The following is a 55,507-nucleotide window of genomic DNA, read 5'->3' as shown; positions in this document are numbered from 1 at the left end:
CAATCGACGCCGACGACGCCCTGGTGCTCAGGCGCGTCATCGACGCCCAAGGGCGCAGCAAAGCATTTATCAATGGGCTTCCCGTCACCCTGGGCCAACTGCGCGAACTGGGCGAACACCTGGTCGACATCCATGGCCAGCATGCGCATCAAAGCCTGCTCAAGACGTCCAGCCAGCGCGACCTGCTTGACGCCCAAGGCGGCAATACGTCACTCGCACGGCAAGTCCAGCAGGCCTGGCACCACTGGCAGCAGGCCGACAAAGCGCTTGCACAAGCCCAACGCAACGAAGCCGCCCTCAAAGAAGAGCGCGAGCAGCTTGAACGGCAGGCGCTCGAACTGGACCGCCTGGGCCTGCACGAAGGCGAATGGGACGCTCTTAACAACGACCACAGCCGCCTGGCGCACGCCCAGTCCTTGCTTGACGGCGCTGCGCAAGCACTCGCGGCGCTCGACAACGACGAAAGCTCGGCCCTGCACTACCTTAACGCCGCGGCGCATCAGCTTGCGCCGCTGGTGCGCCACGATGCGCGGCTTTCAAGCATTTGCCAGGCCATTGAATCCGCGCGTATCGGCGCCTCTGAAGCGGCGTCCGACCTGAACAGCTACCTGGACAAACTCGACCTCGACCCCGAACGCCTGGCCCAGGCCGAACAGCGCCTATCGGCCCTGTTCGATACCGCGCGCAAGTTCCGCGTCGAGCCCTCCGAACTCATCCCCCTGCAGCAAACCTTGCAACAGCGGCTGGCCGAAAACGGCGCCGCCGCCGACCTGGACGCCTTGCAAAAAGAAGCCGAACAGGCCCAGGCCCAATATCAAAAGCTGGCCGGGCAACTTGGCGCCGCACGCAAAAAAACGGCCCGCAAGCTATCAGGCCAAGTCACCGAAGCCATGCAAACGCTGGCCATGCAGGGCGGCAGCTTCCAGGTCGAACTCTCTGCCTGCCCGCCTTCGGCCCAAGGCGGCGAAGCGGTCGAGTTCCTCGTCGCGGGCCATGCCGGCACGCGCCCCAGGCCTTTGGCCAAGGTTGCGTCGGGCGGCGAATTGGCGCGCCTGTCGCTGGCCTTGTCGGTAATCGCCAGCCAGGCGGCGCGCGTACCCACGCTTATATTCGATGAAGTGGACTCAGGGGTAGGAGGCGCAGTTGCCGAAGTGGTAGGCCGTCTGCTGAAGGAACTTGGGCAGCGCCACCAGGTGCTTTGCGTAACCCACCTGCCCCAAGTGGCGGCCTGCGGGGCGCATCATTACGAAGTGAAAAAATCGATGTCCAAGGGGACAACGTTGTCGCACATCGAAGCGCTTGACGAACAAGGCCGCATCGATGAAGTCGCCCGCATGCTGGGCGGGCTGACCATTACCGAGACCACCCGCCAGCACGCGAAAGAAATGCTGGCCGTTTAACGCATTGTCTTGGCCTGGCAGTCGCCGCAGATGCCGTAAAGCATCATGGTGTGGCTTTCAAGGGCAAAGCCCTGGTCCTTGGCTATTTTGTGCTGGCGTTTTTCAATGTCGTGATCGGTGAACTCGACCACTTTATTGCAATGCGTGCAAATCAGGTGGTCGTGATGGTCGCCGTCGTTCAGTTCGAATACCGCTTTACCGCCGTCGAATTGGCTGCGCGCCAAAATGCCAGCCTGCTCGAACTGCGTCAGGACACGATAAACCGTGGCCAGGCCTATATCGACGTCCTCGTTGATAAGGGCGCGGTACACGTCCTCGGCGCTTTGATGGCGATGATCGGCTTTACGAAAAATGTCCAGGATTTTCAGGCGCGGGAAAGTCGCCTTCAAACCCATATTTTTCAGTTCATTTTGATCGTTCATGGATACAATAATCTCTGGCAGATGGTGGACTACGCACAGGATCGGGCATTAGGCCTGACACCCGGCTCGTTCTAACGCTATTATGCGTTTATTCTTAAACCATTATCATAACGGTTTTATCCAATCGGAATAACAGGGGCGCCTCGTGCTGACAACTGCAACACCATTACTACTTAAACTTCGCGCCGGCGTGGCCGTTGGCGCCCTGGCGCTGGCTTTGTCGGCGTGCGGCGGCACCAAATGGGGGTTTCCATACAAGGCGGATGTCCAGCAAGGTAGCTGGATTACTTCCGAGCAGGTCGCCCGCCTTGAAAAAGGCATGACGCGCGAACAGGTACGCTTCATTCTTGGCACCCCCGCCTTGCAAGACATCTTCCGCACTAACCGCTGGGATTACACTTACTATAACAAACCGGGCTACGGTAAAGAAGAGGAACGGCAATTTACCGTCTGGTTCGAAGGCGATGCGCTTGCCCGCTGGGAAGGCGACAAACAGCCCGACCGCCAGCCCTTCCAGAAAATAGACAACGGCGCCGCCGCGCCCGCCTCCGCCGGCAACGACAAAGAAGCCCCCGCAACCGAACAGCCAGCGGCGCCCGATAACCGGACAGGCGTCGAAATCAATGCCGCCGGAACCGGCAATGCCACACCTCCCAACGAAACCTCCCCCCAACCCTTGCGCTAGAGGAAATAATGCGTATTGCCATAGCTGGAGCCGACGGCCGGATGGGCCGGATGCTTATCGAAGCGGTTCTCGAAACCGCCGACCTGTCTTTCACCGTCGCGCTTGACCGCGCCGGCTCGCCCTGCATCGGGCAAGACGCCGGCGCGTTTCTGGGCCAAGACACCGGCGTGCTCATTACCGACAACCTGGACGCCCTGGCCCAGGCCGACTGCCTGATCGACTTCACCCGCCCCGAAGGGGCGCTGGCGCACCTGGCCGCCTGCGTCAAGCACGGCGTCAAATGCGTCATCGGCACCACTGGGCTGGGCGAGCAAGGCAAGCAGGCCATACAGGCCGCCAGCCAGAAAGTTGCCATAGTCTTCGCACCCAACATGAGCGTCGGCGTAAACGCCACGCTCAAGCTGCTGGACATCGCCGCCAAGCTGCTTAACAGCGGCTACGACGCCGAAGTCTTCGAAGCCCATCATCGCAACAAAGTCGACGCCCCGTCCGGCACAGCCCTGGCCATGGGCGAGACCATTGCCCATGCCTGGGGCAAAAAGCTGGACGACGTTGCCGACTGGGCTCGCCACGGCGAAACCGGCGCGCGCGAAACCGGCCATATCGGTTTTTCGGTTGTACGCGGCGGCGACATTGTCGGCGACCACACCGTGTATTTCTGCGGCACCGGCGAACGCATCGAAATCACCCACCGGGCCAGCAGCCGGGCCACCTACGCTCAAGGCAGCCTGCGCGCCGTGCGCTATCTGGCGCGCAAAGAATTCGGCTTGTTCGACATGCAGGACGTGCTGTCGACCTGAGCATCCAGCCAAGTCTTCGCAGCCACAAAGCAACAACGCGCCCTAGGGCGCGTTGTTGCTTTGATCATGTTTTAACGCTATGCAATAGCAACCGGCTCTTGTTCCAGCACAACATCGAACCGGGCCGCCACATCGACCCGGATGGTCTGGGCCAGTTGTGCAATGTCCTGTGCGGTGGCGCCGCCATGGTTCACAAGCACCAGGGCTTGCCTGTCGTGCACCCCAACCGGGCCCATGCGACGGCCCTTCCAGCCGGCCTGGTCAATAAGCCAGCCCGCCGCCAGCTTGTAGTCGCCGTTGTCTTGAGGATAAGCCACAAGCTGCTCGTGCGCCTTGTGCAATGCTTCGTAGCGAGCCGGGCTGACGACCGGATTCTTGAAGAAACTGCCAGCATTGCCCAATACCGCGGGATCGGGCAACTTGCGGCGCCGAATTTCGCATACCGCGTCGAACACTTGCCTGGCCGTCGCGTTCTCGCCTGCCGCCGCCAATATCGCGTGCTGGCGCAAATCGGGATACCCCAAAACCGCTTTCCATGCTTTGGGCAAACGAAAACGCACGGCCGTAATCAGCCAGCGGCCCATGGGTTCGTGCTTGAAAAAGCTGTCGCGATAGGAAAAGCGGCAAGCCTCGGCATTCATTTCGACCAAACGGCACTCTTGCAAATTCCAGGCTGTCACGCTTTGAATACGCTGTTCCAGCTCAACGCCGTACGCGCCGATGTTCTGCACCGGCGCAGCGCCCACCGTGCCGGGAATCAATGCCAGGTTTTCAAGCCCCAACCAGCCCTTGTCGACGCAAGAACCGACAAACTCGTGCCAGTTCTCCCCCGCTTGCGCCTCGACCAGCCAGGCGTCGCTGGACTCGGCCACCAGCCGAACCCCGCGCGACTCTACTTTGACGACCAGCGCGCTTAAATCGGGCGCCAGCACAACATTGCTGCCGCCGCCAAGCACGAAGACCTTCTTGTACGTTTGCGCCAGCTGCGACAGCGCGGGCAACTGGCCCGCGTGCTCGTAACGCACCAGGGCGGACGCGTTCGAGCGCAGCCCCAAGGTATTGAAAGAAGACAGGTCTTGTGAAATTACATGCAGCAAAACAGAATCCGTAAAAATAAATAATGGCAAAACCGCGGCGGGCACAACATGGCCATTTTTTGTGCTATGATCTTTGTCTTTGCTAGATATTACTTTAATTTTTAGCGCTGTAACCGATACGGCTTTTAAGACATCTGCGCCGGGCTTTGATTCAGGCGCATTGCTTTAAACAGCATCCCGGAAAACGGTTTCAAGCAAATAGCCCCAGGCCAATTTGCACAGCGAAAAAAATTAATATATACTGCGAAGCTTCTTTGGAAACGGTGGCAAAACTGGCTGTAAAGGCCGGCATCAAACCTTACAAAGAATACCAAGTAAAAATGCGGGAGTAGCTCAGTTGGTAGAGCGCAACCTTGCCAAGGTTGAGGTCGCGAGTTCGAGACTCGTCTCCCGCTCCAAGTTATGATCTACAGACTTCTACTGACGTCTGTAAGTCGTTGAAAAGAGGGGCTTCGGCCCCTTTTTTCATTCCAGCGAGCGCCACGGAAATCCACCCACAGCTACCGTTTTTGAGTGACCAATTGAGGCACAAGAATGCGGTTGGGACGGCTACCGGATAGTTGCTGGGGCTGAGCGGGAACCATGACGAGCATAGGCCTAAGTCATAACTTAGGAGCCTCGAAATGGCACTCTCTGATCTGACCGTCCGGCAGGCAAGGACCACCGGCAAGCGCTACACCCTCTCCGACAACGACTGCCTGGGCCTGATGGTCTCTGCCGCAGGCGGCAAGTCGTGGATTTTCCGCTACTACTGGCTGGGCAAACAGAAGCGCTTGTCCCTCGGCGGCTATCCCGCCCTCAGCCTGCGCGAGGCCCGCGCCGAGCGCGACAAGGCCCAGGCCCTGCTCGCCAGGGGGGTCGATCCCCAAATCGAACGTGACCAGCGCCGGCACGCGGCCAGGCTGGCAGGCGAATACACCTTCAAGAACGTCTTCGATGCCTGGGTCGAGCATCGCCGCAAGGAACTCAAGGAAGGCCGTCAAAGCACGCTTTCGCAGATCCTGCGCATCTTCAACAAGGACGTACTGCCCACCCTGGGAAAGATGTCGATCTACGACATTCGTCGGCCTCAACTCGTGGGCGTCGTGGCGGCCATCGAGAAGCGCAAGGCGTTCACCACCGCCGAGAAGGTCCGCACCTGGTTCAACCAGATGTTCCGCTATGCCTTGGTCATTGCAGAGGGGCTGGAAGTCAACCCGGCCGCGGACCTGGACGTGGTGGCGGAGCCCAAGCCCCCGGTGGCCCACAACCCCTATTTGCACCTGCCCGAGCTGCCCGAGTTCCTTCAGAAGCTCCGGCTCTACAACCCCCGTGGCTGGCAGACCCAGCTTGGCGTCCGTCTGCTGTTCCTGACGGGGGTGCGCACGGGCGAGTTGCGGCTGGCCGAACCTGAGCAATTCGACCTCGACCGCGGCTTGTGGATCATCCCGCCGCAGGTCGTCAAGCAGCTCCAGGACGAAATGCGCAAGGCCGGCAAGCGGCCGCAGGACGTGCCGCCCTACATCGTGCCCCTGTCCCTGCAGGCCATCGAGATCGTGCGCTATCTCCTGGGCGTGATGCGGCCGGCGCAGAAGTACCTGCTGTCGCATCGCAGCGAACTCAAGAGGCGCATCAGCGAGAACACCCTCAACAAGGCCGTGCAGCTCATGGGGTATGAGGGACGCCTGACCGGCCATGGCATCCGCGGCACCATCTCGACGGCGCTCAACGAGATCGGCTACCCGAAGATTTGGGTGGACGCACAGCTTTCGCACTCCGATCCGAACAAGGTCAGCTCGGCCTACAACCACGCCAAGTACGTGGAGCCCCGCCGCCGGATGATGCAGGACTGGGCCGATCGCCTCGACCTGCTTGAACAGGGCGAAGTGGAAGCCGCGAGTGCGCACCTGACCATCCGCATCGACGGCGTGCCGGCGATGGCGGAAGTGGAGGAAGCGCTGGGTGCGGTGGGTGCCGCCCCCACGGCGGCCGAGCCCGCTGTCCCCGGCGTGCCGCCCGTGGTGGCCACGCCCATCGTCGTGACCCCCAACAGCGGCGGAATCACGTTCCAGCGGCTGTCGCAGGTGCCGCCGCCGCCGGTGCATGCCCCGGAACCGGAAGTGTCAGCCATCCAGCGCGAGCGCGAGGAAATGCTGGCCATCTACGAGTCGCCGAACAATCTGCCGGTCCCACTGTTCGGCAAGCTGGCCGGCAAGTCCAAGGACCAGATCAACCGCGAGCTGAAGGCGGGCAAGCTCCTGTCGATCAGCCTGGGCAACCGGGGGCAGCGGGTTCCCGACTGGCAACTGGTACCGCTCAAGCACAAGCTGGCCCAAGTGCTCATGAACCAATGCGTGCACGCGGATTCGTGGGAGCTGTACCGCATGCTGACCCAGCCTCACCCCGACCTGGGTGATCGTGCGGCTATCGATGCGGTCACGCCGACCAACGTGCCCGCGATCATCCGCGTCATCATGGGTGACTACCAGCGCCACGAGGATGGGCCCGAGGCCGTTGCCTTGCGGCCCATTCCCGAGGATGTGCGGCTGAGCGTCCGTCGGCTGGTGGACAGCGCGGCAGTACTTGAGGGGGCCTAACCCCCTTCAAACTACGGCCGGGGTCATAGCTCCGGCCGTAGGGATGTTATTACGTGGCTTCGGCCCCGGCGACTTGCATCGCTCTGCGCTCGAACCGCTCCGAAGCGGAGTCGGTTTGCGCGTGGCGTCGCTGCAGGTAGGTCACGATTTCATAGGGGCCGTCGGCGAGAGGTCGCATGGTGATACCCCAGCCGTGGGCACGCTCGATGCGCGATTGCGCAGATACCCCGATGCCATAGCCGGCCGCAACCCATAGCGCCAGCATCTCGAATGAAGTCACCCGCTGGATGTTCTCCTCGTCCAACGGCATGAGGGAGGCCAGCCTTCCATCCAGCAGAGGACAGTCCTCGGCCTGCCAGCGATAGATCGGGTAGTCTTGAAGACCGGCGACGGTGAGCTTTGCCCTGTCGAGTAAATGGAACCGCGGCGGCACGGCGACAGCCATGCTCTCGGCCCACAAAGGTTGCGTCTTGAGGCCTGGGTCGCTGGCCCCCTGAAGCGACATTCCTGCGTCGTAGCGACCGTCCTGAATTCCCGCGACCAATTCGTCACCTGTTACCGCAGAAAACGTGAGCCTGACGTTTGGCTCTTCTGCGCGCTGCAGGGCCAGCAACTTGGAGAGCTGAAACGACGGCACACCCGGCGCGATGGCAAGCCGGAGGCGGGATGTTCGGCTGGTGATGCTGTGCATAAGCGCCGCGCAGAAGAGAGGCTAGGCAGGTCGAGTGCGAGCTAGCATGATGGGAAAGAGAGAAGTTTAACGTCTCCAAACTTAACGTGGTTAATTTTCGCAGTTTGATCGACCCTTCTGCCGATGCAGAAGACCACTATTCAGCCTGGACGTCCGTCTGGCACAACCACGTATGACTCCAAGCCAGCATTGGCATTCGGACAGGCCGTGCGCGCGGCTCGCGTCGCGCAAGGCGTCGCGCAGGATGAGTTCGCTTCTAGGGCAGGCATTGCACGCTCGCATATGGGAAAAATTGAACGTGGAGAACATGTACCTACGCTTCCGCTCATACTGAAAATTTCTACAGCACTTGGAATAAGTGCGGCCGAGCTTATGGCCGCAACCGAACACAATCTGAGTTTAAGCGCTGATTCTTGAGAAAATTATTTCAGTCAATCGTCGAAACCCTCACGCAGTCGGGAAATAAAACGCTCCAATGAAGCAGTCAAGTCACTACTTGCTGATCGGAGTAGGTAAGTAGTGATTACTGCTGATTTCACAGCCAGGGGGCGGATCACCACATCCTGGCGTTGGCTGACCGGAATCTTGGTTGCAGAGATAAAGCCGACGCCGTAACCTGCCCCCACCAGAGTCAGCATCATGTCCAGCGAGGACACGTGTTCAACAACATTCTGATTCCCCACTGGCCCCAGGAGTCGAGTCAGCTCGCGGCAGTAACCCTCGCATATCCGCGGATCGCACAACACAAGTGGATGGCCTCCCAGTTTATGTAGTGGAATCTCCTTATGGGCAAGCAACTCATGTAGTGCGGGCAAAGCGATCACAATTGGATCTCGCCAGATTGGCACGGCGACAATGCCATCGCTGACTTCATCGGTGTGCGCGAGACCGATCGTAAAGTCGCCCGACCGAAGCCCGCGCAACTGTTCGGCCAAGGGCACTTCGCACATACGTATCTCCATTTCCGGCTCTTCCACACGGCAGCGAGCCAAGAATGCTGACAGTCGGGGATCGAGAGCTCCATCGGATACGGCGATGCGCAGGCTGCCCCGCCTACCCGCTGCGATGGCCCTGGCATTCTCTTGCGCTTGTTCCAAGACCGTGAATAGTCGGCGAGTATCTTGCAAGAATGCAGCGCCGGCTGCTGTTAGGCGCGTACCTCTTCGATCCCGATCAAAGAGCACAACCCCCAGTTCGTCTTCCAGCTCTTTGATCGCTCGCGACAATGGCGGCTGCTCGATATGTAGGCGCTCAGCAGCTCGTGTGAAGTGCAATTCCTCGGCCAATGCGACAAAGCAACGAAGATGGCGTAGTTCCATGTACCTTATTTCCTAATCTCAAGCACATCGGGCCACATATCTTCAGACGGCCTTGGTAACTTCGAGCCAAGTGATGAGTGCAGGTCATCTGAAAGAACAGCATGCTGCCTGCATTGAGTTCTTCGCTGCATCTGTCGGACCGCAAGCGCGAAGAGGAAGAGCTACCGGCGATATGAGTCGGATTGGACATATATCCCCGTTCAGCGACTTTGAATTGCATTAAGTCTTCCGCGGCGGTGGGAAAAACCGGAAATGGTCTGCCACCATTTTCTTGGCCCTAAATCAGCGCCAAAACAGTTTCCAATTTCCCGCTAACGCTATTGCCTCCTTTTTATTGTTGCTGACCGCCACGCACTGATGTTCAGGCAAACTGCTTTTCACGTCTTGTCTCCAATTTTCGGAAAAATCGAATTAGTGCGTTGAATGAGAACACTAAAACAGTATTTGAAGTTGCGTCTTCCTATTGCGGAAAGCATTTTATTTGCCAGCTTAAAATTTTTTAACCATATCCCATGCACGAGGTCTCTGTCGTAAATTTGCCGTAAATTCTTCGTGACTTTGACGCTCCGGTTCCTGCAAGCGTCAAGTGCTTGCCTAGCGAAGCGGCTACTTGGCGGTAAGCCCGAACGGGTGGTTGGAAATTTACTTAGAATTTATGTAAGTCGACTTTGCGGGGGCGGATAATTTGCAAGGCCTCGATGCTTGTTTGAGGTGTGGCTATTTTGCCATTCATCACGAAGAAAAATCCTGCCTTTCAAGAATCCTCGGTCCGCGGGTAAGGCGACGGCAGTCTGCGGAGTGAATTTTTGGGTATGAAATTTGAATCTTAGTTATTTATCGCATCGATTAGAAATGCGCCGAAGATTATCTGCTTACGTACAAGGCAGGATTCAAATTTTTCCGGCAATGGTCTTCTTCGTTAAACCTTGTGAAGGCTAAAAAATCCATGCGTTATCCCGCCTTTAAGTTGGCAGCCCTGACAGCCATTTTCTTCGCTTGCGCCAGCAGCCCTCAGGCCGCACCAGCCTGCGAAGTGAGTCGACCTGTTAACTTCAGCGGCGCTAGCTGGGAATCCAACCTGGTGCTGGTGGAGGTGCAGCGCTTCATCCTCGAAAACGGCTACGGCTGCAAGACCGAGGTGCTGCCCACCGAGACCCTGCCGGCCCTGGCCGCGCTGGAGCGCGGCGACCTGGACGTGAACACCGAGATCTGGCTCAACTCCGTTGCGGAGCCCTGGAAGCGCGCCGAAGCCACCGGCAAGGTCAAGCGCGTGGGCGAGCTGTACCTGGGGGGCGAGGGCTGGTTCATTCCCCGCTACACCGCCGAGCGCCTGCCCGAGCTGAAGTCGGCGGCCGACCTGCCCAAGTTCAAGAAACATTTCGCCGATCCGGAAGAGCCCGGTAAGGGCCGTTTCTACGGTTGCCCGGCCGGCTGGGGCTGCGAGGTCGTCAGTTCCAACCTGTATCGCGCGCTGGGGCTGAAAGACAGCTTCACGCTGTACTCGCCGGGCACCGGCGCGGCGCAGAAGGCGGCGCTGACCTCCGCCTACAAGCGTAAACAGGATATCGTTTTCTACTATTGGTATCCGACGCCGCTGGTGGGCGCCCTGGACCTGGTGAAGCTGGAATTGCCGCCCTACGACGCGGCCAAGCACGAGTGCCTGACGGCGCCCAAGTGCGCCAACCCCGAGCCCAGCGCCTACCCCGAGAATCCGGTGTTCACGGCGCTCAACGCCCAATTCGTCCAGGACGCGCCGCAACTGACGGCATTCTTCTCCAAGGTGGCCGTGCCACTGCCGGTGATGGACCAGACCCTGGCCCACCTGGAAGAAACCGGCGACGACGCCGACGACGTGGCGCAATGGTTCCTGGAGAACCAGGGCGACCTGTGGAAGCAATGGGTGCCCGCCGACGTGGCGGCCCGAGTGCAGGACGCTCTCTGATCGGCTTGCCCCGCCGCCAGGTCTGGCGCGCCGCGCCATGGCCGGCGGCAAGCCTCCCGTGCCTTGAAATGAACCCGACGCGCCCCCGCGTCGGCGCGCCTGGGCACCAATCCTGATGGTGCTACGCCATGTTTCCTGAATTGATCCCCCCGCGCGAGCTGCGTCGCGCCATCGACGGTTTCGTCGATTCCTTGGTCACCGATTACGCCGACACCCTGGAAGCCTTGTCCAAGCCTTTCCTGCACATCCTGGTCTGGCTTGAACAAGTCCTCCGCAGTTCGCCCTGGTGGGCGGTGGTGCTGGCGGTCGTGGCCATCGCCTGGCTGGTCAGCCGACGCATCGGCCTGAGCGTCGCCATGGGCTCGCTGCTTTGCGTGGTCGGCCTGCTGGGCCTGTGGGACGCCGGCATGCAGACGTTGGCGCTCATGATCATGGCGGTGGTGCTGTCCGTCATCATCGGCATTCCGCTGGGCATCCTGATGGCGCGCATCAACTGGCTGCGCAGCATCATGATGCCGGTGCTGGACGTCATGCAGACCATGCCCAGCTTCGTCTACCTGATCCCGGTGGTCATGCTGTTCGGCCTGGGCAAGATCCCGGCCATCATCGCCACCGTCATCTACGCGGTGCCGCCGCTGATCCGCCTGACCGACCTGGGCATACGCCTGGTCGACCAGGAAGTGCTGGAGGCGTCCCGCGCCTTTGGCGCCAACTCGCGCCAGCAGTTGTTCGGCGTGCAACTGCCGCTGGCGCTGCCCAACATCATGGCCGGCATCAACCAGACCACCATGATGGCGCTCTCCATGGTCGTCATCGCCTCCATGATAGGCGCGCGCGGCCTGGGCTACGAGGTGCTGCTGGGCATCAATCGCCTGGAGGTCGGGCGCGGCCTGCTGGCCGGCCTGGGCATCGTAGTGCTGGCCGTGCTGTTCGACCGCATCACCCAATCCTATGGACAGCGCGTGCGCCAGGGAGGCAAGCGATGAGCAAGATCGAAGTCAAGAACATCTACAAGATATTCGGCCCGCATCCAGCCAAGTGGTTGGAGGCCGCGCGCTCGGATATCAGCAAGGAAGACCTGCTCAAGCGCAGCCGCCATACGCTGGGCTTGCGCGACATCAGCCTGAGCGTTGAGGAAGGCAGCATTTACGTCATCATGGGCCTGTCGGGCTCGGGCAAGTCCACGCTGATCCGCCACTTCAACCGCCTGATCGAGCCCACCGCCGGCCAGATCGTGGTCGACGGGGTGGACGTGGTCAGCCTGGGCAAGCGCGAACTGGAACAGTTCCGCCAGAAGACCATGAGCATGGTGTTCCAGCGCTTCGGCCTGTTCCCGCACCGCACTGTGCTGGAGAACGCCGCTTACGGCCTGGCCGTGCAGGGCGTGGCGCGCGCCCAGCGCGAGGACAAGGCGCGCTACTGGCTGGACCAAGTGGGCCTGAAGGAGTTCGAGGAACAGTACCCGGACCAGCTTTCCGGCGGTATGCAGCAGCGCGTCGGGCTGGCGCGCGCGCTGGCCACCGATGCCGAAATCCTGCTGATGGACGAGGCCTTCTCGGCGCTGGACCCGCTGATCCGCCGGGAAATGCAGGACCAGCTGCTGCAGTTGCAGCTCAAGCTGAACAAAACCATCGTCTTCATCACCCACGACCTGGACGAGGCCCTGCGCCTGGGTAACCGTATCGCGATCCTGAAGGACGGCGAGTTGATCCAGGAAGGCACGCCAGAAGACATCTTGCTGAACCCTGCGACCGAATACGTACAGACCTTCCTGCAGGACGTCAACCGCACCAAGGTGCTGAGCGCGTCGCACGCGGTCAATCCATCGCGCCTGACGCTGACCATGCGCACACGCCCCGCGCTTGCCATCAAACAGATGCGCGCGCTGGACTACGCTTTTGCCCCCGTCCTCGACGGCAAGCGTCTGGCTGGCGTTCTAACGGTTGATGCAGCGCTGACCGCCGAACAGGAAGGCCAGCGGGACATCTCGCGACAAGTGGTTGAGCTAGCATCAATGCCGGACACCGCCGGCTTGGATGAAGTGCTGGTGCAACTGGTGGCCAGTGACCAGCCCGTGGCAGTCACAGGCGATGGCGACAAGTTCATTGGCATGCTGTCGCGCGCGAAGGTGATGGAGCTGGTGACACCGGGTATCGGCAGCATCGAATCACGGTGAGACGCGCGGGCTGAACCTGCCGAAGTCCGGCCCATACGTGCACTGCTAATGGGTGTCAGCCCGAGATGAGATGTCCCGCTTGATGAATTCGCTCCAGCAGCGGGTGGCGTGGAGATTCGGTCGATTTTTCTGCGCGGCTTGACGCCACTTGCGGAGCCTTTACGCCGGCAACGCCGGACGCTAAGGCAAAAGGCCCCGCAGCTTACTGCAAACGCAAAGTCCGGTAATCACTTGAAAAATGAGCTGGCGACGCTGCTATTCAAGGCGAGACGGAAAGTTTCTCTCCATCCACTTTTTTTCCAATTTTCAAAGCGTTCTTGGCATCAGGGTTGCCATGTAAGGATGAATGAACGCTGATCACGGATTTCGACTCGGCGTGGTGTGAACTCTGTGTGAGCTTGCCAGTACCATTCTTCGTAGAAATGTTGTGCCTCAGTTCAAAGCGATAAAGCAGATGAAGCAATATTTTTCGATACACTTCATCGCCCTCGTGGGCATCTTCCATGCCAATATCGATGTTTGGATTGTCATTGACCTCAATAACAAACGACTGTTCTTCGTTGGATTTGATGTCAATGCCGTAGAGTCCATCGCCGATTAGATTTGCCGATTTACTCGCCAGCTCCAGTATCGATAAGGGCACCTCCGACAACGGGACGGATTCGACGCGTCCCTCCTGGAAATTGCCGTTGGCGGCGTGCTTGATGATCTGCCAATGGTCTTTGCACATGTGGTAGCGCGCCGCGAATAACGGCTTGCCATCCAAAACACCGATCCGCCAATCGAAGGGTGTATACATGAACTCCTGTGCCAGAATGACGTCGGATTCCTTGAGCATTTCACGCGCGATCTCAACCAATTGCGTCGCGTCCTCCGCCTTCTTGACGCTGAGACTAAAGGCGCCATCAGGCACCTTCAGCACCACCGGATAAGGCAGCAATCTGGCCGCCGTGTTCAGACTGTGCTTGCTCAACAAGAACGTCTGAGGTGTGGGCACGTCGTGGCCTTTCAGAAGTTCTGCGAGATACGCCTTGTTGGTGCATCGCAAGATCGACGTTGGATCGTCAATCACAGGCATATTGGCCATTTCTGCCTTGCGTGCAAACTGGAATGTGTGGTCGGATACTGCAGTCGTTTCCCGAATGAACAAGGCATCGAATTGGGTCAAGCGAGAAAAATCTTTCTTTTCGATCAATTCGACGGAGATATCAAGCTCTTCTCCAATATCGACAATCTTGCTCAGTGTTTTCAGGTTCGATGGAGGCAGAGGATCTTTCGGGTCATGCAGTATGGCGACCGCCATGCGGTACGTGCGGGGTCGCGGAGCTGGATTCCAAGTCCTTCGGGTGAACTTGGCGAGGCCTCGCGTAAAGACGCCATCCTGTTCCGCACTGATGTCCGCAGGCTTGAGCGGTTGTATGGCCGCGACCTCCCACACCTCCGACTTGGCTGCGCGCTCCACTTCAATCTCCAATAGCGGGCACTGGAACATTTCGAAGCTCTTGCGGGCAAGATTGGCAAGCTGCGGGTCCTCTATTTCTCCGAAGAACACGTGCAGGGTGAGGCTGCGGACTGATCGAGGAACCTCTTTCAGCGGGCCGACAAGGGAGTTCAGCGTCGGCAGCATGCTTGCCTGCGGCTTGCGGCGTGCGAGATCCAGGATGGTTTCGACGCTCGGAGTCACTCGATCTCCGCGAGCCTCCGCGAGCAGCGAACAGTAGTACCCGACACTCAGGTAGCTGTAGCTACGGCACAAATTGATGATCTTGCGCGGCCGGCTTCGTATTCGCGGGCCGTCCGCAAGGAAGTGTTCTGCCGTGACGACCTCCATGTCTGGGTCGCTCCAGCGAAAATCGCTTGGTTTCTCGACGATGATCAGATGGTCCGAATTCATTGGGAGCTCTAAATGCAAAAGAATCGTTGCTCCGGCCATCGATCATGGCCGGAATGGGGGGCGCTCGAACTGCGTGGCCTAACCAGGCGGCGCCTGGTTCCAGTCGATGTTTGAATTGTCCGCGTTCCTGCCGGCAGCTTTCGTGGCGATATCAGGACGCAACTGCTTGCGAAAACGGATGGCACTCGCGCCATCGGCGTAGTAATCGCGGATTGGAGCACCAAATGGCGTGTAGCCTAGTGCGCGAAATAGCGCGTGCGCGCGCACATTGTCAATGCGACTTTCCAGACGCACTTCGGTGCAGCCGTGCGCCGTTGCTGCGCGGGAGACTTCATTTGTGAGAAGGTGGCCGATTCCGGAGCGTTGGCAGCCGCACTTGACGGCAATCGAATAAAGGCGAGCAATCTGAGATCGCTTGCGCATGAGAATTACCGCACTACCTACGACCATGGCACCTGCCTCTGCCACCAGTACAATGGCCGAGGCACTCTTTGATAGCGCGCGCCAGCTTCTTCGCGATATTCGATCAGAAGCGAACGATTGTTCTTCAAGCTCTATGAGCTGCTCGATATCCTGGTGGTCGGCCAGCCTAATGCGGGTTTTTGTCATCTGCGTTGTGAAGAACTCGAACTTCGCTTGCGGCGCGTGGGGTACTCAATGAGCACCCATGCAAGAAGCAGCGGAACCACAATGGCGAGAACAGCCAGCATGAAGTGCAGAAACTCATTCAACACGATGAGATTCCAAATGCTTGGCCGTTGATCGGTTCTCGCGCCATTTCTCGACGCGGTTGGCCAAGCGGAAGAACGCGATGAACCCGACGACGACGACGGATACAAAGGTAATGTCCTGGAGGAATTGAGGCACTGGTGGCGTCCGATGGTCCTTGGTAGTCACCTAAACCATACGCCGCGGCGGCCAAGGGCGTCGTAAATTTGGCATAAAGTCTCGCCCTGTAGGCGGTGCCGCGAGGCCCTCCTGTAACACTGACTCCCTGCCGCAGGGGCTTCGCAAGCGGCACCCCCCATCAAATTTACGCAGAAGTTATGACGCGACCAGGGACTTAGGCGAATACTGCTGCATGGCAATTTCGCCATTCGATTGCGAAAAAGAACATGCGCGCTCAAATCTTCAAGTCCCTGGCGGGCGTCGCTGCGGTATGCGGCGGTGTCATGGCAGCTACGCTGCCGTCTGTAGCAACCGCACAAGTCACTGGCAGCGTGGCCTTGACTTCCGACTACGTGTGGCGGGGGTCTTCCCAGACCCGCGAGAAGCCCGCCATTCAAGGGTCGTTCAAGTACGCCCACGACTCCGGTCTCTATGCCTCGGTGTGGGGTTCGAACGTCAAGTTCAAGCCCGACAACGGCGCGTCGAGTGAGTTCGACATCGCGCTGGGCTGGAGCGGCAAAGTCGCTGAGGACTGGGCGCTCGACGTCTACTACCTGCGCTACCAGTACCCGGGCTCCGATGTGAACCTCAACTGGAACGAGGTCAATGCCGCCGTGACGTGGCGCGACAACTACTGGGTCGCGGTCGGGCATTCCACGAACGCCATGGCAAGCAAGACCACCGGTACCTATGCACTGGTGGGCGCCCGCTACCCGATCAACGACACATGGCGGGTCGAGGGAACCCTGGCGCGCTACTTCCTCGACAGCGCTTACGCGAAGAGCTACACCCACGGCTCCGTCGGTGTCGTCTGGGCGTTCAAGGCCCCCTTCGAGGCTCGCCTGACGTTGCATGGCACCGACTCGGCGACCAAGCAACTATTCCCCGGCATGGCTGGCTCGCGCGCCGAGTTTGCCATCCAGGCTTCTTTTTGACGGAGCGCCTGATGAATGCAAGCCTCATTGAACCAAGCGACGGAGCCCGACCATGACTGAGTTTCTTCTCGTATTCGCCCTCGCGATTGCCCTGGGCTGGCCGCTTGGCCGCTACCTGGCCGCAGTGATGCGCGGCGAGCCGATGCGTGGCGACGGGTTGTTCCGTTGGTTGGAACGACCGCTGTATGCGCTCATCGGCACCAATCCCCAGCGCGGCATGAGCTGGCGCGGTTATGCGGGCGCTTTCGTGCTCAGCAACCTGGTGCTGGCCGTCATTGTCTGGCTGATCCTGATGACCCAGGCCTGGTTGCCGCTCAACCCCAATGGCGCGCCCAACATGAGCTGGGATCTGGCGCTGCACACCATGGTCTCATTCCTGACCAACACCAACCAGCAGCACTACTCGGGGCAAGCGCAACTCTCCTATCTCGCGCACATGACGGGCATCGTGACGCTGCAGGTCATCACGCCGATGATGGGGCTGGCGCTCACTGCCGCGACGCTGCGTGGGCTGTTCGGCGGACGCAATGCGCAGGCGCGCAAGGTCGAAGGCCATGAGCAGGAGCCCGTGGACGTCGGCAATTACTGGGCCGACGTGATCCGCCCCACGCTGCGTTTCATGGTGCCGCTGTGCCTGGTGTGGTCGGTGCTGCTGACCAGCCAAGGCGTCCCGGCCACGCTGGCGGGCGGTCCCGTGGTCGCGCCCGTCGATGCGACGGTCGAGATGAAAGAGCAGAAGATCCCGCTCGGCCCGGTTTCGCCGATGGTGGCGATCAAGCAACTCGGCACCAATGGTGGCGGCTGGTATGGCCCCAACAGCTCGGTGCCACTGGAAAACCCCACGCCGCTGTCCAACCTGCTGGAAACGCTGGCACTGATTCTCGTGCCCGTGGCGGTCGCTTTCATGATTGGCCCGTTCACCGGACGGCGCAAATTCGCAGGCATGGTATTCGGCACGATGCTGCTGATGTCCGTGGCTTCCGCGGGTTTTGCCATCTGGTCCGAAGGGCATTCCTCGACCTCGTCGGACATCGCACTGATGGAAGGCAAGGAAGTGCGTTTGGGGGCCGATCCGTCTGCACTGTGGGCCGCGCTGACGACGCAGACCTCCAACGGCTCGGTCAACGCCATGCACGATTCGGTGGCACCGCTCACTGGCCTGGTCACGATCAGTGACATGCTGATCAATGCCATCTGGGGCGGCATCGGCAGTGGACTGCAACAGTTCCTGACGTATCTGCTGCTTGGCGTGTTCCTGGCGGGGCTGATGACCGGACGGACGCCCGAACTGTTCGGCCGAAAAATCGAAGCGCCGGAGGTCAAGCTGCTTGCAGTTCTCGTGCTGCTGCAGCCCCTGGTGCTGCTGGGGCTGACCGCCATCACGTTGTCGGTGCCGAGCCTGACAGGAAACTCGAACCCTGGGTTCCACGCCATCAGCCAGGTGTTTTATGAGTACACCTCGGCCTTTGCCAACAACGGTTCTGGCTTCGAGGGATTGGGGGACGCCACCGTGTGGTGGAACGTGACGTGCAGCTTCGTGCTGGCCGCAGGACGCTATCCAGCGCTCATCATTCCCCTGGTGATCGCCGCCATGCTTGCACGCAAGCGCCAGGCCCCGGAGAGCGCGGGCAGCCTGCAGATCGAAACCCCCACATTTGCGCTCACGCTGATCGCCGTCATTGTCATCCTGACGCTGCTTCAGTTCATGCCTGTGCTGGTGCTGGGGCCTGTGGCCGATCACCTGACCCTGGTTGCGCGTTGAGGAAAACATCATGAGCAATACAACCTCCCAAGAAAACCCAGTCCGCACGCCGCGACTGGAAGAGCGCGGGTTCGTCCCCGCACTGATCAACGCCTTCATCAAACTGGCGCCGCAGCACATCATCAAGAACCCGGTCATGGCCGTGGTCTGGCTGGGCACCCTTGTGACTGCGGCGGCCACGCTGGCCGGCTGGGCGCAGCCTGGCTTCGGCTGGGCGGTGACCGTGATCCTGCTGATCACCGTGCTGTTCGGCAATTTCGCCGAGGCGGTGGCCGAGTCACGGGGGCGGGGCCAAGCCGCCTCGCTGCGCCGTGCCCGCAAGGACCTGATGGCGCGGCGGCTCGACAAGGCTGCAGGCGAAAAGACCGTGCCCGCCGCGGAACTGCGGCCCGGCGACCTCGTCGTGATCGAGGAAGGGCAACTGGTGCCGGCCGATGGCGAGATTGTTGAAGGCCTGGCGACCATCAACGAGGCCGCCGTCACCGGCGAGTCCGCGCCCGTGCTGCGCGAGGCCGGCACCGACCGCTCGGGCGTGATCGGCGGCACCAAGGTGCTGTCCGACCGAATCGTCGTTCGCGTCACAGCCGAGCCGGGCAACAGCTTCCTCGATCGCATGATCGCCCTCGTAGAAGGCTCGAACCGGCAGAAAACGCCCAATGAAGTCGCCCTTGGCTTGCTTCTGGGCGTGATGACGTTGACCTTCCTGATCGTCGTCGTGACCCTGCCATTCATCGGTGGGTTCGTCGGCGTCGAGGTGAATGTGGTGCTGCTGGTCGCCCTGCTGGTGTGCCTGATCCCGACCACCATCGGCGGTCTGCTGCCGGCCATCGGCATCGCCGGCATGAACCGCGCCCTGCAAGCCAACGTGCTGGCCAAGTCCGGTAAAGCCGTGGAGGTGGCAGGCGACGTGGACGTGTTGCTGCTGGACAAGACTGGCACGATCACCTACGGCGACCGCCAGGCCACGGCCTTTCATCCGATGGCCGCCGTGGATGGGGCGCAGCTGCGCCAGGCCGCGCTACTGGCCTCTTTGGCCGATCCGACGCCTGAAGGCAAGTCCATCGTCAAGCTCGCACGGGAGAAGGGCGAGAAGCTGACCGACCCCGATGGAGCGCATTTCGTGCAGTTCACCGCACAGACGCGGATGTCTGGTGTCGATCTTCCGGGCGACCGCGTGATCCGAAAAGGGGCGATGGACGCGATTGTCAAGCACGTCAAGCTTCTCGACGGTCACGTGCCCGCGGAGCTGGAGGCTCGCGTCACCAGTGTCGCTCGCAAGGGCGCCACGCCGCTGGTGGTCAGCGATGGCCGGCATGTTCTGGGTGTCATCGAACTGTCGGACGTCGTCAAGCACGGAATCAAGGAACGCTTTGCCCGCTTGCGCGCCATGGGCATCAAGACCGTCATGATCACTGGCGACAACAAGTTGACGGCGGCCAGCATCGCTGCCGACGCAGGCGTGGACGACTACATCGCGGAGGCAAAGCCGGAAGACAAACTTGCGCGCATCCGCGCCGAGCAGTCCGGCGGCCGTCTCGTGGCGATGGTCGGCGACGGCACCAATGACGCGCCGGCGCTGGCCCAGGCCGACGTGGGGCTGGCCATGAACTCCGGCACCCAGGCGGCCAAGGAGGCCGGCAACATGGTCGACCTGGACAGCGACCCGGCCAAGCTGCTGGCGGTGGTGGAAATCGGCAAGCAGCAGCTCATCACACGCGGCGCGCTGACCACCTTCTCGTTGGCCAACGACGTGTCCAAGTACTTCGCCATCCTGCCGGCTCTGTTCGCTGCTTCCATCCCGCAGATGGCAGCGCTCAACGTCATGAATCTGAGCAGCCCGACCAGCGCGGTGTTGTCGGCATTGATCTTCAACGCCATCATCATCCCGCTGCTGATTCCTTTGGCGTTGCGTGGTGTGCGATTCAAGCCGTCCACATCGACCCAGTTGCTGCGCAGCAACATGCTGATCTACGGCGTTGGCGGTGTCTTGCTGCCCTTCATCGCGATCAAGGTCATCGACGTCTTGATTTCAACCTTGTTCTCTTTCTGAGGAGTTGATCATGTCGGCTCAACGTACAACCACCATCATTCAGTCGCCCGCCGTCTCGGACAAGGGCCTGCTTCGCGGCTCCCTGGGCCTTGCGGCCTTCGCGCTGGTCGGCCTCGGCCTGCTTTATCCGCTGGCCGGAGTTGGCCTTGGTCAGGCGCTTGTCCCCGAAACTGCCAACGGCAGTCTGATCGAGCAAGGAGGCAAGATCCTCGGCTCGGAACTGGTCGCTCAGCCGTTCGCTGGCAAGCAGTACTTCCAACCGCGTCCATCCGCCGCCAACTACGATCCCATGGCGGTCGCGGGCAGCAACCAAGCGCGAACCAATCCGGAGATGCGCCAGCGTGTCGAGGAAGCACGAGCCGCCGTGGCGCAGCGGGAACACATTGATCCGAACGCTGTTCCTGGCGATCTGGTCACGCAGTCTGGCGGGGGGATCGACCCACATATCAGTCCGGAGGCGGCTGCCGTCCAGATCGCGCGTGTTGCGCAGGCACGTGGGCTGCAACCTAGCACGGTTGAAGGGCTCGTTGCGCAATACACAGAGGACAAGCAGTTCGGCGTGCTGGGACAGAGGCGAGTCAACGTGCTGAAGCTCAATCTCGCCCTGGATGCGCATCAGGCTGCCTCTGCGACACCCTCGGGTGCGCAGTCCGAATCGGCAGTTCCTCAACGGTAAGGACGGGAGGCGTATGAGCACGTTGAGCAAGCACCTGGATGAAATCGACATCCTGTTGGGGCTCCAAGCCGCGAGCAAGCGTGAAGTCTTCCAAGCCATCGGGAAGCACATGCAAACCGCCCATGGCGTACCGGCAGAGTCGGTTGCATGGTCGCTCCTTCGCCGTGAATTGGCTGGATCAACGGCACTTGGTTGTGGCGTAGCGATTCCGCATGCCCGTGTGAAAGAGTTGGAGCGGATTCGTCTGCTCTACCTCAGGGTGGTTCCGGCGCTCGCGTTCGACAGTCCAGACGGTGAGCCGGTTTCGGACATCATGGCCCTGATGGTCCCTGCGCCTGCGACGCAGGAACATTTGGACGTGCTTGCTCATGTCGCTTCACTTTTTTCGGAGAAGGCGTTCAGAAAGGCGCTGCACAAATGCGAGCAACCGGGTCAAGTCATGGAAGTCATTGCGAACTGGCCGCATTGAGAGGAGCGCAGCAAAGAAGCCATACTGTTGATGCCTCAGGGTACGAGGGATCATCAGTGATGTGCGTGGGCATCGCCTGCGAGGCCGATCGCATTGCCGTCACGGCGAGCGGTGGGCCTGGCGGGCGATTGTTCCAATCGCTCTTTCCCGCCAACACCGTGGGTCGAGCGGTGGTCCGCATGTTCTGTGCTGGATTCCGGCAACCCATGCGAATTGTCATCAGCGGCGTTCGCGCCTTGGATCTCGCACTGTTGCTGGGACGGGGTGACAGGCGGGAAGTGATTCTGTTATATCAGTCGATACCCTCGGCTGCTTTGGCCGCTCACGCATTGCGTCGATCGTAAATCGCGGCATTGCAATTACCGATTTCCGACTTATCGTTTTAACCGCACAGCACATTGAAAAGAGAGCCATGGGGTCTGAGAACACAGAAAAAGCTGATGCCCTGGTAGGCGAGCTACGGCGCCAGGCGGCGGGCAGACTGACCGTTTTCCTCGGTGCTGCACCCGGTGTGGGGAAAACCTACGCCATGCTGGCCCGTGCGCGAGACCTGCATCGCCAGGGGATTGACGTGCTCATCGGGATCGTTGAAACACATGGCCGCGGGGAGACGCAGGCCATGGCGGATGGCTTGCCTTATCTCGCGCGAAAGAAGGTCGAGTACCAGGAACGCACGCTCGAAGAGATGGACCTCGATGGCCTGCTGGCGCGCAAGCCGGCCATCGCCCTCGTAGACGAGCTAGCGCACCGCAATGCGCCAGGCAGCCGCCATGAACGCCGCTGGCAGGACGTCGAGGAACTTCTGGATGCGGGCATCGACGTATATACCACGGTCAACATCCAGCATCTGGAGAGCTTGAATGACGTGGTGCATCAGATCACAGGAATTCGCGTCAGCGAAACCGTCCCTGATGCGGTGTTCGAGCGCTTGCGAGACATTCGACTGGTTGACCTGCCTGCGCAGGAACTGATCGAACGCCTCAATCAGGGCAAGGTCTATCTTCCGGAGCAAGCAGCTCAAGCTCTTCAGGCATTCTTCTCCCCTTCCAACCTGACGGCGCTGCGCGAGTTGGCGATGCAGACTGTCGCTGATCACGTGGACATCGATTTGCGTGAGAAGCGCACCGCTCGCGGACTGTCCGATATCGCCATTCAGCGCCATGTACTCATTGCCATCGACGGTAAAGGCCAATCGGAGTACCTGGTGCGCGCCGGCGCGCGGATCGCCGAACGTCGCGGGGCACCCTGGTCGGTGGTGGCCGTCGATACAGGGAACTCCGCTGACGCGGCTCTTCATGCCGAAGATCTCTACCGAGCCGCATCGCAGCTCAATTCAATGGCTCGGGCCGAGCAACAACGTCAGATGGAACTTGACAAAGCCTTCGCTCTGGCTCGCAGTCTGGGTGGTGAAACAGAGTTGCTGCACAACACGGACATCACGCAAGCACTGCTGGATGCCGCTGCTGCGCGAGGAGCCCGCTCCATCGTGATCGGTCGCACGCGCGAGCGTCCGATCGCTAGGATGTTCAATCGAACGCTGACCCAGCAACTGCTGCAAAGAGGGGCCCGCTACGAGTTGACCATTGTCAGCACGCCGCAAGCGAGACAAAAGGCGCGGGGTTTCCATAGCTTGAAGGGTGAGCGCCTGGCCAAGGGCGAACCTACGCTGATCATGCTCGCCACCCTAGGGGCCATTGCTGCAGCGTTCATTGCGGAGCGCTTCGTCGGGCTTGAGGATCTATCCACAGTATTCCTGGTGGCCGTCTTGTTGGTGGCAGCCAGGACCCGCATGTTCGCGGCCGTCATCACATCGATGCTGTGCTTTGCCGCTTATGACTTTTTCTTCATCGAACCCCGCTTTACGTTTGTCATCAGCGCTCAGCGAGGTGTGGCGACCGTGCTTTTGTTCATGGCTGCAGCATTGATTGCGGGTCGGCTTGCTTCGCAATTGAGAATGCAGGTCGTCTCATTGCGCGTGGCCAACACCCATGCCACGGCCATGCAGAACCTGGCTCGGCAATTGTCCAAAGCGGCAGATCTTGGACAGGTCATTTCCGCCAGCTTCTCCGTACTCCAGTCCAGTTTGAACGCCCAGGTATGGCTGCGCATCAATGGTGAATCTGGCCCAGCCGCGGTCCAGGGCGAACTATCAGAGAAAGATAGGGTCGCCGCCGACTGGTCTCAGCAACATGGTCAGGCCAGTGGCCGCTACACAGATACGCTGACCAATTCCGCCTGGTGGTTCCTGCCGATCCGCTCCGATCAGGACACGATCGGCGTGGTGGGATTGCGATTTCCTTCGGCGATGGGGCGGCTCTCATTCGAGCAGCGGCGTCTGGCCGAAAGCATGACGGATGACATCGGCCAGGCAGCGCTGCGCGCCCGGCTGGTCTCGGAACTTGAGGTGGCCCGAGTGACGGGCGAGACGGAGCGGTTGCGCTCGGCCTTGCTTTCGTCGGTGTCCCACGACTTGCGCTCACCACTGTCTTCCATGATCGGTGCGGCCGATAGCCTGTCCCGCTACGGCAAGGATATGAGTTCAGAAGATCGTCAAAGTCTGCTGGAAACGATCAGTGTCGAGGGTGAGCGACTGGACCGCTACATTCAGAATCTGCTGGACATGACCCGGCTGGGCCAGCAAGGCCTCACCTTGTCGCGCGACTGGATTGGCGTGGATGAGTTGATTGGTTCTGCCTCGCGGCGCCTGCAGCGCTATGAGCCGACAGCAAAGGTCGAAAGCGACATCGATCCCAAGATCGGCCTCATCCACGTTCATCCTGCATTGATCGAACAGGCCATCTTCAACGTCATGGAGAACGCCGCCAAGTTTTCCCCACCGGGCGAACCGATCCGCGTTCAGGCCAGACCCGGTGATGGCAATGCAGTCCTGATCGACATCTCGGACAGCGGCCCTGGCATCCCGGAGGACGAGCGACGCAGGATCTTCGACATGTTCTACAGCATGGAGCGCGGTGATCGCGGAAAACAGGGGACGGGCCTTGGCCTGACGATTGTGCAGGGCATCGTGGGTGCCCATATGGGAAAAGTAGAAGCGTTGCCCGGTCCGCAGGGACGAGGCACATTGATTCGGCTGACGTTGCCCATGGGCGAGCAGCCGAGCGAGGAATGAGACCATGAGTGCAGCTGCAGCTATCGATTCCGCGCCCGCGCCGCGCGTTCTTGTGATCGACGACGAGCCGCATATTCGCAAGTTCATCGACATCAGTCTGCGATCGCAAGGCTATCGTACTTTGCTGGCTGCGACGGGGCAGGAAGGCTTGAGCATGCTAGGGGGGAAAGGGGCTGACATCGTGGTGCTGGACCTCGGACTTCCAGATCGCGATGGCGAGGATGTTCTCAAAGAGCTGCGTCGGTGGTCACGGGTCCCCGTCATCGTCCTGACCGTTCGCTCGGACGAGGAGGGGAAAGTCGCGTTGCTCGACGCCGGTGCCAATGACTATGTGACCAAGCCCTTCGGGATCGAGGAACTCATGGCTCGCATTCGCGCGTTTCTCAGGGTGAGTGGACTGCGTAGCGAGACAGGGCCCATCTACGATGACGGGAATCTGCACATCGACCTTCCCCAGCGCGAGGTAAAGCTCCAGGGGCAGGTCGTCACCCTCACCCGGAAGGAGTTCGCGTTGCTGGCCCTCCTGGTCGAGCAGGCAGGCCGTCTGGTGCCACAGCCTCAGCTTTTGAAAGAGGTGTGGGGCCCGACCCACGAGGAAGATGCGCACTACCTGCGGATTCTTGTAGGGAAGTTGCGCAACAAGTTGGGGGACGACGCATCGGCGCCAACATACATCGTGACAGAGCCGGGTGTCGGACTGAGGTTTGTCGGTAAGGAGCGGATCTGAATGCGTTGAGTTGGCAACAGAGCCATCCAGTCATTCGTGTGTCGCGCATGAAGTTATGCATATAGAGTATTCGAAATCGTTGTCGGTCGATGAGCGGCAGCACATCGTGAATGAAGTCCTTCGCCATGACCGCGCGCCGGTAGGCGTGGGTATGCCGCGGGCCATTGGCCTCAGTGCCCGCATTAAAGATACGCTCGTGGGCGGCGTGTGTGGCCGCATCGAGAAAGACCGCTTGTACGTCGAGTATCTGTGGGTGGACAGCCGATTTCGTGGCCAGGGCATCGGTTCCAATTTGCTTCAAGCGGTCGAATCCGCGGCAAGGGATGGAGGTTGCGTCGAATCTCAGATTGAAACGCTATCGAGGAAGACGGCTCGGATTTACTTGGCGAGGGGCTATCGAGTCACGCATCATCTGTGCAACTACATCCCCGGATTGACGCTCACTGTCATGACAAAAGAGCTGGGTGAGTCGCATATCGTCGAGTGCTGATCGGCATTCTTACCACTGGGCGGGCGGTAGGTTTAACCGCTGTATCGCGCGCTTGATGAGCCAAGCCATGGTGATGGTGCCCAACAGATAAATGACGCCCGTCACGTTCGGCATGTTGCCGAATGAGGAAACCATGAATTCCTTGATTTTGAGGTAGGCCCATCCTGCCAAAGATGTCTCGTCAAATAGAATCGCAGCGAGCATAATGACCGTCGATAGCCAACTATCCTTGCGCTGGCTATTGGCGTGCCTGAGCCCGTTTTGTGATCGAAGCACCGCAGCCCTCACTTGGATTCGCATGGCAAGGAGCACGTGCACCCCAGCCAGAGTCCAGAAAAACGCAGCTGCCGCGCTCATCAGAATCGACCAGAATCCGTTTCGCGGTGCCGAAAAACCTTGCTTAGAAGATTTTTTATTTTCGGCTGCTGGGCTGGGTCAGGCCGACTCAATGCTCGCAGAAACCGGTCGCACAGCCAGCGTGCGTCATACCGACTAATTGTTTCCATCAACGCTCGGTGCCGCTCTTGTCGCTCAGCAAGAGACATGGTGAGAGCGCGGTGCATGACATAGGCCATGGACTCCTTGTCATAGGGGTTGACAGCCAGGGCAGCCGGCATTTGTTCGGCATCCCCCGTAAACTTTGAGAGAACCAGAACCCCGGGGGCATCGGGGTTCTGTGCCGCGACAAACTCTTTTGCCACCAAACTCACGCTGTCTCTAAGCGGGGTTACGAGCGCAACCTGCGCTGCTTGATAGAGTCCGGCAAGTTCCTCGCGGCTCAGCGTCCTGTGGATGTAGCGAACAGGCGCCCAATTCAGTTCCCCTATGTCCCCGTTGAGCGCGCCGCACAAGGATTCAATTTCACTTTGAATATCGGTGCAAGAATTGGTTTCGTCGCTTGCGGGGAATGCGACCTGAATCAAGGTAGCGCAAGAACGGAACTCAGGAAACCTCTTCAAGAATTCACCAAAACCTCGAACTCGATGAGGAATGCCTTTGGCGTAGTCCAAGGGGTCGATACCGATGAGGAGTTTGCGTCTTGAGTACTCCTGCTGAATTCTTTGCAAAGCCTCTTGTGAACCCTGGGATTGCGCGAATGCTCGGAAGTTTTCCACATCTATCCCGAGAGGGAAGACGTCGACCAAAGTTCTCCCGCGCCGCGTAACCACGGAGCCCTCAACAGCCTGGTCTCCAAAATAGGTCCGAACGTAGGATAAGAAGTTTTCCTTGTCTTCGTGCGACTGAAATCCCACCAAATCATAGGCAAACAGTGCGCTAAAAAGCGATTCGTGATTCGGCAGTGCTGCCAGCGTTGCAGAGGGCGGTAATGGCGTATGGAAAAAAAAGCCGATACGATTCATGACTCCGGCCGCGCGCAGTTCCTCCGCCAACGTGATGAAATAATAGTCATGAGCCCAGACAATGTCGTCGTCGTCAAGGATGGAAGTAAGTGTATCGGCGAATCGCTTATTGACCGCTCGATAAATCAACTCACCTGATCCATCGAATTCTGCCAAATCAACGCGCTGATGCAGCAACGGCCACAACTGACCATTGGCATAGTTTTTGTAGTAGCCATCGTGTTCTTTTTGGCTGAAGTTGACGCAGAGATATTCAACATTCCCATCAATGGAGCGCTCAACTCGGTTTTCTCCATTTGTCTCCGCTGTGATCAGCCCGCTCCATCCGAGCCATAATCCACCATGCTCTCGAAGAAGCTTGCCCAAGGCTACGGAAAGTCCACCTGCATCTAGAGTGTGTAGATCCGCCAGACGGTTTGAAAGCACAATCAACCTGCCGCTCATACGACCTCTCTGCTCCCAACTGCAGCGATGGAACTGCACAAAAAACAAGGCAACAGGTGGAAATGCTACGTTGGAGGACGAGAGCGCTCCGTAAAATTGGCGATAAATTCCCTGAGCCGCCTTGTTTAGGCGGTAAACATGAAGCAGGATCGGAACGTTCGACGCTGAGACAAGGCGCCGAGCAACCTCGGTATCTTGTTGGCGTTGCGCCGTCTGGGCCGAGGCCAAGTCCGCTCCAGATTCCGCGCTGGTTGCATGCGGGTGTGCCCAGTTGAGCAACGTTGGCGGCTGCACCGGGCGAAACCACTTTCACTGGTCGCGGTTCGCTTGAACAAGTGAAAGATACGGATTGTTCGGCGGCGGGTTCTGGAACAGCTGCAGAGGGTCTGTGAGAAGGTAGCCATGGAGGCGGCGCGTCTTCCTTGGTCCAACCACATCACAGATCCAGATGTTCAGGCCGTTGGGTTGCTTGCGATGCACTTGCAGTCGTTCGAATCGTTTTTGCACCCATTGCCAATCTGACTGCTCCTCCTGTTTGGCCAGCGCACTTACCTGCGGATGTTCCTGCGCATACCGTTGGAACACGCCGGGACTGACCAAGTACGCGGTATCGCTCACCGAATGCACCAGCGCCTTGGCGTCGTTGATGATGAGGCGCCGCGAAGCGATGCCCTTTCGCAGCCACGCCATGAAGTGCTCGCCCGAAGGCTTCGTCGCCGAAAGTACGGGCGCTGGTGTTGGTGACGAAGGCAGTGCCGCTACCGAGGCTGACTCGGGCACATCGGGGCGCATGTTGGGCGCATCGTGCGAGGCAGTTTCCACATCCTGAGCAGAAGCCATTCCCACCATCGCCAGCATGTCCTCGACGACGTCGGACATGACCTGAGGCTTGGGCGGATGAATAGAAGCGGTGCTTCCAGCTTCTTCCCATGGCAGCGCCTCTTGGCTTGCCGAGGCGGCCTTCGCATCAGCCGTGGGAGGTGGGAGCGACGTATCGGCCTCCTTGTCCGCAGGAGCCGTGTCGATCGCCACCGTCCCGGCGAACGGCGCCGGCCGCTCGCCAGACTCCCAAATGAGCGCGGGTGCCAGCCGCAACAGGGTGAACGGATGGGACCATCCGGTGGAACTGGTCACGGTCGCGCGCCAGATCGCCTTACCGTCTGGGGTGGGCTGCAGCATGCCGTGATCCTGCAGCACGTTGAACACCGTGGTGTTGTTCGCAGGGATGCCATCGACACCCTGGGACAGCAGGTGCGCGCGCAGCTTGTCGGAAACGGTCTTGCTCACCAGCCACAGCGCGTCCTCGGTGAGCCAGCCATCGGAGGCTTCGGGCTGGTTCAGCTTCAGCTCTTCCTTGAGCAGGTAGCGCAGCCCGTCGACCAGCTTGCGTTGGAGCGAGTGCTTGGGCGCGGCCATGGCGCGTGCGGGATCGCCGCCCAGTTCCTGGGCGACGGAGGCGCGGTCGGCCTGCACGACCAGCTCGCCCAGCGCTCCGGCGTGCTCGTATTGCCCGGCCAGGACGTAGAGCAGCGACGCCCAGAGAGACGGATAGCCACTGAGCCAGTCCAGGAGGTCGCGGTCGAGCAGTTGCCGGTAGAGCAAGCCCGCCGCGGCGCTGTGGAGCCGGTACTCGCGGTCGGGGTTGTAGCGGAAGCGGTAAGGCTGGCGCAGTGGGCCGTGCCATGGGTGCCAGGTGCTCCCGTCGGCCAGCTCGACGTGCAGATCGACCGCCACCTTGCCGATGTCATGGAGCAGCGCGGCATAGGCGATGGCGGCGGTCCAGGCTTCGGCCTGCGCCGCCTGGTCTTCGGGGCTGGCACCGATGGGCAGCAGATGGGACTGCCGCAGTTTCAGGCTGTAGGCGACGATTTCCAGGCCGTGGTCGAGCATGCCGCCCGGATAGGCGTGGTGGTGCGCTTCGGAGGCCGGGAAAGCCTGGACCAGCTCGGCGTAGCGCTCCAGCGGGGCGCGGTAGAGGGTGGCGAACTGCCGGCGCGAGAGCGACGTGCGCTGCCAGATGTGTTCCAGCAGCTTCTGCCGGCGCGGGGTGGCCAGCAGCGATGCGGCCGACTCCGGCCGCATCAACCCTTTTGGGAGATCGACGGCGGGAGCTGGTGACGGCGCGGCAGCGACCGGGGGCCGTTTTCGCTGGAACAGGGAGAGCATGTCGGTGTCCTGATGGCGGGCCGGGCGGGAGGCCTTTTGGCCTTTTCGAGGTAGGGCCTTTCCCCTTGCACCCCATTCCCTTGCCGTTTCGACCCTTTGGCCTTTCACCGTTTCGGTATAGCGGGGCCTGGGTTGCGGCTCCAGCGTCAATGTGGAACCCGCACGAATGGATTGGACGGCGACCCGGCACCGGCCCCGGCCTATGCTGCCAAGACGCTACCAAGGTAGGCTTCCACTAAGGCGACAAAGTTGACAAGAGCGACAAAGGCGACTAGAGTGAATCCTGTCTCAACCTACCTGGGAGCTGACCATGCCCACTGCCATCGAATTCATTGCCGACCGTCTTCCGCGCGTCACGGTGGAGGATGTGCGCCGCTTCGCCGATACCGTCGAAATCCGGGATGCCCCAGCGTTCGCGGCCGAGTTGCAGGCGTTCATCCACGAGCGCGTGGAGGCGGTGACGCTGCCCGCCAACCTGGAAGGCGAGACGGTAGAGCAGGCCTTGGAGCGCAAGGCGGCCGCGTTGCGCGCCGACACGCGCTGGGCACCGACTGAAACCGACGTGCAGAGGGGCCGCGCCGTGCTGCTGGAAGCCTTCAACCAGCCGGACAACCTGCTTCCTGCCGAGTTCGCCAAGCTGGCGGACAAGTCGCGCCAGCAAATCTACAAGGACATCCTCGCCCGTCGTCTGCTGGCCCTGAACGTGGGGCCGCGCGGCCAGAAGTTGCCAGACTGGCAGCTCGACCCGGTGAAGCAGCAGTTGACCCAAATCGTGCTTCAGGAGGTCGAGGGCATCGACCACTGGACGATCTACCGCGCGCTGTCCGAACCGCTCGAAGGCTTGGGCGGTCGCTCGCCGGTGGATGCAGTGACGCATGGCACGATCGATGACGTGGCCGAGGCCGTGTTCAACGTGCTGGGCGTCCAGGTGCATTGAAGCGAGATCGCCATGAGCCACGAGCTGCCTTCGTTCCTGATCGATGCCGGCGAACTGCTCCAGCATGTGAGCCGCGTCGTCTATCGGGGCAGCCCGCTGTACTTTGGCCGTAGCGGCACGAATCGCTACGATGATCCGGCGGGAACCTACGGTGTGCTCTACCTCGGGCGCGACCTGCCCACGGCGCTGATGGAGTCGGTGTTTCACAAGCACAGGTGGCTTGAAGATACGAAGCGCTCTATCGCCCTGGAGGAGGTCCAGGCCCGGATGGTGCGCGCAGTAGGCGTGCTGGATGACGTGCTCTTGGCAGACCTCACGGCGCCGGGCGTCATGGCGGGCTACTTCGGCCTGAATCTGGAGCAGTTGGCCAGCCGCGCCTACACGCACACGCAGCAGGTGTCCGCCCAGGTGCATGCGATGCGCGGAAATGACGGCCAGCCCCTGTTCGACGGGGTGCTCTATCCGTCGCGCAACAACTATCCGGCGGCGAGCATCGCGCTGTTCGAGCGGGCGGGAACGAAGATCAGCGTCATCGAGGACATCGACCTGGCTGACCATGTGGATTGGCCGCGTTTCGTTGCCACCTACCGTGTCGGCATCGAACCCGATCCCGGCCCGGTGGAGCCGGATGGCGAAGCACCCTGAAGCAGCACGAAAACACATTGAAGCCGCAAACCGAATGAAGTGGAGCAAACTGGAATAGGCATTCCTCAGCAGCAGGAGACGACCATGAACACGACGATCCGCACCAGCACCGCAGAACGCCTCGGCCGCTCCCTCGGTCGTGGGTGGCGTGCCTATCTGCGCGGCGAGCGGCGGGTCTTGGCTTGGCTCGGTTTGCAGGGGCTATCAGTTCGAGTGGCTCATGTCCTGCTGTGGGCGTTGAAATTGTCTGCCATCGGGGCGCTGCTCTACTTTGCGTTCTGGCTAGCTTTGTTGCTTGCTTTCCTGGTTGCGGCAGCACATGGGGATTGGGCCGCCGAGCAGGAGCTACCAGAGCCCGAATGGCGCGAGGGCCCGGTCGGATTTGGCCTCTACACGTATGACGGACATCGGATTGATCCGCACGACTTCAAAGACGAGGTCTAGCAGTAGAGACATGCTCACTTCTTCTTCGCCGGGCTACCGGCCATCCTCATGGCACCGCCAAAGGCCATGTTGCCCACCTTTCCACCTGCGGCTTTGGCATCTCCGGTGCCAGTAATCAGTCCCTGTAACGCTCCCCCCGCGTGAACCCCGGCCCATCCAAGGGCCGCGACCCAGAAGGTTGGAAGTACGATGAACATCGTGCCCATCACGTAGTTCAGGAGCATGTCACCGAAGGCATTGTTCAGCCCCATCACCGGATCGAAGTTCGAGTGCGGACGGTTCCACCCAAACCCCCAACCATAAAGGGCGTCCAGGATGGTCGAGTCGATCCAACGTGCAAGCTGGAACCAAAAATCGACAAAGAAGAACGAGAACTGCACCACACTCAAGACCACGAGGGTCTTCAAGTCATAGGTGCCCACAACCAACAGCAGCGGCAAGCAGACCACCAGCGCCATTTTCAGGAGCGCCATCACCATCGGCACGGCCTGGCGCAAAGCGTCCATCGCAGGAAACGCTCCGACGGCGCCAACCGCGAGGCCCGCGTCGGCAGCGGCGCGCGTGATGATGTTCGCGTCAGTCTTTTCGATCTGGCCGCCGTAGTCCGTATAGACGCTGCCCTGGTTCAGTTTCTGCTGCCGCGGTGACGCGATGGCGCGGATCACCGAATCGTCCACCTCGGTCCGGCTGAGGAACCCGGCCCAGCCCGCCAGGCGATTCAGCAGGCTCGGGTCCACCTGACCCAGAAGGCGTGCCCGCAGGCCGTTGCTGCCGTCTGACCACCACTGCCTGCAAGTCGGGTAGCCGCCACCATTGGCAACTTGCGCGAGGCCAGCATCGCGGGTGTCGTCATAGGGCCATGCCTCGCGTGCCGTGCTGGAGCGGTAGCTGTCGTAGTAGCCACCCGTGTCCGTGAAAAAGCGCGAGCCGATCCAGGTCACGTCGTGCATCTGCTGCTCATCGAGATCCGGGCGCTGCATGAACAATTTGGCCCGCGCAGGCCCATAGCAATCCCGCGAGAAGTCCGCGACCTCCTGAGCCAGTACCGGGTCGTCAATGCGGGTCGCGTCGATCTCCACCCTCATCTGCCGCAGGTCCGTACCGCACGGGATCGCCGCCACCGAGGCGCTCGTGACGGCGCGCGAGAGCGCGTGCATGAAGGCCCACCAGACCGGCACCTTCGCCGACTGGTTGTTGATGGTGCTAAATGACTGCGACCAGCCGGTTTCCGTAGGCTGCGGCACGCTGACCTGGCACTGCGCCGAGCGCGAGCTGTCGTACTGGATGGTGCTGAGGTCCACGTCGATGAACGGAATGCCCGCGAACATCACCACCACGATCGCGACGAACACCCGGTTCTCGATACGGGCGGCACTTAGTACGCCTTTGTTGCCCTCGTCAGCGCCTTCCGCGCGGGCCTTCAGCCACTCCTGCACGACGATGGCGACGAAAGGCAGCGCGAACACCCCGCTGGACACCAGCACGGCCCAGATGCCGTTGTTGACGATCCAGGACACGAGGGTGAGGTAGTACTCCAGATAGTCGGTCGTGAAGAGCGTCATGACCCCGATCTCCCCTCAAGCGGCCTGCATCAACAGGCTGGTTTCCAGCGCGACGATGGCCACGACGCCGGCGACCTCGGTGCGGATCAGCCGGCGCCGCGCCTGCCCATCTGTCCCGCTTTGGTCTTCGCGGGCCAGCACCCGGCGGCGCATCCAGAACCATCCATAGGCCGTTGCCGCGTACACGCACAGCCGCCAGATGAAGAAATGCCCTGCTGAGGCCGCCAGCCACCGTTCCCAGCCTGCAACGCTGCCGACCAGGTAGATTCCGACGACGTTGGCCCCCACGGCTGCGGCAACGATCAGCACCAGCCACAGCAGCGTCTTTGCTGCGCGCCGGCTGAACAACCAGCGCAGTGGCCGCCAGGTCATGCGCGCCGGGCTCATGGCCGACTCCCCGGATTGCCCTTCTGGAGCTGGTCGAGACGGTCCGGCACAGGATCGCCCTCGTAGATGCCGCGCGAGCCCGCTGCGCGCGTGCCGTGGCGCTGGATGATCGCCATGGGGGAGTTGTTCGCCAGCTCGCGCCGCAGTTCCAGTTCGGTCTTGAGGTTGCGAATCTCACGGTCGAGCGTGTCGCTCTCGTGGTTTACGGCCTCCACGGCAAGCTCGTTCGCCGCGACATTGGGCTCCTTCTTCCCCGTGAGCAGCGTGCGCTGCAGCAGCAGCGCCTTCTCCAGCACCGACGCCAGTGCGACCTCGGATGCCAGGCGCTGCGACAGCAGGTGCTGGTCGGGCTCATCGCGCAGCGCCTCGATCACGCCGCGTGTGATCGGCAGCGACGCACTGCCAGCCTCGCGCAGGTTCTCCGGCGTCGTGTTCCTCGCCTTGGAGACGAGATCCTGGAGCGCCTGCAGCTTGGCGTCGTACTCTTCCTGGATCAGCGGCGTGAGCCCGACGCCGGGCGTCGTCTCGGTCTTGGTGCAGGCGTCGCAAGTGCGCTGCTCCTTCTCGCCAAGCACGCGCGTGGCCCACGCGATGGCGGCCTGCGGCGAGGTCCAGGTCTGGCATGAGAGGCTGCTGCAGCTGGACGACGCGATGGACGAGGTGTCGGTCACGCCGCGGCCGTTGACCAGGTTGTAGCCGGCGCGGGTGACATCGCCGACGACCCTGATCGCGGGCTGGCCGGAGCCGCCCGCATTGCTGCCCCCGACCCACGGCACGCCGTCATTGCCGCGGCGCGTCTCGGCCTGCTCGATGGCCGAGACCGCATCCGTGCTCGACACGGCATCGCGCAGCGCCAGGCCTTCGGCCATCTGGCTCCAGCCGAGCTGGCCGCCCGCCATATCAGCCATCTTCTCGGCCATGGCACGGCACGTCAGCTTGCTGCGGTCGAAATCGAGTCGCGCCTGCAGCACGCCATTGGTGAGCAAGTTGTACAGACCGGGATCAGCCCGCTGGATGATCAGCGCGGGCAACGACGCTACCGCACTGGTGGCACTCTGGATCACCGACGACATGATTTGCTGGAAGCCGTTGGTGATGCCATTGAGCTGATTCCTCAAGGTGGTCTGGATGCTCATATCACCGCAGATCAAGTTGCTGTTCCAGCCCACGCCGACGCCGAGGGAGCGCATGCCGGCCGCACGCCCCATCGACACGGCGTTGCCGCCGCCGATCGAGTACACGACGTCATCGCCGATGACGCTGCCGCTGGTCTGGTATCCCAGTTGACCCCAGGCCACGCTGCTGCCCAGCGCGAGCGCGCCGGCCAGCGCCAGGACGATCTTTGTCCGACGTGCCCGACGGGAGAACGGATTGAATGCTGGACGGAACTTCATGGCACCACCTCAGAGGAAATCGACACTGCCCAGGAACACCTGGCCCCGGCGTTCGCAGCACGCATAGGGCCGCCACAGCGCCCATGCGTAGTCGCCTTGCTGCGCCTGGGTAAGGAAGCCGCTGCGCGGGAAGACCGTGCAGGACGACGACAGGACGGGCGTGAGTTCTTGCCACTTGCCGGTCGAGGCATCACCCTCCATCAGTGCGCCGGCAGGCCAGTAGCCGTCGCGGGAGTTGGCAAGCAACGGCTGATAGACGTGGATCTGCCCCCGGCGAGTGACCACATCGCCCGCACGCTGGGCCACCACTGCGCCGGCCTTGAAGTCGTCGGTCTGGTGCAGGAAGCCGCCACGGGGATACACGTTGCCCCACAGGTTCATCGTGGTGCGTGCGCCGACCTCGCGCCGGCCCGGAATCAGCGCTTCCGGGTAGGCCATCTCGGGCACGTTGTAGCGCCAGGCCAGCGTATCAAGGGTGCTGAGCAAGTACGGCATGAACGCCGTGCCCGCGCCCTCACAGAAGTAGCCCGACGACGAGACGAACTGGTTGAACACCTCGGCGCCGGGGTGGCCGATGACATCCGCGTTCTTGAATTTGGCGAGGGTGTTTTCGTGATCCTCGTTCGTGGTTCCATCGCCGCCCGCTTGGGCGGACGGGTTGGGCGTGCTCATCGCCCGGACTTCGACCCAGGGGTTTTCGCCAGTATTCGAGTACGACGACACCACCGCGTCGGGAACGTAGTGGCGGACTTTGGTGGACGTGCGCACGGTGCAGCCCGTCCATGTGCAGTAGAGCCAGTAGCAGATGCCGACGACCCGGTATTCGAGGCAGTCGGGTGACGCTACCGAGCCGACGATGGTGGCGGTGTTGAGGGCGTAGCTGCCGGTGGCGCTGAGCAGCAGCACGGACGCCACGCCCGCGCGCAGGCGGCGCATCAGGTCGAATGCTCGGGTCATGGCTGGTGCCTCCGGTGCTGCTCGATGCGCGCGACGGCGCGGGCCACGTCCAACTCGCCATAGACCACGTAGCGCTGGTCCACCACGACGGCCGGAATGCTGGTGATGCCCAGGCTCCATGCGTCTGTGACGCCTTGGTATGCGGAAGCGATGCGGCGCTGGAGGTCGGCGCCGCCGCTGGAGAGCCGGCGCTTGACGATGGCCGTCGCCTGTTCGGGATCGGTGGGCAGTTCCGCTGAAAGGTCCGCTTCAATCCGGTGGGCTTCGTCCAGCTCGATCAGCCGCTCGCCACCCATGGTCTTGACCGGGTGGCGGCTGTCGGTGACGACCACCACGTCGGCGGCGAAGGTGGCCGGGCTGAAAACGGCCAGGGCTGCCGGCAGCGCTACGGCCAGACCGAGGGTTCGCCAGCCCGGCGCGAACCTGGAAAGAGATGCTGGCATGTCCCATGCCCTTGAAGTTGATCAGAGCAGTAGTCAAACGCGAAGCCGATGCGGCCCCAACAAACAATGCGCATCGCGCACTGCCCGCATACCTGCTTGTCTCGCGCCCATGAAAAAGCGGAGGCCGAAGCCTCCGCGTGGATCAGGGAGCCGATGCCGTCGCTACAGCAGGCCGGATTCCGAGAACGAGTACGACGTGCCCTGGCCGACGATGAGGTGATCCAGCACCCTCACGTCGATCAGCGACAACGCGGCCTTCAGCGTTTGGGTCAACGCGCGATCCGCGCTCGACGGTTCCGTGCAGCCTGAAGGGTGTTGGTGCGAAAAAATGACCGCAGCAGCGTTCAGCTCCAGGGCACGCTGCACGATCGGCCGCGCATGCACCGTGGTCGAATGGACCGTGCCCTTGAACATCGGCTCATAGGCCAGCACCTCGTGCATGCTGTTGAGAAACACGATGGCGAAGATTTCGTTGGGCTCGGCGGCCAGTTTCAGGCGCAGGTAGTCCTTGACGGCGGCAGGCCTTTCCAGGGATGGCCCCTTCTTGAAGACCCGCTGCTCCAGCAGCGCGATGGCTTGCCGGATGATCCAGTCATCGGATTGGGACGCGGGGGCAAAACGTGGCTCCACGCAGGAGTCATTGACGACGAGAGACATGGCAAACCTCCAGAATTTGAATGGAGGACGCCACCCTGGGAGGGCAAGCCCTCCTGGGGATGGAAACAGCAGAACTAGGTGCATCCACCACCGCGCAGCGGTGATTGTTCGCAGCCAGGATGCGAAAGCGAACGGGTCGCGGTCAGCGCGGCGAGCCGCGCCGTAGCCTCCAAGACCGAGGGCTACCTGGGCATGTCGCCGACAACGTCGGCAGGCATTGCGGATGTGGGGGGGGCGGGTGACGCCGCCGCGTCGCTGGCCATGTCCCCGGCCGCCAGCATGTCCATGGCCGAGAGCAAGGCATCACCCTCGATCGGCCCCTGCAGCAGAATGGCCTGGCCCGTCTGGCGATCGAGCAGTCGCAGCGACGGCGTGGCGGTCACGCCGCTCTTGGTGGCTTCCGCGGCCTGGGCGCGGACGGCCACGTTGGGCCGCTCGCTCGCCATGCACTGTTCGATGGCTGACGTTGTTTCGGGGTAACGCAAGCCATCGGGCAGGCCCTGGCCGTCGCTGCGCGTGTGGGCATAGACCCATTCGACCGCCTGCCAGAACGCTGCATGCCCGCCCGCTTCGGCGGCGCATTCGGCCAGACCTGCCTCGGCCGACGCGGCCGGCTCGTGCGCGGCCAGCGGCTGGTGATGCCATTGCAGTGCGACGTCGGTGTTGTTGCCGACCCACCGCTTGAGCTGCGGGAAGTACTCCCGGCAGAACGGGCATTCCAGGTCGGCATAGAGCGTCAGCGTGAAGCGGCCTTCCGGGTTGCCCATCTGCCAAGGTGGCCCAGCGACCTGCGCCGTGCTGACCGGCGCGGGCGACGGTGCTGAGGATTCGCCGGGCGTGCGGGACACCAGCCAGGTCAGCAGTAGCGCGACCAGCGCAGCAGCCAATACCCACGGCCAGCGGAGCCGCCGATTGCGACGGCGGACCGCCTGGACCTGCATCGGAATGGAAGGACGTTTCTGTTCCATGGCGTTCTCCGGTTTACGACAGCTCCAGGGCCGGCGACTCGATGCCGCGTGCCTGGTCGATCTTCTCGGCCACCTTGAAAGCCGCTTCCAATTCGGTGCAGCCGTATTGCTGCATGAGCTGGTAGCGTTCGGCCTTCTCCTCGGGTTCTGTCTGCGCGAGGGCGAGGTACAGGCTCGGTGGCACGGCGCGGAACAGCACTTCCATGCTCTTGGAGAGGATGACGCCTTCGGTGAACTTGCCGGCCTCCTTGCGGGCCGAGAGCATCAGCGCCTTCTGCGCTGGGCTCAGTTCGCGGAACCGCGCGATCTTCTCCACTTCATCGGGGGGCATGCTGAGGCAGATCCACCACTCGATCATGTTGAGCATGGGCTCTGCGGCACGCGGCAGGTCGTCGATATTTTGTGTAGCCAGCCAGTACCAGGCCCCCAGCTTGCGCCACATTTTTGTAATTTTCACGGTATAGGGCGCGAGCAGCGGGTTCTTGGTGATCACGTGGCCTTCGTCTGTGACATTGATGATCGGACGGCCCAGATACTGGTCACGTTCTGCGATGTTGTTGACGGTGCTGATCAGCGAGATGTAGGCGATCGAGAGTTGCGCGTTGTAGCCCTCGCGTGCGTATGTCGCCAGATCGACCAGCGTGATGTCGGCCTCGGGCCATGGGGTGCCGTCGCGATCGAACATCTCGCCGTCAGTGCCTTGGCAGAACATCTCCATCGCGTCCGCCATCTCCAGCAGCCGCACGCGCCGCATCTCTGGCAGCGTCGGGTCCTGGCCACGGGTGCGCAGCGCGTTGCGCACGTCGCGCGTGAGCACCGTGCGCTTCTCGCTACCACCTCCACCGTAGCAGTGCTCGGCGGCGTCGAGGATGCACTGGCGGATCAGCGAGCGATCGGCCCGCGTCATCCGGGCTTCTTCCTTGTCTTCGCCGCCCGTGATCATCAGACGCGCCGTGATCTCCAATTCGCCCAGCACGTCGCGCTGCTCGTCCGCCTCCATGGCCGAGGCATCCGGTGGCAGGTCTTCGTCCAGCGCGTCGGCGTCGAGGGTCTGCACGTCGCTCGGCGTTTCGATCAGCCGGCGCGCATCCGCGAACGGTGCCAGGCTGATGCCCGAGCCTGGGGCCAACTTGACCCGGTTCACCGTCAGGCCCAGGCGCTTGGCGAAATCGCTGAACAGGCCGAAGCTGTTGCCGGCCTCGACGATGAACAGCCGCGGCCGATAGATGGCCGTGACCTGGTTCAAGAGGTTATTGAGCGTGGCGCTCTTGCCGGAGCCGGTGGGACCGAACAGGAACAGATGAGCGTTCATCTGCCGGTCCAACCTGTTCAACGGGTCAAACGTAATCGGGCCGCCACCACGGTTGAACATCGTGATGCCAGGGTGTCCCGTACCCTGGGCGCGGCCCCACACCGGCGACAGGTTCGCCGCGTGCTGGGCGAACATCAGTTGGGTGTACCACCTGCGCCGATCCTTGCCGGGGTTGTAACAGCACGGCAGCCACCGCAAGTAGCTGTTGAGCGGTGCCACCTCGTCGTCCTCGCGCACCGGCTGCAAGCCGGCGTTGAGCATGACGTTCGCCAGATCCAGGCCGCGCCGGTCCAGTTCCGCTTCGTCGCGCCCACGCAGGTAGAACGCCAGCGTTCCCCGGTAGAGCTTGTGCGCGCTGCCGATCAGCGAGCGCGCCTCCTGCACGTCCTTGAGCGTCTGCTCCGACGCCAACGTCTCGCCCACCGCCTTCTTCGCCAGGTGGTTCAAGTCCGCTTCCAGGACATCCTGCGGCGTGGCGACCATCGTGAGACACATCAAGGTGTCTTCCGGCATCTGGTCGAACAGCGTGTTGATGGCATCCCCTTTGCGGGTCTCGCCTGTCAGGTGCCCCGTGCCGGGCGGCATGCGCAGGCGATCGGTGATCAGCACCCGGTGCGGCATGCCGTCGAAATACCAGGTGCCGTGCGCCACGTCGGAGCGCGGCTGGCCGAAGAACAGCCGCTGGCTGAAATCCCGCCCACTCGCCAGTTCGATCTCGCCGTCCTCGGTCTCGTCGGGATAGCGGGCCAGCGCATAGAAACGCTCGCGGTCTTCGGCTCCAGGTCCGAGCAGCGTAGGACGCGGATTGAACCACCGCAGCAGCCAGTCGTGGACGTCGGCTGCGACCATGCGCCGTGCCTGGATGCCGGCGTTCGCCAAGCCGCCGCACAGGCGGTCGCATACGATGTTCAGCATCTGCTCGGGCGTCTGGCCGCGGCGGCTCGCCGGCCCGGTGGCACGGCGATAGATCACCATGCGCACCCGCCGCGTCTGGCCGCGCCAGCGCAGCCGTGTGACCACCGTGTCCTCGAACAACCCGCCCGGCTTGGCCACCGCGCGCAGGTGGTGGCTGAAGAAGCGCAGGTAGAACTCGGTGAACTCGGTATCGCGGGCGCGCGGCTGCACATAGTCGCGCAGGGTCTGCATGTACTGGTCGAAGCTGGGCTCGTCCTGGGCGTAGAGCTGTAGCACCCAGGGGTTTTCGTCCAGTTCATCGAACGAGTCCTGGAGCGCGTTCTCCAAGGCATCACGGGCATGCGCGAGCCAGCCGGGTTCCCGGCCCTCGGTGCCCAGCGGCACCAGCTCGTAGAAGGCAGCGACCGACTGCCCATCCTCCAGCAGCATGGACTTCGACTGCGGCAGGAACTCCACCCAAGGCAGCAGTTCCGCGAACGACGGCGCGACGTCGTACAGCGCCTGCTCGTCGGCTACCGTCGCCGGCCTGCGGCCCTGGACCGCCGCGCCGGGTTCGGGGATGCCGGCTTGGTGCAAGGCCTGGACATGGCGCTGCCAGCCGTCCGGCTTCTCTTCGTCGCCGATGTCGGATGCGGCCAGCTTCGGCCAGGGAAGTTTCCAGCGCATCAGTAGTCCTCCACGCGCTCGCCCGGCATGGCGTACTGCACGCGCTGGTAAAGCGGGAAAACCGTCGTGTAGCCCGGCACAGGTACAGGGTCCGAGCCCGCCAAGTGCGGATACACGTACATGACGAGATCGGGATTCGGAAGCCGGTGGAACTGGCGATAGACCTCGTTGCGCGCGGTGCGCGTGTAACGCATCTGCTCGGCGGGCGCGGTCTGCACGTCGGCCTCGGTCAGCGGCCGGCGCAGACTCTGGCGCGCGTCGAGCAACTGCCGGCGCGCGACCTGGCCGGTGCCACTGCTGCCGCCCCCCGTTTCCTGCTGCCAGATGTCCATCATGGTGCGGTCGCTATGGGTCAGCAGTTCTTCCTTGCTGGTGGCGCAGCCGCCGAGCACGGCGATGGCGAGGGTCAGCGCCAGGCCCTTAATCGAGTTCGAGCGCATGGCTTTCTCCTGCACGGTGATCGACGCGCCGGCCTTCGGGGTCGTGATCGATGGCCAGCGGTTTTTCGAGGTGGACGGCGACCTTGGCGCCGGGCTGCACATAGACGGCGGCGAAGGCCTGGCCGTAGAGCTTGTTGACCCAGGCCGACATGTCCCGGACGCCGCCTGCGAGGATCTGGCCGACTGCTTCCTGGCCACTGATGCCCACGGTGCCGATGGCGCCGTCCGAGCCGACGTAGGACATGCGGCCGCTGTCGCTTTCGATGAGCGAGGCCACGCCCGCGCCGGCGGCCGTGATCAGGGCCTGCGAGCCGAGGTATTGCTGGGCGTTGCTGCGCCGCTCGCCGCTGACGCAGGGGATGCCGTGCGGGTCGCTGATCCAGCCCAGGCCGTCGCGTTGCTGGTTGTTCTGCTGATTGCCGTCGCGGTCTTCGGGGATGGTGCGGATCGTGCCGTCGTGGAAGACGAAGGTGATGCTGCGCACCTGACCGCGCACGCACGAGAGCGTCCAGTCACCCGAAGCGGTGCCGGAGAACACCGCGCCGGCCACGTCGGGAATGTCGATGCCATTGGCCGTGAGGTTGTCCGGCCCGACCAGTACCTTGAAGGGGTACGGATCGTTCACTGTCCCGTCGATCGGCACGCGCCCAATCAGCGCCGTCATCGCCACGGAGCCCATCAGCGTCGAGTTGGTTGGCACGGTATAGACCGGCTTGGCGCTCTTGACGCCTGCCGCACGTGCGCCGGCGTTCGCCACGGTTTCCGCAGTCGTTTCCAGTGTGCTTTGCGCTGGGCCGAAGCTCGTCGGGAAGCTCATGCCGCTGCCCGTGCCACGACTGCCGTTGCGGCCCTCGGTCTTCTTCGCGTCGTCCGGTTCGACCCAGCGCATGCCGCCTTCCATGCCGGCCTCGTCGCCGTCGCGCAGCCCCAGGCCCACCGGCAGATCAGCGTGGCCGCCGCCGCGCCCACCGATGCTGTCCAGGCGCCGCTGCAGGTCGGCGAGCAGCCCTTCGGTCTGCTGGCGAGCGCTGGCCGCCTGTTCCTGGTCGCGGCGCAGGTTGGAACGCTCGGATTCGAGGGCCGAATTGATGCGCTGATCGATGGAGTTTTCGCGCTGGCGCAACCGCTGGTTTTCCTCGCGCTGCGACTTGTTGTCGGTCAGCGCGGTCTGAAGCTCGGTGCGCAACTGCTTCACCTGCGCGACGAGCGTTGCCACGGTATCGCGCGGGGTATCGCCTTCGATGCCCAACGCCTTCATTTCCTCGGGCGTCAGCTTGGAGCCGGCATCTGGGGTCGGCGGAGCCGACGTGCTTCCGCCGGAGAACAGCCGGATCGCAACGAACAGCACCAGCAGAGCGACCGGGATCATCAGCCACTTGAGCAAGCCGTTACTGCGCATGGCGGGCCTCCTTGCCGTCGTCGGCTTGCGCTTCCGGCTGTGGCAGGTGCGCAGCCGGGTCGAAGCGGTGGATCGCCGGCAGCAGCGATTGCGCGAGGCCGCGCCCGCGCGTCACCAGGTACAGGACGGTCGTGTCCTCGGGCGTACCGCGGGGGCCGAGCGTTTCGTGCTGGAAGGTGGCGGTGAGGAAATCGCCTTGCAGCACGCGCGGGTCGAGCGTGACCCAGCCGCTACTGCTGTTGGTCAGGCGCACGGCGGTGACCCACTGGTCCTCCAGACGCCACGACGCGAGCGCGACCGCGCGCACCGGCAGCGTCGGCATCAGCGTGCCGAGGTCGAGGTCACGGCGCAGGTTCACCCGCATGACGCCAGGCAGCGGCTCCACAGTGCGCAGCGGCGCGTAGAGGTTTTGCGCGGCGAAGCGCGTCAGGACGACCGGAACCGGGGTTTCGCGCCGGGTCGCCCGCGTACCTGCCTGGTCGTGGGCGCGTGCGGGGGCCTCATCGGCACCGCCTGCCTGATCGCCGTAGCGCGCCGGGGTGCTACTACTCTCGACGATACGCACCGGCTCCAGTTCGGCCTCGCCGTCCTTGGGCGGCTCGGCCGCGATGTCGAGCAGGATCAGCGCGCCCGTGTCGGCATCCTGCAGTTGCAGCCGCGTGGGCTCGATCGGTTCGTTGGCGCGCAGGTACACCGCGCCACCCGCGCTCTGCACGCGCAGGCGTTCGCCCACCCCTGCGGGCACGCCCACGCGGACGTTCCGGTCGATGAACACGATGCGCTCCTGGCCCACCTTCAGCGGCACCGCGAGCGGCATGCGTTCCCAGCGCAGGATTTCCACCGCCTGAGCGGGGGCCACGGCGACGGCCAGCAGCCCCAGCAGCGTGAGTACAGGATGCTTCATGGGGTGTTTCCTCCTTGGGGCGCTTGCGGAGACAGGCCGCTAGGCGCCGGGCGCGTCGGCTCCGGTGCGCTGATGCGCTGGGGCGCCCCGTCGTAGCAGTCCAGCGCCAGGCCGAACGGGTTGCGGGCGGGATCGATGTCCACCCGCGTGACCTTCACTGGGTAGCGCACGAGCGCACGCTTGACCTGCTCGGCGCCGTAGTACTCGTCGGCGGTGATGTCGAGCGTCACCACCCAGTCCCGGTCGGAGACCACGCGCACGCGCGCCGTGGGATCGTCGCCGTAGCCACGGCCGGGGATTTCGTAGATACCGCGCACGCGTTGGCGCAGCTCGCCCGTGCTGCGCCGGTAGTCGTAGTCCGCGCGCAGGAAGGCCTGGCAGGACGGGGTGAGGTACGGCGAGAGCGTGTGGAGGTTGCGCGCGTAGTCCTCGTCGCCGTTCGTCGGCCAGCGGTTGAGCGTCTGGAACACGTAGAACGTGAACGCATAGACCGATTCGGGCGGCACTTCCCACCACTTTCGGGTACTGCCGGAGCGCAGGTCAGGCGGGACGTGGATGGTCAGGTCGCGCGGCGCGCTCCACCAGCCGCCGCCCATGACCAGGGCGACGATGACCAGCGCACCAGCCCCCAGGCGAAGCGTCTTGATGTGCGCCTGCAGGTGGGTGATCTCGTTCTTGAAGCGGCTCATCGTGCCCCCCTTGCAACAGACCTTCGGGTGGACCAGAAGCCGGAGCGCGAGATCAGCACGTGGCCGCCCACCCACCCCGCCATCAGCGGATGGCGCGTGGCTATGCGCCATTGCAGTTGCCGGTACAGCCAGGTATCGGGACGCCCGCGCTTGAGCCGGCGCAGGATGCCGCCGCCGATGAAGACGCCCAGGGCCACGCCCAGGACGACGAACGTCGGCGCGATGGCGATCGTGCGGAACACCCAGGACAGTGGCGCGCCGACCAGCAGTCCGGCGGCGCCGGACAGGCCGCAGCAGATCCACAGCTCGTCGGCGGTGAGGCCGCGCACGACTACGGGGTGGCGGTTGAGCCGGTGCGGAAGGAACGTGACGGTCCCGTCCGCACGGACGTGCTGCTGCTCGGACATACCGGCCTCGCCTTACAGGATGCCGGTGGCTTCGGTGAGCAGCCAGATGCCGATCACCAGCAGCACGGCACCGATCGCGACCGTGAGGCCGAACTGGCCCCACGTCTTGCGGCCGGTGTGGATTTCCGCGTAGGTGCCGTAGGCGTGGTAGCAGACGCCGATGAACATCGACGCAACGACCAGAAGCGCCACGAGCATGATGATGTCGTAGCCGTAATTCCTGATCGTTTCCATGATGCCGTTGCCGGTGCCGCGGGTCGGGTTTTCCAACTGCGGCAAGCCTTGCGCGAACGACAGCGCGGGCAGCGCGGCGGCGCCCAGTGCCACAGCGGCGCGCTGGGCAAGACGGGAATGGAGGATGCGGTTTTGCATGGTCGTGCCTTTCAGGTCAGGAGAGGAGGAAGAAGCTCAGGACGAGGTACATCGCGACGAAGCGGATGCAGACGCCGAGGAACTGGCGCTGGTTGAGGCGGCTCTCGGACCACCCCACGTAGGCCGTTCGGATGGCCCAGACGCCCCACACGAGCAGGACCGCGAACACGACGCCGACCAGGACGGTCGCCATCGCCGAAGGCGCGATGCCGCTGTTGGCTTGAAATGCCGAGACCTGGGCGCCGTTCATTGCTTGGCTTCCGTAGTCGTCGGCGATGGCGAAGCGGACCGCTCGGTGCGGTAGTCGCCGGCCAGTTCGGAGGGGTCGCGCGGCTGGGCACGCGACGGTGTGAGATGGGCCTGGATGCCGGCGCGCACGCGCGCCAAGTCAGCCAGCAGCCGCGGATAATCGAAGTGGTAGCGCTCGCCCGGCTGGATGGGGGCATGCGCGACGCTGTCGGCGACGGTGCGCTCCAGGGCGTCGAGCTGGCGCAGCGCGGCGACCAGCTCCTGGCGCTGTGCGGGGGACTCGGCCAACGCCATCGGGGACTGACCCAGCAGCAGGGCCGTCACGAGAAAAGTGGGCACGCCGCGATGCGCGGCGCGCTGCCAGATCGGAGCCAACATCGCGCCATTCCTGTGTGATCAGCAATGGCCAGATCCTGGAGATCAGCGGTGTTTTAGGCCGCAAACAATCCGAACTGGCTCGTTCCCCTATTGAAGCGGAGGCGAATGACGGCGGCCGAACGGCCGAGATCGGCGCCCCGTTTCGTTTATTGCGCTTTTCGTTTATTTCGACTAAGATGTGGCTCGCAACCCGTTTTCGCCCAGGAGATACCCATGACCGTTACTGCCCAATCCAAGATGACTCTGCCCGCCGAGGGTGAGGTGAAGGCAGCCGTGCAGGGGCAACGCGCCTTGGCTGCCTATCTAGCGACGCAGTTTGAAACTCAGCACATCCAGATTTTCGATGACCAGAAGCAGGCGCACCAAGTCGAGCTGCCGACCTCGGCTTTGCGTTTGTTGGTGGACATCTTGGCCGAACTGGCCGATGGCAATGCTGTGAAGGTGGTGCCTGTCCATGCGGAGCTGACAACACAGGAGGCCGCGGACCTGCTCAACGTGTCCCGTCCGCATTTCGTCAAGCTGCTCGAAGATGGGGTGTTGGCGTTTCATCGGACTGGCAAGCACCGCCGGGTGAGGTTTGCCGACCTGATGCAGTACAAGGAGGCGCGTGAGCGCGCCAGCGAGCAGGCGATGGCTGAACTCACCCAGCAGTCGCAAGAATTGGGAATGGGGTACGAATGAGGCATTCCCCCTTCACGGCCGTCTATGACGCATGCGTTCTATATCCCGCGCCGCTGCGGGACTTCTTGATGTGGCTGGGGCTGTCCGGTCGGTTCCGAGCGCGCTGGAGCCAAACCATTCACGAGGAGTGGAAACGCAACCTGCTGATCAATCGGCCCGATCTCACCAAGGCGCAAGTCGACCGAACGTCTGACCTGATGGATCGTGCCATCCCCGATGGATTGGTAGAAGGGTACGAATCGCTCGCGGCCGGTCTGACCTTGCCCGATCCGGACGACCGCCACGTGCTGGCCGCCGCCATTCGCTGTGGGGCGAGTGTGATCGTGACATTCAACCAGCGAGATTTCCCGAATGAGCTGCTGGCGCCCTACGGCGTCGAATCGCAGCACCCGGATGAGTTCGTGGACAACTTGCTGGATCTGGATGCGGCTGCAGTCGTCTCGGCCGCACAGCGCCAGCGCGCCCAACTTAGGAACCCGACGATCGACGTCGATCGCTATCTCGATATCTTGCTGCGCCAAGGCCTGGTCCAGACCACCAAGGTACTTGCCGGCTACCGCACCATCCTCTGACCTGTTGAGACACACGGATGACCAAGAATCCCCCGACGGATGTATCCCTGCCGAAAGGCATCCACCGAAGCTGGAAGCTGCCGGACGCCTCGCTGGGCGCGCTGTGGGATTCAATCGTGATGGACGAGGCGCGCAAGAAGCAACTGCTCTCTCAGGCGATCGTCAACTTCACGGTACGACCCAAGGTGGAGCGCACGGTGTTGCCGCTGCATGGTGTGATTCTGCTGGTGGGACCACCGGGAACGGGAAAGACATCATTGGCGCGCGGCCTGGCGCACCGCGTGGCGGAATCGTTCCCTTCGGGGAAGTTTCGTTTGCTTGAAGTCGATCCTCATACGCTGACCAGTTCTGCGATGGGAAAGACACAGCGCGCAGTGGCGGAACTCTTCTCGCAATCTATCGCCGAAGCTGCCGCGGTGGGGCCTACCATCGTGCTGCTCGACGAAGTTGAGACTCTTGCAGCGGACCGATCGAAGCTCAGCCTGGAGGCCAATCCCGTCGACGTCCATCGTGCGACAGACGCGGTGCTGGTTCAGTTGGACATCCTTGCCGAGCAACACCCGCATCTGTTGTTCGTGGCCACCAGTAATTTCCCGCAAGCGGTCGACAGCGCCTTCATGTCTCGTTGCGACATGGTGATGGAGGTGCCGTTGCCGGGCAAAGAGGCATGCAAACAGATACTCATTGAGTGTTTGAAGGGGCTGGCCAAGACCTTTCCGCACATCGGCAAAATTGCCTCGGGGGCCCAGTTCGACGCTTGCGTCGGCGAATGCGTGGGGCTGGACGGCCGCGCCATCCGAAAGGTGGTAGCAAACGCGCTTGCCGCAGATCCCCAAGTGGCAATCGATCCCAACAAGTTGTCGATCGATCATCTGCGCAGTGCGATCGGCCAAGCCAAGCAAGCGCGTCTTCAAGGAGGAAAGCAACGATGACCACTGTCGTCAGTCGAACGTTCCGAAGCAGCCCGCATCGCGATGCGCTGCAAACCTGGGACGCTATTGTTGAGCTGCTCACACAGGGTAAAGAGAGTGCCGCTCGCACGGAACTCAAAGCGGTAGCAGGAGTAGCGGCCAGCCTGATCACCGATCAGGCGCCCAAGGGTGCGCCCATCGTGGCGACCTGTGACGGGCCACGAACCCGCATCTACTGCCTTTTCGACGAGGATGCCATCGATGGCAGCGATGCCAGCGAAGACGCGCTGGGTTTCGAGCCGCTGAAGGGCGACTGGGCGGTGTCTCTGCCGTGCCCAAAGGACGAACTCACCTGGGTTCAGGCGTCTCTGAAAAAGCACAGCACACGCATCACTGCGAGGGACATGACCCAGGGCATTGCCACCGACGAACGGTCCGCCAGTGCACAGGCGCTTTCGCTCGACCTTGGAGGGTTCCTCAAGTCATGAGTACCGTCGCCACCTACTCGTACACGCATTCGGTCACGTATGTGACGGACAACATCCTCAAGAGCCTCAAGGACATCATCCGGCTCAGTGGTCTGGATCCCGAGTTCTTCGCCGATCGATGGGAGAGCAACACGCGCGCGATCAAGACCTGGCTCGGAACTGGCGATCTGCGAAAAGTCATCCTGGAGGTCTACGACCCAGCGACAGACAAGCTAGTCACTCGATGGGACATTGACATCGTGTACGGCTGGTCGGATGGAGACGGCAGCTTCTGGACGGATACCGAACAATTGAAATACGCGATCAAGAAGGCTGGACTGCTGCCTTCGCAGGCCAAGTACAAGCTCTTGCTCGACACGAAGCCAGAACGTCCAGATGTGGACGGCTGGAGCAAGGGTAGCTACCGGTCAACAGATGGGATGGTCAAGCAGAGCCTCGGCTCGACCGTCGAACACAGTGGCCTGGCGGGGCAGGCCGGATATTGGAGGCAGCGCTGATGCTATCGATCGATGAAGCTTTCCGGAAGTTCAAATCGCGCCTTGAACTCAACGAGCGCGAACAGAAGAACGCCTCGCAGCGCCAGAATGAAGTGCGGGACTACCTGCAGACCAAGTTCGGGATTGCCCGCAGCTTCTTGACTGGCTCCTATGCGCGGTACACAAAGACCAAGCCTCTGAAAGACATTGACATCTTCTTCGTGCTGAAGGATTCGGAGAAGCACTATCACGGCAAGGCCGCGTCTGTCGTGCTGGATGACTTTCATGCGGCGTTGGTAGAAAAGTATGGTGCCGCTGCCGTCCGCAAGCAGGCGCGTTCGATCAACGTTGACTTCGGCGTGCACATCGACGCTGAAGACAATACTGATTACCGCGTGGTCAGTGTGGATGCCGTGCCGGCATTCGACACGGGAAGCGAATACGAGATCCCCGACTCGGCTTCCGGAAAATGGATCAAGACGGATCCTGAAATCCACAAGGAGCAAGCAACGGCGGCGCATCAGGCCTACGGGAACGAGTGGAAGGGTCTCGTGCGCATGGTGAAGTACTGGAACAACAATCCCAAGCACGGTACTGACAAGCCGGTAAAGCCATCTTTCCTCATTGAGGTCATGGCGCTGGAATGCCTCTACGGTGGCTGGGGAGGCTCGTTTGATCGCGAGATCCAGTCGTTCTTCGCCACGCTCGCAGACCGCGTCCACGACGAGTGGCTCGATCCTGCAGGTTTGGGTCCGGCGATCAGCAACGACATGGACGCCGCACGCAAGCAGCGAGCGCAGGAATTGCTGGCCCAAGCAAGTCGTGACGCAGCAGTTGCCATCGACCATAGCCGGCGGGGACGTAACCTTGAAGCGCTTCGTGCCTGGCGCACGCTTTTTGGACCGAAGTTTCCATTGTCCTAAGTCCCCGGTTCTCCCACCATCCAATCGAGGTAGAGCATGTCTCAATGGTCGCTTTCCCAACTGCTGTCGTCGTTGCATGACGATATCCAGCAGCGCCTGTCCGTGGTGCGCAAGAGCTTCGCGCATCCGGGCACGAAAGGCGATGCCAGTGAAAACGTCTGGATCAGCATGCTGGACACGTATCTTCCAAAACGATACCAAGCGGCCAAGGCGCACGTGGTGGACAGCTTGGGAAACTTCAGCCAGCAGATCGACGTCGTGGTGTTTGACCGGCAGTACTCGCCGTTCATTTTCACCTACGAGAACGAGACGATCATCCCTGCCGAAAGCGTGTATGCCGTGTTCGAGGCCAAGCAAACCGCTGATGCCGCGTTGGTCGCTTATGCGCAAGAGAAAGTGGCCAGCGTGCGCAGGTTGCACCGCACGAGCCTGCCTATCCCTCATGCCGGTGGAACTTATCCGGCCAAACCGCTCATTCCGATACTTGGCGGCCTGCTCACCTTCGAGAGCGAATGGAGTCCCGCCCTGGGACCCTCGATGGATAAGGCACTGAAAGCCGAGTTGGCCGATGGGCGTCTTGACGTCGGTTGCGTCGCCGCCCATGGACACTTCTTTCACGACCCTGCCAGCGGAAACTACAGCTACATCAACGAAAATAAGCCGGCCACGGCGTTTCTGTTCAAGCTGATTGCCCAGCTCCAGTTCAGTGGAACCGTTCCCATGATCGACGTGGAAGCCTATGGTCAGTGGCTGACGAAGTGACGGCGCGTTCGGTGGGTGTTGGCGGACTGTAATTTATCAAGGCTGAGTGCTTAATCATGGACCACCGTGCGCGCTGAACGACAGCACGCCATGAAGATATAGGCCGCGATCATCAGGCGACTGAGTTGTAGACGGCAGATAACAACACCAAGACGCGACTCAGAGCGTCTGTCTGTGTAGAGGGGGGCTACATGGCAAGCATTCATTCGGAATACCAACGTTTCCTGGTGCACTTGGCGCAGCGGCAGGTGCACGACGACGTGCGCCGACTTGCGCGCGTGGTACTCGACCACCTGCAGCCCCTTGCGGAGGTGGGCGCTGCACGACGCGGGCGATCCACGCGCCTCGCACCACTGGCTGTTGAGCATCTGGCGCAGACGCCCGCCGCATTCGACGGAGAGTTGGGTGACCCCGAAGCCGGGCCGGCCCTCGGGAGATTGCATCAGCTCGACGTCGGGCCGTTTCGGGGCTTCATGCGTCAGGAGACATTCGACCTCAGCCATGACATCACCCTGGTCTACGGTGCGAACGGCACTGGCAAAAGCAGCTTCTGCGAGGCACTGGAAGTCGCGATGCTTGGCTCCATCAGCGAGGCGCAAGTCAAACGGGTGGACCAAAGGATCTACTGCAACAACGTTCGCCTGCGCCGTCATGTCGCGCCTGTCCTATCGTCCCGGGTGGAAGACCAGCCCCAGGCTGTCCAGCCAGATGAAGCCGAATACCGCTTCTGCTTCATCGAGAAGAACCGCCTTGACGACTTTGCCCGCATCGCCGCGCGGACGCCGGGCGACCAGCGGCAACTGATCGCAACCCTGTTCGGCGTGGACCAGTTCAGCGAATTCGTGCGGGGCTTCAACCCTTTGCTTGATCAGGACCTGATGCTCGCCGGTGTCCAAGCTGCGCAGCTGGCACAGCGCCGCGTACAGTTGGCGAACTCCGAGCAGACGATCGCCGCCTATCCGCAGAAGATTGCTGCGGTCGAGGCACTGGAGCAGGCCTTGGCGCATCGCATGTGGCCTGGCGCGACCTACCAGGCCTGCGTCGACTGGCTGCTCGGCACACCGCAGCAACAAGGGCGGCTGCCGTACGTCCAGGCACAACTGGACGCCAACCCGCCTGCCATTTATGAAGTGACGCAGGCCCGTCTGCAGGCGTTGCTGGCAGAGGCTTATCGGATCCAGGGACTGTGGCGGGCGTCCTCCGGGCAGCTTGCCGCCCGCGCCGGCGAGGTGTCATACGCGAAGCTCTACGAGGCCGTGTTGGCGCTGGCGGACGGGGCGACGGCTTGCCCCGCCTGTGGAACTGCACTGGCCGCTGTGGCGCAGGATCCGTTCGCGAAGGCACGCGCGGGCCTGGAGCAGCTTGCTCAACTGGCTGCCCTCCAACAGCAGGAGACCGGACATCGCACGCAGTTGAGCGAGGCGGTCCGAGTTCTGTGGGAGGAGATGCGCCGCGTGGTGACGGCGGGTGCCGTTGCCTGTCCGGCCGAATCACAGGGTGCTGGCCTGCCGCTGCTGCCTCCCACTGCGGCCGGCAATTGGCTTGGTGCCTGGGTCGATGGAGATCGGCGTGCCTGGAACGCTCTGCTGCGGATCGCCGAGATCATTGAAGGGGTCGACGCGCAGGCGCGGGAAGTGCATGCCCAGCGCGGCGCATTGGCACAGGAGCGAGATGGCCTACAGCAGCACCAGTTGGAGGTCGAACGACTGCGCACCATGCGGGGGGCGGCCGATCAGGATCTGGCCACTGCCCGCCAGACCGTCGCCCAGTTCGACGAGGCGAACCGCGAACTGATCGAGGCCGTTGCTGCGGAAGTGGCGGTGGTGGCGCACCACCAGCGGGTCAAGATTGCCTACGACGGCTTTTTGCCCGAGATTCAGGCCTACCTTGCCGCACTTCCAGGTGTGCTGCTCCAAGGGCTGGGAGAACAAGCGCGCCAGCTCTACAACGCATTCAACCGGGCCGATCCGCCCGGCGATCTGCTGCACGCGCTGTGGCTGCCAGTGGCCGAGAACGGCAAGATCGAGGTGGAGTTCGCTGGGGAGCCGGGTGTCCGTTACGACGCGCTGATCGTGTTCAGCGAGGGGCACATCAAGTGCCTCGGCCTAGCGATACTGCTCGCCAAAAATATCGCGCAGGGTTGTCCCGTCGTCATCTTTGATGACGTCGTCAATGCGATCGACGATGACCACCGCGACGGCATTTGGCGCACCTTCTTCGAGGATGGCCTGCTCGACGGTAAGCAGGTCATCCTCACCTCGCACGCCGAGGAATTCCTGCATCGCATCCAGCAGGAGCTGGGCGCCCGGCGCGCTGGCGCCATCAAGCGCTACAAGTTCCTTCCTCACCAAGGGGAGCACGAGCTTCGCGTCGACGGTGATCCGCCCACGAAGAATTATGTCCTGCTGGCGCAGCAGGCGTTGGCGGCCGATGAGAAGCGCGAGGCGCTGCGGCAGGCCCGGCCTGCGTTGGAGAGCCTGACGGACCGTCTCTGGACATGGCTGGGACGTCGCGCCGATGGTCGAATCGAGATCAAGCTGGGTGGTCCTCGTTCACCCTGGGAGCTGAACAACAAGTGCGCCAAGTTGCGATCAGCGGTTGATCGGATCGCGGCGCAGCACCCCGGCGCGCCGCAGGCGGTTGCAGCCCTCGTTGCCTTGCTCAACGTCAGCGGCACAAGCATCGAGTGGGGTTACCTCAACAGCGGCGTGCACGATTCGCAGCGTGATCATGAATTCGACCGAACCACCGTTCGGGTCGTTGTTGAAGCGGTCGCAGCCCTGGATGCCGCGCTGGATGTCTTGCAGAGACGCTGAATGCCTAGAGGTACTTCTTGAAGCTGCCTGCGGTCAGGCTCACGGCCAGTCCCAGCAAGGCGGCGCTGGGCAGCAGGATCAGCAGTGGATGCACCGAGATCGGCAGGGCCAGATACGTGACCCACGGCAGCACGGCCAGCGGCATCAGGCTCGCCTTTGCGCGGTGGTAGATGAAGCCGGATTCCCGGCCTGCGCCGAACCTGCGCACGTCTCGCCGCACAAGACCGTCGATCAGGCCGACGAACGCCGCGGTGAAGATCAGCGGCAACGTGAGCACCAGCACCAGCAGGCGCACCAGGAACGTGAGCGTGGTGAAGGCAGCGGCGATCAGGTAGCTTTCAGTCCAGACATAGACTTGGCTGATGTAGTAGCGGAAGTTGCGCGTCTGTCCATGGCTGGGCGTGCGGGCGCGTTCGGCGGTCTGGCCCATGCGCTCCAGCAGCCCGGAACGCACGAACACCCATTCGTAGCCGGTGTCCACCAGCTCGTGCGCCGTGCGCCCCGGCTCCTGCACGACCACGCTGCGCGTGAAGTGGCTGGACAGGTGCCCCAGTTCGTACTGCAACATCTGCTGCGAGTGCCGCCAGCCCTGGTCCTTCCAGAACAGGTGCATGCCGACGCACTCCACGACGATCGAGAACAGCAGCGAGCCGATCAGCACCCCGAGCAGCCGGAACGGCAAGGTGATGGTGCCGACGATCAGTCCCTGACGCTGGTTCTGCTCCCGTTGCGCAGTCGAGGCGGCGTCCTTCATGGCGAGGCCTCGTTGCCGGTGCCATCGCCGGTGGCGGTGGCCACCGCGGGAGGTTCGGCCGGAGCGGCGTCATCCAGCAGGTCGTCGGGCAGGCCCGTGTCCTGCAAGGCCGGGGAGCTGGTGAACTCCCACCACTGCGTCGCTTCGCTGTAGCTCTGGCGCATGTACCCGGCCAGTTGCTGCAAGTCTGCCGGCATCACTTCGTCCGGGTCCGGCGCCGGCAGCGGCATGCGCACTTTCCAAAGCTGACCGCCCTGCAGCAGCGCGAAGCACTGGCCTTTGGGCAGGCCGACGACATGCGACGGCTCGATCATCGGTACGCTGGACATGCTGATGCGGTCCTGCGTGTTGCTCGTGAAATCCGTCGCCCCGCGAATGTCCGAGCTGTCGGTCGCGCCGCTGACGATGGTGGTCGTATAGACCTCGACCTTCGGCAATTGCCGGGTCAGCAGTTCAGCGGTCGCGGTCTCGCGTACACGCAGCATGAACAGATTGTTGAAGTTGCCAATGACCTGACCGGCCTTCGCGCGGTTGCCGATGCGGGCCTCGATGTCCGAGAGGGTCTGCGTGTAAGCGGTGACTTGCAGCCCGGCGCCGCCGCCCTTGTTGATCAACGGCACGAATTCGGCACCCATGAGTTCATTGAACTCGTCGGCGTGGACGTTGATCGGCACGCGCGCTCCGGCCGAAGCGTCTGGCAGGCCATCGTCGATCCCGTGCTTGTAGATATGGCCTGCGACCGAAACCAGATCGGAGAACATGGAGTTACCCACCGCGGCAGCGACCTCGGCGTCGGAGAGCGCGTCCAGCCCCACATAGACGATGGCCCTCTTACGGATGATCTGCATCCAGTCGAAGATCGGGCGCGGGTCCGCCAGGTCGGAGTAGTTCGGGGCCAG

55 protein-coding genes and 1 tRNA gene (1 of these 56 cut by a window edge) are annotated in these 55,507 nt (G+C 62.2%); 28 read left to right on the top strand and 28 right to left on the bottom strand.

Annotated elements, in window-relative coordinates:
* On the top strand, positions 1–1,400 hold the 3' portion of the coding sequence (recN, locus tag DFR37_RS17135; protein WP_113934449.1) for a DNA repair protein RecN. The gene continues 244 nt to the left of window position 1, outside the view; only the last 1,400 of its 1,644 coding nucleotides appear in the window; the start codon falls outside the window, past its left edge; it ends in the stop codon at positions 1,398–1,400.
* Here the strand turns inward: recN and fur are convergent.
* Positions 1,397–1,822: a ferric iron uptake transcriptional regulator gene (gene fur, locus DFR37_RS17130; protein ID WP_113934448.1), complete on the bottom strand. Its 426-nt coding sequence runs from the start codon at positions 1,820–1,822 to the stop codon at positions 1,397–1,399. The genes recN and fur overlap by 4 nt on opposite strands.
* A gap of 145 nt (positions 1,823–1,967) precedes the next feature.
* Here fur and DFR37_RS17125 point away from each other — a divergent pair, with 145 nt between their 5' ends.
* Together DFR37_RS17125 and dapB are read left to right on the top strand one after the other, a co-directional pair.
* Positions 1,968–2,507 carry an outer membrane protein assembly factor BamE gene (locus DFR37_RS17125; RefSeq protein ID WP_242341891.1) on the top strand — a complete coding sequence of 180 codons (540 nt, stop codon included), beginning with the start codon at positions 1,968–1,970 and terminating at the stop codon, positions 2,505–2,507.
* An 8-nt stretch (positions 2,508–2,515) separates the two neighbouring features.
* A complete protein-coding gene (gene dapB / locus DFR37_RS17120; RefSeq protein ID WP_113934446.1) occupies positions 2,516–3,307 on the top strand; it encodes a 4-hydroxy-tetrahydrodipicolinate reductase in 792 nt (263 codons plus the stop codon).
* A 77-nt stretch (positions 3,308–3,384) separates the two neighbouring features.
* Here the strand turns inward: dapB and murB are convergent, their stop codons facing one another.
* On the bottom strand, positions 3,385–4,404 hold the full coding sequence (gene murB, locus DFR37_RS17115; RefSeq protein WP_379881409.1) for a UDP-N-acetylmuramate dehydrogenase: 1,020 nt from the start codon (positions 4,402–4,404) through the stop codon (positions 3,385–3,387).
* Between the two features lie 322 nt (positions 4,405–4,726).
* Between murB and DFR37_RS17110 the strand changes: the two genes are divergently transcribed.
* Both DFR37_RS17110 and DFR37_RS17105 read left to right on the top strand, forming a co-directional pair.
* Positions 4,727–4,802 (top strand) — tRNA-Gly (locus DFR37_RS17110).
* Positions 4,803–5,027: 225 nt separating this feature from the next.
* Positions 5,028–6,980, top strand: coding sequence for a tyrosine-type recombinase/integrase (locus DFR37_RS17105; RefSeq protein ID WP_113934445.1), 1,953 nt, complete (start codon positions 5,028–5,030; stop codon positions 6,978–6,980).
* 49 nt (positions 6,981–7,029) lie between these two features.
* Here the strand turns inward: DFR37_RS17105 and DFR37_RS17100 are convergent, their stop codons facing one another.
* Positions 7,030–7,671 (bottom strand): substrate-binding domain-containing protein, encoded by a 642-nt coding sequence (locus tag DFR37_RS17100; protein ID WP_113934444.1) that lies wholly within the window; start codon positions 7,669–7,671, stop codon positions 7,030–7,032.
* Positions 7,672–7,794: 123 nt separating this feature from the next.
* On the opposite strand from DFR37_RS17100, the gene DFR37_RS17095 reads away from it, so the two are divergent.
* Positions 7,795–8,088, top strand: coding sequence for a helix-turn-helix domain-containing protein (locus DFR37_RS17095; protein ID WP_079278805.1), 294 nt, complete (start codon positions 7,795–7,797; stop codon positions 8,086–8,088).
* A 14-nt stretch (positions 8,089–8,102) separates the two neighbouring features.
* Here the strand turns inward: DFR37_RS17095 and DFR37_RS17090 are convergent, their stop codons facing one another.
* On the bottom strand, positions 8,103–8,990 hold the full coding sequence (locus DFR37_RS17090; protein ID WP_113934443.1) for a LysR family transcriptional regulator: 888 nt from the start codon (positions 8,988–8,990) through the stop codon (positions 8,103–8,105).
* Positions 8,991–9,936: 946 nt separating this feature from the next.
* Here DFR37_RS17090 and DFR37_RS17085 point away from each other — a divergent pair.
* The 3 genes from DFR37_RS17085 to DFR37_RS17075 all read left to right on the top strand — a co-directional run bounded on the left by DFR37_RS17085 (position 9,937) and on the right by DFR37_RS17075 (position 13,108).
* On the top strand, positions 9,937–10,932 hold the full coding sequence (locus DFR37_RS17085) for an ABC transporter substrate-binding protein (RefSeq protein ID WP_113934442.1): 996 nt from the start codon (positions 9,937–9,939) through the stop codon (positions 10,930–10,932).
* A 128-nt stretch (positions 10,933–11,060) separates the two neighbouring features.
* Positions 11,061–11,918 (top strand): ABC transporter permease, encoded by an 858-nt coding sequence (locus DFR37_RS17080; protein ID WP_021205021.1) that lies wholly within the window; start codon positions 11,061–11,063, stop codon positions 11,916–11,918.
* On the top strand, positions 11,915–13,108 hold the full coding sequence (locus tag DFR37_RS17075) for a quaternary amine ABC transporter ATP-binding protein (protein ID WP_113934441.1): 1,194 nt from the start codon (positions 11,915–11,917) through the stop codon (positions 13,106–13,108). Before DFR37_RS17080 ends, DFR37_RS17075 begins: the two co-directional genes overlap by 4 nt.
* Positions 13,109–13,367: 259 nt before the next feature.
* On the opposite strand, the gene DFR37_RS17070 is transcribed toward DFR37_RS17075, so the two are convergent.
* The 3 genes from DFR37_RS17070 to DFR37_RS23050 form a co-directional block, all read right to left on the bottom strand.
* Positions 13,368–15,002 (bottom strand): RimK family ATP-grasp domain-containing protein, encoded by a 1,635-nt coding sequence (locus DFR37_RS17070; RefSeq protein ID WP_113934440.1) that lies wholly within the window; start codon positions 15,000–15,002, stop codon positions 13,368–13,370.
* A gap of 78 nt (positions 15,003–15,080) precedes the next feature.
* Positions 15,081–15,611, bottom strand: coding sequence for a GNAT family N-acetyltransferase (locus tag DFR37_RS17065; RefSeq protein ID WP_113934439.1), 531 nt, complete (start codon positions 15,609–15,611; stop codon positions 15,081–15,083).
* A gap of 114 nt (positions 15,612–15,725) precedes the next feature.
* Positions 15,726–15,869: a hypothetical protein gene (locus DFR37_RS23050; RefSeq protein WP_170139946.1), complete on the bottom strand. Its 144-nt coding sequence runs from the start codon at positions 15,867–15,869 to the stop codon at positions 15,726–15,728.
* A gap of 248 nt (positions 15,870–16,117) precedes the next feature.
* On the opposite strand from DFR37_RS23050, the gene DFR37_RS17060 reads away from it, so the two are divergent.
* The 8 genes from DFR37_RS17060 (at position 16,118) to DFR37_RS17025 (ending at position 26,129) form a co-directional block, all read left to right on the top strand.
* Entirely contained in the window at positions 16,118–16,825 is a 708-nt protein-coding gene (locus tag DFR37_RS17060; RefSeq protein WP_031284829.1) for a TorF family putative porin, read from the top strand.
* A gap of 52 nt (positions 16,826–16,877) precedes the next feature.
* Positions 16,878–18,587, top strand: coding sequence for a potassium-transporting ATPase subunit KdpA (gene kdpA, locus DFR37_RS17055; protein ID WP_113934438.1), 1,710 nt, complete (start codon positions 16,878–16,880; stop codon positions 18,585–18,587).
* 10 nt (positions 18,588–18,597) lie between these two features.
* Entirely contained in the window at positions 18,598–20,637 is a 2,040-nt protein-coding gene (gene kdpB, locus DFR37_RS17050; RefSeq protein WP_021205016.1) for a potassium-transporting ATPase subunit KdpB, read from the top strand.
* Positions 20,638–20,647: 10 nt separating this feature from the next.
* Positions 20,648–21,313, top strand: a complete 666-nt coding sequence (gene kdpC / locus DFR37_RS17045; protein WP_113934437.1) for a potassium-transporting ATPase subunit KdpC — start codon at positions 20,648–20,650, stop codon at positions 21,311–21,313.
* Positions 21,314–21,326: 13 nt separating this feature from the next.
* Entirely contained in the window at positions 21,327–21,782 is a 456-nt protein-coding gene (locus DFR37_RS17040; RefSeq protein WP_113934436.1) for a PTS sugar transporter subunit IIA, read from the top strand.
* 412 nt (positions 21,783–22,194) lie between these two features.
* Positions 22,195–24,912: a sensor histidine kinase gene (locus DFR37_RS17035; RefSeq protein WP_113934435.1), complete on the top strand. Its 2,718-nt coding sequence runs from the start codon at positions 22,195–22,197 to the stop codon at positions 24,910–24,912.
* 4 nt (positions 24,913–24,916) lie between these two features.
* Positions 24,917–25,639, top strand: a complete 723-nt coding sequence (locus DFR37_RS17030) for a response regulator (protein WP_113934434.1) — start codon at positions 24,917–24,919, stop codon at positions 25,637–25,639.
* Positions 25,640–25,745: 106 nt separating this feature from the next.
* Positions 25,746–26,129: a GNAT family N-acetyltransferase gene (locus tag DFR37_RS17025; protein WP_193753905.1), complete on the top strand. Its 384-nt coding sequence runs from the start codon at positions 25,746–25,748 to the stop codon at positions 26,127–26,129.
* Positions 26,130–26,138: 9 nt separating this feature from the next.
* Here DFR37_RS17025 and DFR37_RS17020 read toward each other — a convergent pair whose 3' ends face one another.
* From DFR37_RS17020 to mobH, 3 genes are all read right to left on the bottom strand, one after another.
* Positions 26,139–26,486 carry a hypothetical protein gene (locus tag DFR37_RS17020; protein WP_021205010.1) on the bottom strand — a complete coding sequence of 116 codons (348 nt, stop codon included), beginning with the start codon at positions 26,484–26,486 and terminating at the stop codon, positions 26,139–26,141.
* A complete protein-coding gene (locus DFR37_RS17015; RefSeq protein ID WP_244960361.1) occupies positions 26,486–28,162 on the bottom strand; it encodes an alpha,alpha-trehalose-phosphate synthase (UDP-forming) in 1,677 nt (558 codons plus the stop codon). The genes DFR37_RS17020 and DFR37_RS17015 overlap by 1 nt, the downstream gene beginning before the upstream one ends.
* Positions 28,163–28,243: 81 nt before the next feature.
* Positions 28,244–30,100 carry a MobH family relaxase gene (gene mobH / locus DFR37_RS17010; RefSeq protein ID WP_113934433.1) on the bottom strand — a complete coding sequence of 619 codons (1,857 nt, stop codon included), beginning with the start codon at positions 30,098–30,100 and terminating at the stop codon, positions 28,244–28,246.
* Positions 30,101–30,410: 310 nt separating this feature from the next.
* Here mobH and DFR37_RS17005 point away from each other — a divergent pair, with 310 nt between their 5' ends.
* From DFR37_RS17005 to DFR37_RS16995, 3 genes are all read left to right on the top strand, one after another.
* Positions 30,411–31,037, top strand: coding sequence for an integrase (locus DFR37_RS17005; RefSeq protein WP_113934432.1), 627 nt, complete (start codon positions 30,411–30,413; stop codon positions 31,035–31,037).
* Positions 31,038–31,049: 12 nt separating this feature from the next.
* The gene (locus DFR37_RS17000; RefSeq protein WP_113934431.1) at positions 31,050–31,682 is read left to right on the top strand and encodes an RES family NAD+ phosphorylase; all 633 of its coding nucleotides are present in this window, start codon (positions 31,050–31,052) and stop codon (positions 31,680–31,682) included.
* 84 nt (positions 31,683–31,766) lie between these two features.
* Positions 31,767–32,126 carry a DUF3742 family protein gene (locus tag DFR37_RS16995; RefSeq protein ID WP_113934430.1) on the top strand — a complete coding sequence of 120 codons (360 nt, stop codon included), beginning with the start codon at positions 31,767–31,769 and terminating at the stop codon, positions 32,124–32,126.
* 14 nt (positions 32,127–32,140) lie between these two features.
* On the opposite strand, the gene DFR37_RS16990 is transcribed toward DFR37_RS16995, so the two are convergent.
* From DFR37_RS16990 to DFR37_RS16915, 16 genes are all read right to left on the bottom strand, one after another.
* Positions 32,141–33,688, bottom strand: a complete 1,548-nt coding sequence (locus DFR37_RS16990) for a conjugal transfer protein TraG N-terminal domain-containing protein (RefSeq protein WP_113934429.1) — start codon at positions 33,686–33,688, stop codon at positions 32,141–32,143.
* A gap of 15 nt (positions 33,689–33,703) precedes the next feature.
* Positions 33,704–34,075 carry a hypothetical protein gene (locus tag DFR37_RS16985; RefSeq protein WP_113934428.1) on the bottom strand — a complete coding sequence of 124 codons (372 nt, stop codon included), beginning with the start codon at positions 34,073–34,075 and terminating at the stop codon, positions 33,704–33,706.
* A complete protein-coding gene (locus DFR37_RS16980) occupies positions 34,072–35,469 on the bottom strand; it encodes an integrating conjugative element protein (protein ID WP_113934427.1) in 1,398 nt (465 codons plus the stop codon). The genes DFR37_RS16985 and DFR37_RS16980 overlap by 4 nt, the downstream gene beginning before the upstream one ends.
* 9 nt (positions 35,470–35,478) lie before the next feature.
* Entirely contained in the window at positions 35,479–36,426 is a 948-nt protein-coding gene (locus DFR37_RS16975; protein WP_113934426.1) for a TIGR03756 family integrating conjugative element protein, read from the bottom strand.
* A complete protein-coding gene (locus DFR37_RS16970) occupies positions 36,423–36,869 on the bottom strand; it encodes a TIGR03757 family integrating conjugative element protein (protein ID WP_113934425.1) in 447 nt (148 codons plus the stop codon). The genes DFR37_RS16975 and DFR37_RS16970 overlap by 4 nt, the downstream gene beginning before the upstream one ends.
* A 162-nt stretch (positions 36,870–37,031) precedes the next feature.
* Positions 37,032–37,526 (bottom strand): JAB domain-containing protein, encoded by a 495-nt coding sequence (locus tag DFR37_RS16965; protein WP_113934424.1) that lies wholly within the window; start codon positions 37,524–37,526, stop codon positions 37,032–37,034.
* A 182-nt stretch (positions 37,527–37,708) separates the two neighbouring features.
* Complete coding sequence (locus DFR37_RS16960) at positions 37,709–38,494, bottom strand: DsbA family protein (protein WP_113934423.1); 786 nt, start codon at positions 38,492–38,494, stop codon at positions 37,709–37,711.
* Between the two features lie 13 nt (positions 38,495–38,507).
* Complete coding sequence (locus DFR37_RS16955) at positions 38,508–41,387, bottom strand: conjugative transfer ATPase (protein ID WP_113934422.1); 2,880 nt, start codon at positions 41,385–41,387, stop codon at positions 38,508–38,510.
* Positions 41,387–41,827, bottom strand: coding sequence for a TIGR03751 family conjugal transfer lipoprotein (locus DFR37_RS16950; protein ID WP_113934421.1), 441 nt, complete (start codon positions 41,825–41,827; stop codon positions 41,387–41,389). The genes DFR37_RS16955 and DFR37_RS16950 overlap by 1 nt, the downstream gene beginning before the upstream one ends.
* Entirely contained in the window at positions 41,808–43,226 is a 1,419-nt protein-coding gene (locus DFR37_RS16945) for a TIGR03752 family integrating conjugative element protein (RefSeq protein WP_113934420.1), read from the bottom strand. The genes DFR37_RS16950 and DFR37_RS16945 overlap by 20 nt, the downstream gene beginning before the upstream one ends.
* Positions 43,216–44,130: a TIGR03749 family integrating conjugative element protein gene (locus DFR37_RS16940; RefSeq protein WP_113934419.1), complete on the bottom strand. Its 915-nt coding sequence runs from the start codon at positions 44,128–44,130 to the stop codon at positions 43,216–43,218. The genes DFR37_RS16945 and DFR37_RS16940 overlap by 11 nt, the downstream gene beginning before the upstream one ends.
* Positions 44,127–44,819 carry a PFL_4703 family integrating conjugative element protein gene (locus DFR37_RS16935; protein WP_113934418.1) on the bottom strand — a complete coding sequence of 231 codons (693 nt, stop codon included), beginning with the start codon at positions 44,817–44,819 and terminating at the stop codon, positions 44,127–44,129. Before DFR37_RS16935 ends, DFR37_RS16940 begins: the two co-directional genes overlap by 4 nt.
* Positions 44,816–45,226: a TIGR03750 family conjugal transfer protein gene (locus DFR37_RS16930; protein WP_003821108.1), complete on the bottom strand. Its 411-nt coding sequence runs from the start codon at positions 45,224–45,226 to the stop codon at positions 44,816–44,818. The genes DFR37_RS16935 and DFR37_RS16930 overlap by 4 nt, the downstream gene beginning before the upstream one ends.
* Positions 45,227–45,238: 12 nt before the next feature.
* Positions 45,239–45,598, bottom strand: coding sequence for a TIGR03745 family integrating conjugative element membrane protein (locus DFR37_RS16925; RefSeq protein ID WP_023095489.1), 360 nt, complete (start codon positions 45,596–45,598; stop codon positions 45,239–45,241).
* 16 nt (positions 45,599–45,614) lie between these two features.
* Entirely contained in the window at positions 45,615–45,848 is a 234-nt protein-coding gene (locus DFR37_RS16920) for a TIGR03758 family integrating conjugative element protein (protein WP_003050225.1), read from the bottom strand.
* Positions 45,845–46,225: an integrative conjugative element protein, RAQPRD family gene (locus DFR37_RS16915; protein ID WP_113934417.1), complete on the bottom strand. Its 381-nt coding sequence runs from the start codon at positions 46,223–46,225 to the stop codon at positions 45,845–45,847. The genes DFR37_RS16920 and DFR37_RS16915 overlap by 4 nt, the downstream gene beginning before the upstream one ends.
* Before the next feature lie 213 nt (positions 46,226–46,438).
* Here DFR37_RS16915 and DFR37_RS16910 point away from each other — a divergent pair, with 213 nt between their 5' ends.
* From DFR37_RS16910 to DFR37_RS16875, 8 genes are all read left to right on the top strand, one after another.
* Entirely contained in the window at positions 46,439–46,906 is a 468-nt protein-coding gene (locus tag DFR37_RS16910; RefSeq protein WP_043156233.1) for a helix-turn-helix domain-containing protein, read from the top strand.
* Positions 46,903–47,478: a PIN domain-containing protein gene (locus tag DFR37_RS16905; protein ID WP_113934416.1), complete on the top strand. Its 576-nt coding sequence runs from the start codon at positions 46,903–46,905 to the stop codon at positions 47,476–47,478. The genes DFR37_RS16910 and DFR37_RS16905 overlap by 4 nt, the downstream gene beginning before the upstream one ends.
* A 17-nt stretch (positions 47,479–47,495) precedes the next feature.
* On the top strand, positions 47,496–48,410 hold the full coding sequence (gene cap6, locus DFR37_RS16900; RefSeq protein ID WP_021205716.1) for a CBASS system CD-NTase-associated protein Cap6: 915 nt from the start codon (positions 47,496–47,498) through the stop codon (positions 48,408–48,410).
* A complete protein-coding gene (locus DFR37_RS16895; protein ID WP_021205715.1) occupies positions 48,407–48,877 on the top strand; it encodes a hypothetical protein in 471 nt (156 codons plus the stop codon). The genes cap6 and DFR37_RS16895 overlap by 4 nt, the downstream gene beginning before the upstream one ends.
* Positions 48,874–49,374 (top strand): type III CBASS phage resistance system CD-NTase-associated protein Cap7, encoded by a 501-nt coding sequence (gene cap7, locus DFR37_RS16890; protein WP_021205714.1) that lies wholly within the window; start codon positions 48,874–48,876, stop codon positions 49,372–49,374. The genes DFR37_RS16895 and cap7 overlap by 4 nt, the downstream gene beginning before the upstream one ends.
* The gene (locus DFR37_RS16885; protein ID WP_021205713.1) at positions 49,374–50,276 is read left to right on the top strand and encodes a CBASS oligonucleotide cyclase; all 903 of its coding nucleotides are present in this window, start codon (positions 49,374–49,376) and stop codon (positions 50,274–50,276) included. The genes cap7 and DFR37_RS16885 overlap by 1 nt, the downstream gene beginning before the upstream one ends.
* Before the next feature lie 36 nt (positions 50,277–50,312).
* Positions 50,313–51,038 (top strand): CBASS effector endonuclease NucC, encoded by a 726-nt coding sequence (nucC, locus tag DFR37_RS16880; protein ID WP_021205712.1) that lies wholly within the window; start codon positions 50,313–50,315, stop codon positions 51,036–51,038.
* Between the two features lie 191 nt (positions 51,039–51,229).
* The gene (locus tag DFR37_RS16875; protein WP_021205711.1) at positions 51,230–53,854 is read left to right on the top strand and encodes an ATP-binding protein; all 2,625 of its coding nucleotides are present in this window, start codon (positions 51,230–51,232) and stop codon (positions 53,852–53,854) included.
* A gap of 4 nt (positions 53,855–53,858) precedes the next feature.
* On the opposite strand, the gene DFR37_RS16870 is transcribed toward DFR37_RS16875, so the two are convergent.
* Together DFR37_RS16870 and DFR37_RS16865 are read right to left on the bottom strand one after the other, a co-directional pair.
* Positions 53,859–54,608, bottom strand: a complete 750-nt coding sequence (locus DFR37_RS16870; RefSeq protein ID WP_113934415.1) for a TIGR03747 family integrating conjugative element membrane protein — start codon at positions 54,606–54,608, stop codon at positions 53,859–53,861.
* Positions 54,605–55,507: TraM recognition domain-containing protein (locus tag DFR37_RS16865; RefSeq protein ID WP_170139945.1), on the bottom strand; the 903-nt coding region annotated here is incomplete at its 5' end. The genes DFR37_RS16865 and DFR37_RS16870, both read right to left, overlap by 4 nt.

Origin of the sequence: Eoetvoesiella caeni, assembly GCF_003315175.1 — a bacterium.
GTDB classification, from domain to species: domain Bacteria; phylum Pseudomonadota; class Gammaproteobacteria; order Burkholderiales; family Burkholderiaceae_B; genus Eoetvoesia; species Eoetvoesia caeni.
The sequence above is the reverse complement of the archived record's forward strand: the minus strand, read 5'-3'. Positions and strand labels throughout refer to the sequence as shown.

What these genes read in the sequence shown, in the direction of transcription:
- DFR37_RS16985 (WP_113934428.1), bottom strand. Translation starts at nt 34,075, where the DNA reads ATGAGCCCGGCGCGCATGACCTGGCGGCCACTGCGCTGGTTGTTCAGC.
- DFR37_RS17075 (WP_113934441.1), top strand. Translation starts at nt 11,915, where the DNA reads ATGAGCAAGATCGAAGTCAAGAACATCTACAAGATATTCGGCCCGCAT.
- DFR37_RS16920 (WP_003050225.1), bottom strand. Translation starts at nt 45,848, where the DNA reads ATGAACGGCGCCCAGGTCTCGGCATTTCAAGCCAACAGCGGCATCGCG.
- DFR37_RS16950 (WP_113934421.1), bottom strand. Translation starts at nt 41,827, where the DNA reads ATGCGCTCGAACTCGATTAAGGGCCTGGCGCTGACCCTCGCCATCGCC.
- DFR37_RS16965 (WP_113934424.1), bottom strand. Translation starts at nt 37,526, where the DNA reads ATGTCTCTCGTCGTCAATGACTCCTGCGTGGAGCCACGTTTTGCCCCC.
- DFR37_RS16970 (WP_113934425.1), bottom strand. Translation starts at nt 36,869, where the DNA reads ATGCCAGCATCTCTTTCCAGGTTCGCGCCGGGCTGGCGAACCCTCGGT.
- DFR37_RS17020 (WP_021205010.1), bottom strand. Translation starts at nt 26,486, where the DNA reads ATGAGCGCGGCAGCTGCGTTTTTCTGGACTCTGGCTGGGGTGCACGTG.
- DFR37_RS17100 (WP_113934444.1), bottom strand. Translation starts at nt 7,671, where the DNA reads ATGCACAGCATCACCAGCCGAACATCCCGCCTCCGGCTTGCCATCGCG.
- DFR37_RS17090 (WP_113934443.1), bottom strand. Translation starts at nt 8,990, where the DNA reads ATGGAACTACGCCATCTTCGTTGCTTTGTCGCATTGGCCGAGGAATTG.
- dapB (WP_113934446.1), top strand. Translation starts at nt 2,516, where the DNA reads ATGCGTATTGCCATAGCTGGAGCCGACGGCCGGATGGGCCGGATGCTT.
- DFR37_RS16990 (WP_113934429.1), bottom strand. Translation starts at nt 33,688, where the DNA reads ATGACGCTCTTCACGACCGACTATCTGGAGTACTACCTCACCCTCGTG.
- DFR37_RS17005 (WP_113934432.1), top strand. Translation starts at nt 30,411, where the DNA reads ATGCCCACTGCCATCGAATTCATTGCCGACCGTCTTCCGCGCGTCACG.
- DFR37_RS17085 (WP_113934442.1), top strand. Translation starts at nt 9,937, where the DNA reads ATGCGTTATCCCGCCTTTAAGTTGGCAGCCCTGACAGCCATTTTCTTC.
- DFR37_RS17035 (WP_113934435.1), top strand. Translation starts at nt 22,195, where the DNA reads ATGGGGTCTGAGAACACAGAAAAAGCTGATGCCCTGGTAGGCGAGCTA.
- DFR37_RS17065 (WP_113934439.1), bottom strand. Translation starts at nt 15,611, where the DNA reads ATGACAAAAACCCGCATTAGGCTGGCCGACCACCAGGATATCGAGCAG.
- nucC (WP_021205712.1), top strand. Translation starts at nt 50,313, where the DNA reads ATGTCTCAATGGTCGCTTTCCCAACTGCTGTCGTCGTTGCATGACGAT.
- kdpB (WP_021205016.1), top strand. Translation starts at nt 18,598, where the DNA reads ATGAGCAATACAACCTCCCAAGAAAACCCAGTCCGCACGCCGCGACTG.
- kdpA (WP_113934438.1), top strand. Translation starts at nt 16,878, where the DNA reads ATGACTGAGTTTCTTCTCGTATTCGCCCTCGCGATTGCCCTGGGCTGG.
- DFR37_RS17040 (WP_113934436.1), top strand. Translation starts at nt 21,327, where the DNA reads ATGAGCACGTTGAGCAAGCACCTGGATGAAATCGACATCCTGTTGGGG.
- DFR37_RS16915 (WP_113934417.1), bottom strand. Translation starts at nt 46,225, where the DNA reads ATGTTGGCTCCGATCTGGCAGCGCGCCGCGCATCGCGGCGTGCCCACT.
- DFR37_RS16960 (WP_113934423.1), bottom strand. Translation starts at nt 38,494, where the DNA reads ATGGAACAGAAACGTCCTTCCATTCCGATGCAGGTCCAGGCGGTCCGC.
- DFR37_RS16895 (WP_021205715.1), top strand. Translation starts at nt 48,407, where the DNA reads ATGACCACTGTCGTCAGTCGAACGTTCCGAAGCAGCCCGCATCGCGAT.
- DFR37_RS16940 (WP_113934419.1), bottom strand. Translation starts at nt 44,130, where the DNA reads ATGAAGCATCCTGTACTCACGCTGCTGGGGCTGCTGGCCGTCGCCGTG.
- cap6 (WP_021205716.1), top strand. Translation starts at nt 47,496, where the DNA reads ATGACCAAGAATCCCCCGACGGATGTATCCCTGCCGAAAGGCATCCAC.
- mobH (WP_113934433.1), bottom strand. Translation starts at nt 30,100, where the DNA reads ATGCTCTCCCTGTTCCAGCGAAAACGGCCCCCGGTCGCTGCCGCGCCG.
- DFR37_RS17030 (WP_113934434.1), top strand. Translation starts at nt 24,917, where the DNA reads ATGAGTGCAGCTGCAGCTATCGATTCCGCGCCCGCGCCGCGCGTTCTT.
- DFR37_RS16955 (WP_113934422.1), bottom strand. Translation starts at nt 41,387, where the DNA reads ATGCGCTGGAAACTTCCCTGGCCGAAGCTGGCCGCATCCGACATCGGC.
- DFR37_RS17000 (WP_113934431.1), top strand. Translation starts at nt 31,050, where the DNA reads ATGAGCCACGAGCTGCCTTCGTTCCTGATCGATGCCGGCGAACTGCTC.
- DFR37_RS16925 (WP_023095489.1), bottom strand. Translation starts at nt 45,598, where the DNA reads ATGCAAAACCGCATCCTCCATTCCCGTCTTGCCCAGCGCGCCGCTGTG.
- DFR37_RS16905 (WP_113934416.1), top strand. Translation starts at nt 46,903, where the DNA reads ATGAGGCATTCCCCCTTCACGGCCGTCTATGACGCATGCGTTCTATAT.
- DFR37_RS16975 (WP_113934426.1), bottom strand. Translation starts at nt 36,426, where the DNA reads ATGACCCGAGCATTCGACCTGATGCGCCGCCTGCGCGCGGGCGTGGCG.
- DFR37_RS16995 (WP_113934430.1), top strand. Translation starts at nt 31,767, where the DNA reads ATGAACACGACGATCCGCACCAGCACCGCAGAACGCCTCGGCCGCTCC.
- DFR37_RS16875 (WP_021205711.1), top strand. Translation starts at nt 51,230, where the DNA reads ATGGCAAGCATTCATTCGGAATACCAACGTTTCCTGGTGCACTTGGCG.
- DFR37_RS16910 (WP_043156233.1), top strand. Translation starts at nt 46,439, where the DNA reads ATGACCGTTACTGCCCAATCCAAGATGACTCTGCCCGCCGAGGGTGAG.
- DFR37_RS17105 (WP_113934445.1), top strand. Translation starts at nt 5,028, where the DNA reads ATGGCACTCTCTGATCTGACCGTCCGGCAGGCAAGGACCACCGGCAAG.
- kdpC (WP_113934437.1), top strand. Translation starts at nt 20,648, where the DNA reads ATGTCGGCTCAACGTACAACCACCATCATTCAGTCGCCCGCCGTCTCG.
- DFR37_RS16935 (WP_113934418.1), bottom strand. Translation starts at nt 44,819, where the DNA reads ATGAGCCGCTTCAAGAACGAGATCACCCACCTGCAGGCGCACATCAAG.
- DFR37_RS16930 (WP_003821108.1), bottom strand. Translation starts at nt 45,226, where the DNA reads ATGTCCGAGCAGCAGCACGTCCGTGCGGACGGGACCGTCACGTTCCTT.
- DFR37_RS16885 (WP_021205713.1), top strand. Translation starts at nt 49,374, where the DNA reads ATGCTATCGATCGATGAAGCTTTCCGGAAGTTCAAATCGCGCCTTGAA.
- DFR37_RS16870 (WP_113934415.1), bottom strand. Translation starts at nt 54,608, where the DNA reads ATGAAGGACGCCGCCTCGACTGCGCAACGGGAGCAGAACCAGCGTCAG.
- DFR37_RS16945 (WP_113934420.1), bottom strand. Translation starts at nt 43,226, where the DNA reads ATGCGCAGTAACGGCTTGCTCAAGTGGCTGATGATCCCGGTCGCTCTG.
- DFR37_RS16980 (WP_113934427.1), bottom strand. Translation starts at nt 35,469, where the DNA reads ATGAAGTTCCGTCCAGCATTCAATCCGTTCTCCCGTCGGGCACGTCGG.
- cap7 (WP_021205714.1), top strand. Translation starts at nt 48,874, where the DNA reads ATGAGTACCGTCGCCACCTACTCGTACACGCATTCGGTCACGTATGTG.
- fur (WP_113934448.1), bottom strand. Translation starts at nt 1,822, where the DNA reads ATGAACGATCAAAATGAACTGAAAAATATGGGTTTGAAGGCGACTTTC.
- DFR37_RS17080 (WP_021205021.1), top strand. Translation starts at nt 11,061, where the DNA reads ATGTTTCCTGAATTGATCCCCCCGCGCGAGCTGCGTCGCGCCATCGAC.
- DFR37_RS17070 (WP_113934440.1), bottom strand. Translation starts at nt 15,002, where the DNA reads ATGAATTCGGACCATCTGATCATCGTCGAGAAACCAAGCGATTTTCGC.
- DFR37_RS17095 (WP_079278805.1), top strand. Translation starts at nt 7,795, where the DNA reads ATGCAGAAGACCACTATTCAGCCTGGACGTCCGTCTGGCACAACCACG.
- DFR37_RS17060 (WP_031284829.1), top strand. Translation starts at nt 16,118, where the DNA reads ATGCGCGCTCAAATCTTCAAGTCCCTGGCGGGCGTCGCTGCGGTATGC.